Origin of the sequence: Actinomycetospora straminea (assembly GCF_028737255.1) — a bacterium.
GTDB lineage: Bacteria > Actinomycetota > Actinomycetes > Mycobacteriales > Pseudonocardiaceae > Actinomycetospora > Actinomycetospora straminea.
In genome coordinates this window covers 168171-220531 of record NZ_JAQZAN010000008.1, presented here as the reverse complement: position 1 = coordinate 220531, position 52361 = coordinate 168171, and the positions used below count along the sequence as shown (strand labels likewise).

General features: G+C 75.1%; 50 protein-coding genes and 1 riboswitch (1 of these 51 only partly in view). Of the genes, 21 read left to right on the top strand and 29 right to left on the bottom strand.

The window, feature by feature from the left end; all coding sequences use genetic code 11:
• Positions 1-47 precede the first annotated feature (47 nt).
• From PH190_RS13825 to PH190_RS13795, 7 genes are all read right to left on the bottom strand, one after another.
• Positions 48-488, bottom strand: coding sequence for an AtzH-like domain-containing protein (locus tag PH190_RS13825; protein ID WP_274232093.1), 441 nt, complete (start codon positions 486-488; stop codon positions 48-50).
• The gene (locus PH190_RS13820) at positions 485-2077 is read right to left on the bottom strand and encodes a regulator (RefSeq protein ID WP_274232092.1); all 1593 of its coding nucleotides are present in this window, start codon (positions 2075-2077) and stop codon (positions 485-487) included. The genes PH190_RS13825 and PH190_RS13820 overlap by 4 nt, the downstream gene beginning before the upstream one ends.
• Positions 2074-2244, bottom strand: coding sequence for a hypothetical protein (locus PH190_RS13815; protein WP_274232091.1), 171 nt, complete (start codon positions 2242-2244; stop codon positions 2074-2076). The genes PH190_RS13820 and PH190_RS13815 overlap by 4 nt, the downstream gene beginning before the upstream one ends.
• Complete coding sequence (locus PH190_RS13810; protein ID WP_274232090.1) at positions 2241-2927, bottom strand: cysteine hydrolase family protein; 687 nt, start codon at positions 2925-2927, stop codon at positions 2241-2243. The genes PH190_RS13815 and PH190_RS13810 overlap by 4 nt, the downstream gene beginning before the upstream one ends.
• Positions 2924-3616, bottom strand: coding sequence for a biuret amidohydrolase (gene biuH / locus PH190_RS13805; RefSeq protein ID WP_420791653.1), 693 nt, complete (start codon positions 3614-3616; stop codon positions 2924-2926). The genes PH190_RS13810 and biuH overlap by 4 nt, the downstream gene beginning before the upstream one ends.
• A gap of 72 nt (positions 3617-3688) precedes the next feature.
• Positions 3689-5023, bottom strand: coding sequence for an allophanate hydrolase (gene atzF, locus PH190_RS13800; protein WP_274232089.1), 1335 nt, complete (start codon positions 5021-5023; stop codon positions 3689-3691).
• A gap of 104 nt (positions 5024-5127) precedes the next feature.
• Positions 5128-5853, bottom strand: coding sequence for a GntR family transcriptional regulator (locus tag PH190_RS13795; protein ID WP_274232088.1), 726 nt, complete (start codon positions 5851-5853; stop codon positions 5128-5130).
• Between the two features lie 95 nt (positions 5854-5948).
• Between PH190_RS13795 and PH190_RS13790 the strand changes: the two genes are divergently transcribed.
• Positions 5949-7241, top strand: a complete 1293-nt coding sequence (locus PH190_RS13790; RefSeq protein WP_420791649.1) for an aldehyde dehydrogenase family protein — start codon at positions 5949-5951, stop codon at positions 7239-7241.
• Here the strand turns inward: PH190_RS13790 and PH190_RS13785 are convergent, their stop codons facing one another.
• The 8 genes from PH190_RS13785 to PH190_RS13750 all read right to left on the bottom strand — a co-directional run bounded on the left by PH190_RS13785 (position 7242) and on the right by PH190_RS13750 (position 17062).
• On the bottom strand, positions 7242-8921 hold the full coding sequence (locus tag PH190_RS13785; RefSeq protein ID WP_274232087.1) for an N-acetylmuramoyl-L-alanine amidase: 1680 nt from the start codon (positions 8919-8921) through the stop codon (positions 7242-7244).
• Positions 8922-9047: 126 nt separating this feature from the next.
• Positions 9048-9515 carry an SRPBCC family protein gene (locus tag PH190_RS13780; protein WP_274232086.1) on the bottom strand — a complete coding sequence of 156 codons (468 nt, stop codon included), beginning with the start codon at positions 9513-9515 and terminating at the stop codon, positions 9048-9050.
• A 17-nt stretch (positions 9516-9532) separates the two neighbouring features.
• Positions 9533-10228, bottom strand: coding sequence for a helix-hairpin-helix domain-containing protein (locus PH190_RS13775; protein ID WP_274232085.1), 696 nt, complete (start codon positions 10226-10228; stop codon positions 9533-9535).
• On the bottom strand, positions 10228-11736 hold the full coding sequence (locus PH190_RS13770; protein ID WP_274232084.1) for an acyl-CoA synthetase: 1509 nt from the start codon (positions 11734-11736) through the stop codon (positions 10228-10230). Before PH190_RS13770 ends, PH190_RS13775 begins: the two co-directional genes overlap by 1 nt.
• 43 nt (positions 11737-11779) lie before the next feature.
• Positions 11780-12673: an MOSC domain-containing protein gene (locus PH190_RS13765; RefSeq protein ID WP_274232083.1), complete on the bottom strand. Its 894-nt coding sequence runs from the start codon at positions 12671-12673 to the stop codon at positions 11780-11782.
• A gap of 49 nt (positions 12674-12722) precedes the next feature.
• Positions 12723-13094 carry a DUF3040 domain-containing protein gene (locus tag PH190_RS13760; RefSeq protein ID WP_274232082.1) on the bottom strand — a complete coding sequence of 124 codons (372 nt, stop codon included), beginning with the start codon at positions 13092-13094 and terminating at the stop codon, positions 12723-12725.
• Positions 13095-13237: 143 nt separating this feature from the next.
• Positions 13238-14848, bottom strand: coding sequence for a glycan biosynthesis hexose transferase WsfD (gene wsfD / locus PH190_RS13755; protein WP_274232081.1), 1611 nt, complete (start codon positions 14846-14848; stop codon positions 13238-13240).
• Positions 14849-14926: 78 nt separating this feature from the next.
• Positions 14927-17062, bottom strand: coding sequence for a RecQ family ATP-dependent DNA helicase (locus PH190_RS13750; RefSeq protein WP_425550259.1), 2136 nt, complete (start codon positions 17060-17062; stop codon positions 14927-14929).
• Positions 17063-17147: 85 nt separating this feature from the next.
• Between PH190_RS13750 and PH190_RS13745 the strand changes: the two genes are divergently transcribed.
• A complete protein-coding gene (locus PH190_RS13745) occupies positions 17148-17765 on the top strand; it encodes an MSMEG_1061 family FMN-dependent PPOX-type flavoprotein (protein ID WP_274232079.1) in 618 nt (205 codons plus the stop codon).
• Here the strand turns inward: PH190_RS13745 and PH190_RS13740 are convergent.
• Positions 17762-19231, bottom strand: a complete 1470-nt coding sequence (locus PH190_RS13740; RefSeq protein ID WP_274232078.1) for a hypothetical protein — start codon at positions 19229-19231, stop codon at positions 17762-17764. The two genes, PH190_RS13745 and PH190_RS13740, sit on opposite strands and share 4 nt — an antisense overlap.
• Positions 19232-19379: 148 nt before the next feature.
• Here PH190_RS13740 and PH190_RS13735 point away from each other — a divergent pair, with 148 nt between their 5' ends.
• The 4 genes from PH190_RS13735 (at position 19380) to PH190_RS13720 (ending at position 23180) form a co-directional block, all read left to right on the top strand.
• Positions 19380-20270, top strand: a complete 891-nt coding sequence (locus PH190_RS13735) for an AAA family ATPase (protein ID WP_274232077.1) — start codon at positions 19380-19382, stop codon at positions 20268-20270.
• Positions 20270-21736 carry a vWA domain-containing protein gene (locus PH190_RS13730; protein WP_274232076.1) on the top strand — a complete coding sequence of 489 codons (1467 nt, stop codon included), beginning with the start codon at positions 20270-20272 and terminating at the stop codon, positions 21734-21736. The genes PH190_RS13735 and PH190_RS13730 overlap by 1 nt, the downstream gene beginning before the upstream one ends.
• An 85-nt stretch (positions 21737-21821) precedes the next feature.
• Positions 21822-22457: a nicotinate-nucleotide adenylyltransferase gene (nadD, locus tag PH190_RS13725; RefSeq protein ID WP_274232075.1), complete on the top strand. Its 636-nt coding sequence runs from the start codon at positions 21822-21824 to the stop codon at positions 22455-22457.
• Between the two features lie 171 nt (positions 22458-22628).
• The gene (locus tag PH190_RS13720) at positions 22629-23180 is read left to right on the top strand and encodes a hypothetical protein (RefSeq protein ID WP_274232074.1); all 552 of its coding nucleotides are present in this window, start codon (positions 22629-22631) and stop codon (positions 23178-23180) included.
• Between the two features lie 6 nt (positions 23181-23186).
• Here the strand turns inward: PH190_RS13720 and PH190_RS13715 are convergent, their stop codons facing one another.
• On the bottom strand, positions 23187-23600 hold the full coding sequence (locus PH190_RS13715) for a TIGR03618 family F420-dependent PPOX class oxidoreductase (protein WP_274232073.1): 414 nt from the start codon (positions 23598-23600) through the stop codon (positions 23187-23189).
• 83 nt (positions 23601-23683) lie between these two features.
• Positions 23684-24841: an FIST signal transduction protein gene (locus PH190_RS13710; RefSeq protein ID WP_274232072.1), complete on the bottom strand. Its 1158-nt coding sequence runs from the start codon at positions 24839-24841 to the stop codon at positions 23684-23686.
• 110 nt (positions 24842-24951) lie between these two features.
• Between PH190_RS13710 and rsfS the strand changes: the two genes are divergently transcribed.
• The 6 genes from rsfS (at position 24952) to PH190_RS13680 (ending at position 30932) form a co-directional block, all read left to right on the top strand.
• Complete coding sequence (rsfS, locus tag PH190_RS13705) at positions 24952-25350, top strand: ribosome silencing factor (protein ID WP_274232071.1); 399 nt, start codon at positions 24952-24954, stop codon at positions 25348-25350.
• Positions 25347-25961, top strand: coding sequence for a histidine phosphatase family protein (locus tag PH190_RS13700; RefSeq protein WP_274232070.1), 615 nt, complete (start codon positions 25347-25349; stop codon positions 25959-25961). The genes rsfS and PH190_RS13700 overlap by 4 nt, the downstream gene beginning before the upstream one ends.
• Positions 25958-26680, top strand: coding sequence for a diglucosylglycerate octanoyltransferase (octT, locus tag PH190_RS13695; protein ID WP_274232069.1), 723 nt, complete (start codon positions 25958-25960; stop codon positions 26678-26680). The genes PH190_RS13700 and octT overlap by 4 nt, the downstream gene beginning before the upstream one ends.
• A 55-nt stretch (positions 26681-26735) precedes the next feature.
• Complete coding sequence (locus PH190_RS13690) at positions 26736-27167, top strand: SRPBCC family protein (RefSeq protein WP_274232068.1); 432 nt, start codon at positions 26736-26738, stop codon at positions 27165-27167.
• Positions 27168-27303: 136 nt separating this feature from the next.
• Positions 27304-28488, top strand: a complete 1185-nt coding sequence (locus PH190_RS13685) for a helix-hairpin-helix domain-containing protein (protein WP_274232067.1) — start codon at positions 27304-27306, stop codon at positions 28486-28488.
• Positions 28485-30932, top strand: coding sequence for a ComEC/Rec2 family competence protein (locus PH190_RS13680; protein WP_274232066.1), 2448 nt, complete (start codon positions 28485-28487; stop codon positions 30930-30932). The genes PH190_RS13685 and PH190_RS13680 overlap by 4 nt, the downstream gene beginning before the upstream one ends.
• A gap of 37 nt (positions 30933-30969) precedes the next feature.
• On the opposite strand, the gene thrC is transcribed toward PH190_RS13680, so the two are convergent.
• Positions 30970-32232 carry a threonine synthase gene (thrC, locus tag PH190_RS13675; RefSeq protein ID WP_274232065.1) on the bottom strand — a complete coding sequence of 421 codons (1263 nt, stop codon included), beginning with the start codon at positions 32230-32232 and terminating at the stop codon, positions 30970-30972.
• Positions 32233-32244: 12 nt separating this feature from the next.
• Positions 32245-32356, bottom strand: a riboswitch (SAM riboswitch).
• A 173-nt stretch (positions 32357-32529) separates the two neighbouring features.
• On the opposite strand from thrC, the gene holA reads away from it, so the two are divergent.
• Entirely contained in the window at positions 32530-33579 is a 1050-nt protein-coding gene (gene holA / locus PH190_RS13670) for a DNA polymerase III subunit delta (RefSeq protein WP_274232064.1), read from the top strand.
• A 144-nt stretch (positions 33580-33723) separates the two neighbouring features.
• On the opposite strand, the gene rpsT is transcribed toward holA, so the two are convergent.
• Positions 33724-34017 carry a 30S ribosomal protein S20 gene (gene rpsT, locus PH190_RS13665; RefSeq protein ID WP_274232063.1) on the bottom strand — a complete coding sequence of 98 codons (294 nt, stop codon included), beginning with the start codon at positions 34015-34017 and terminating at the stop codon, positions 33724-33726.
• Between the two features lie 170 nt (positions 34018-34187).
• Here rpsT and lepA point away from each other — a divergent pair, with 170 nt between their 5' ends.
• From lepA to PH190_RS13645, 4 genes are all read left to right on the top strand, one after another.
• Positions 34188-36101, top strand: a complete 1914-nt coding sequence (gene lepA / locus PH190_RS13660; protein WP_274232062.1) for a translation elongation factor 4 — start codon at positions 34188-34190, stop codon at positions 36099-36101.
• A gap of 153 nt (positions 36102-36254) precedes the next feature.
• Positions 36255-38108 carry a DEAD/DEAH box helicase gene (locus PH190_RS13655; protein ID WP_274232061.1) on the top strand — a complete coding sequence of 618 codons (1854 nt, stop codon included), beginning with the start codon at positions 36255-36257 and terminating at the stop codon, positions 38106-38108.
• A 95-nt stretch (positions 38109-38203) separates the two neighbouring features.
• Positions 38204-40186, top strand: coding sequence for an FAD/NAD(P)-binding protein (locus PH190_RS13650; protein WP_274232060.1), 1983 nt, complete (start codon positions 38204-38206; stop codon positions 40184-40186).
• A gap of 13 nt (positions 40187-40199) precedes the next feature.
• Positions 40200-41042, top strand: a complete 843-nt coding sequence (locus PH190_RS13645; RefSeq protein WP_274232059.1) for an alpha/beta fold hydrolase — start codon at positions 40200-40202, stop codon at positions 41040-41042.
• Positions 41043-41093: 51 nt separating this feature from the next.
• On the opposite strand, the gene PH190_RS13640 is transcribed toward PH190_RS13645, so the two are convergent.
• Positions 41094-42059, bottom strand: coding sequence for a quinone oxidoreductase family protein (locus PH190_RS13640; protein WP_274232058.1), 966 nt, complete (start codon positions 42057-42059; stop codon positions 41094-41096).
• A 100-nt stretch (positions 42060-42159) separates the two neighbouring features.
• Here PH190_RS13640 and PH190_RS13635 point away from each other — a divergent pair, with 100 nt between their 5' ends.
• Both PH190_RS13635 and PH190_RS13630 read left to right on the top strand, forming a co-directional pair.
• Positions 42160-42927 (top strand): alpha/beta fold hydrolase, encoded by a 768-nt coding sequence (locus PH190_RS13635; protein WP_274232057.1) that lies wholly within the window; start codon positions 42160-42162, stop codon positions 42925-42927.
• Between the two features lie 34 nt (positions 42928-42961).
• Positions 42962-43192 (top strand): hypothetical protein, encoded by a 231-nt coding sequence (locus PH190_RS13630; protein ID WP_274232056.1) that lies wholly within the window; start codon positions 42962-42964, stop codon positions 43190-43192.
• A gap of 95 nt (positions 43193-43287) precedes the next feature.
• Here the strand turns inward: PH190_RS13630 and PH190_RS13625 are convergent, their stop codons facing one another.
• On the bottom strand, positions 43288-44070 hold the full coding sequence (locus tag PH190_RS13625; RefSeq protein WP_274232055.1) for an enoyl-CoA hydratase-related protein: 783 nt from the start codon (positions 44068-44070) through the stop codon (positions 43288-43290).
• 356 nt (positions 44071-44426) lie between these two features.
• On the opposite strand from PH190_RS13625, the gene PH190_RS13620 reads away from it, so the two are divergent.
• Positions 44427-44648, top strand: a complete 222-nt coding sequence (locus tag PH190_RS13620; RefSeq protein WP_274232054.1) for a hypothetical protein — start codon at positions 44427-44429, stop codon at positions 44646-44648.
• A gap of 131 nt (positions 44649-44779) precedes the next feature.
• On the top strand, positions 44780-45994 hold the full coding sequence (locus PH190_RS13615; RefSeq protein ID WP_274232103.1) for an acyl-CoA dehydrogenase family protein: 1215 nt from the start codon (positions 44780-44782) through the stop codon (positions 45992-45994).
• A gap of 109 nt (positions 45995-46103) precedes the next feature.
• Here PH190_RS13615 and PH190_RS13610 read toward each other — a convergent pair whose 3' ends face one another.
• The 7 genes from PH190_RS13610 to PH190_RS13585 form a co-directional block, all read right to left on the bottom strand.
• Positions 46104-47108, bottom strand: coding sequence for a zinc-binding alcohol dehydrogenase family protein (locus PH190_RS13610; RefSeq protein ID WP_274232102.1), 1005 nt, complete (start codon positions 47106-47108; stop codon positions 46104-46106).
• Positions 47109-47159: 51 nt separating this feature from the next.
• The gene (locus PH190_RS13605) at positions 47160-47906 is read right to left on the bottom strand and encodes a dienelactone hydrolase family protein (protein WP_274232053.1); all 747 of its coding nucleotides are present in this window, start codon (positions 47904-47906) and stop codon (positions 47160-47162) included.
• A gap of 66 nt (positions 47907-47972) precedes the next feature.
• Positions 47973-48881: a TauD/TfdA dioxygenase family protein gene (locus PH190_RS13600; RefSeq protein ID WP_274232052.1), complete on the bottom strand. Its 909-nt coding sequence runs from the start codon at positions 48879-48881 to the stop codon at positions 47973-47975.
• Positions 48882-48976: 95 nt separating this feature from the next.
• Positions 48977-49087, bottom strand: a complete 111-nt coding sequence (locus PH190_RS30790) for a putative leader peptide (RefSeq protein ID WP_420791647.1) — start codon at positions 49085-49087, stop codon at positions 48977-48979.
• 88 nt (positions 49088-49175) lie between these two features.
• The gene (locus tag PH190_RS13595) at positions 49176-49649 is read right to left on the bottom strand and encodes an OsmC family protein (protein ID WP_274232051.1); all 474 of its coding nucleotides are present in this window, start codon (positions 49647-49649) and stop codon (positions 49176-49178) included.
• A 207-nt stretch (positions 49650-49856) separates the two neighbouring features.
• Positions 49857-51059 (bottom strand): trans-sulfuration enzyme family protein, encoded by a 1203-nt coding sequence (locus tag PH190_RS13590; protein ID WP_274232050.1) that lies wholly within the window; start codon positions 51057-51059, stop codon positions 49857-49859.
• A gap of 31 nt (positions 51060-51090) precedes the next feature.
• Positions 51091-52361, bottom strand: partial view of an NtaA/DmoA family FMN-dependent monooxygenase gene (locus PH190_RS13585; RefSeq protein WP_274232049.1) — the 3' portion only. It continues 112 nt past the right edge of the window; the window shows 1271 of its 1383 coding nt (coding positions 113-1383); its start codon lies beyond the right edge, outside the window — the gene reads right to left on this strand; its stop codon occupies positions 51091-51093.

Sequence of the window (52361 nt, the reverse complement as noted above, 5' to 3'; positions counted from 1 at the left end):
TCCCCGACCCGACCGACGCCGAGGCGGGCTCGCCCCGCTGACGGTCGTCAGGCGGGCGGGACCTCGGAGACGTGGGCCGCGACGATCCGCCAGCCCTCCGCGAGCCGCACCCACGTCTGGGTCTGGCGTCCCTCGGCAACGTGGTCCGGGTAGCCGAACAGCGTGCTCACCACCGCCGTCCGGTCGTCGACGGCGACCACGACCGTGCCGGCGAGCCGTCGACCGGGAGGCACACCGGGGTGGTCGCGGCGCCAGGCGGCGATCTCGTCGGCGCCGTACTGCCGGTCGGCGACCCCGTAGCGCACGCAGCGCGGGTCGGACCAGAAGAGCTCGGTGAGCACGCCGACGTCGGCGTCCCGCAACGCTCGCTCGTAGCGCTCGAACGCCGCCGTCACCGCGGCGACGACGTCCGGGCGGTCGAGGACGGGCCCCCCGGTGCCCTCGGCGGCCGGGGCCGCCGACGCCACCGGGCTCGCCGTCCCCGTCACGCCCGCACCGGTCCGCCGGGGGAGGCCCCAGGTCTCGCCGGGGTGCTCGCCGGGGTGCTCGCCGCCGCCTCGGCCGACCGCGGCGCCGGCACGTCCTCGGCGGCCTTGCCCTCGTCGGCCTTGCCCTCGTCGGCCTTGCCCTCGTCGGCCTTGCCCTCGCCGCCCGCGCCCCCGTCGGCCCTGCCATCGTCGGCCGTCGAGGGCGCTGCGTCGCCCGGGGTCGCGTCCCGGCGCCGCTCGACGAGGCCGAAGGCGACGAGGACGACGGCGGCGAAGGCGTAGCCGAGGGCGATCTGCCCGCCGACGTTCCAGCCGACGGACTCGGCGTGGATGAGCCCGACGAACCCGAGCACGGCGCCGGCGGCGCTGTAGGCCGCAGCGGCGAAGAACTCCTTGTCGATGATGAACGCGGTGATCGAGCCGAGGACGAGACCGGCGAGGATCGCACCGCCGCCGAGCAGCGCCGTGCCGTGGTAGACGAGCCCGGCGCCGGTGAGGGCCTCCTCGCCCACCTGCTCGGCGGAGGTGTTCGCGGCGTCGAGGGCGTTGTCCATCAGCCCCGCCGCCCAGGAGGCGATGTTGGGGATGATCGCGAACACCACGGCCACGGCGTGCCGGGCCGGGACCTCGCGGAAGGCCTGGGCCCCGATGAGCAGTCCGATGTAGAGCAGGATCGGCACGATCGCCGGCAACGGCAGCAGGGCGCCGAGCAGCGAGAACAGGCCGAGGAAGCACATCAGGGCGATCGCCACGCCGGAGGCCAGGGAGTACGTGGTGCGCCCGCCCGCGGCCTTCCAGCCGGGGTGGCCGATGTACACCGCGGGCGGGAAGGGGCAGCCCAGGGCGGAGCCGACGACCGCGCCGGCGCCGTCGGCGAGCAGGACCGAGCGCAGGTTGTACTCGTCCCCGGCCACGGCGGCGGACTCGACGTTGGTCATGCCCTCGGTGAAGTTGTAGATGCCCAGCGGGATCGCGGTCGCGAGCAGCGGGGCGACGTCGGCGAGGCCGTCGCCGAGCCGGGCGAGGTCGAGGGTGGGCAGCGACACGGCGACGTCGCCGGCGGCGGCGACCACGTCGGGCACCGACATGTACCCGCCGATCCAGGCGATCGCGGTGCCGAGCAGCAGGGCCGCCAGCCCGACGGGGATGTTCCCCGGCAGCTTGAGGTCGGTGAAGAAGCCGATCAGGATGATCACCATGACCGGGAGCGCGATCCACAGCGCCTCGAACATCTGCGCGGCCGGCCGCATCGAGATGAAGGCGATGGAGACGCCGGCGAGGGTGCCGAGCATCGCTGCCTGCGGGGTCCAGCGCCGGATGAACGGGCCGACGAAGGCGCCGAGCAGGACGATCAGGCCGATGATGAAGCTCCAGGCGAGGCCGGCGGCCCAGGCCGCGAGCGGGTCGTTCGTCTGGAGGTAGATCGGCAGCATGATGACGAAGACGACGATGAACATGTGCGGGACGGACGGGCCGTAGGGCATCGCGCAGACGTCGGTCCGGCCCTCCTTCCGCGCCAGCCGCCGCGCCAGGTACGTGTAGTAGACGTTGCCGATCAGCAGCTGGACGCCGAGCGCCGGCAGGATCACGCCGAAGACTCCGCGCCCGGGATGTTGACCACCCCGACGCACAGCCCGGACAGCACGAGCACGTTGACGAGCGTGTTGAAGCCCAGGCCGAAGAAGGCGTTGGTGTCGCCGGCGACCCACCACGAGAGCTTCACCGGCTCCCGGGCCGCCGCGGTGGTCTGGCTCATGACGGGGTCCCTTCGAGGGCGGGGTGCAGGACGGCGAGCAGGGCGCGGGACGGCGCGACCCATCCGAAAATCCCGCCCTGGGCGGCGATCATGGCGAGGCCGGCGCGCTGGAACTCGGGGAAGTAGGAGCCGACGCAGTCCGACAGCACGAGGCACTCGTAGCCGCGGTCGTTGGCCTCGCGGACGGTGGTGTGCACGCACACCTCGGTCGTCACGCCGGTGACGATCAGCGAGGTGATGCCGCGGGCGGCCAGCTCCTCACCGAAGCGGGTGCCGTGGAAGGAGCCCTTGCCCGGCTTGTCCACCACCGGCTCGCCGGGCCGCGGGGCGAGCTCGTCGATGATGTCGTGCCCGTACTCGCCGCGGATGAGGATGCGGCCCTTCGGGCCCGGGTCGCCGATGCGCAGGCTGGGCGCGCCGCGGTTCCGCTTGGCCGGCGGGCAGTCCGACAGGTCGGGCTCGTGTCCCTCGCGGGTGTGGATGATCGTCATGCCGACGGCGCGGGCGGTGGCCAGCACCTCCTGCAGCGGCGGGATCACCCCGCGCAGCTGCGCGACGTCGTTGCCGAGCGTCTCGCCGAAGCCGCCGGGCTCGCAGAAGTCGCGCTGCATGTCGATGATCACCAGCGCCGTCGTCGCGGGGTCGAAGGAGAAGGGTCCCGGGTCGGCCTCGACGGTGGTCACGGGGAGCTCCAGGTGGTCGCGTCGACCACGCCGTCGGTGCTGCCGACGGCGCCGAAGACCCCGCCCTGCATGGTCACCATGTGCAGGGCGGCCTCGTGGTTGGACGGGTCGGTCGCGCCGGTGGCGTCGGCGAGGATCAGGCACTCGTAGCCGCGGTCGTTGGCCTCGCGCATGGTCGTGTGCACGCAGACGTCGGTGGTGATGCCGGTGAGCAGCAGGTGCGTGATGCCGTTGCTGCGCAGCACCAGGTCGAGCTGGGTGGCGTAGAACGCGCCCTTTCCCGGCTTGTCGATCAGCACCTCGCCCGCCACCGGGGCGACCTCGGGCACGATCTCCCAGCCCGGCTCGCCGCGGACCAGGATCCGGCCGGTGGGGCCCGCGCTGCCGATCTCGGCGCCGATCTGCCGCGAGCGCCAGCGCTTGTTCGCGGGCAGGTCCGACAGGTCGGGTGCGTGGCCCTCGCGGGTGTGGACGACGAGCATCCCCGTGGCCCGCGCGTGGGCGAGCAGGCGTGCTGTCGGCCCGAGGCCCGCGCGGGTCAGGCCGATGTCGTAGCCCATGCGGTCGACGTAGCCGCCGGGCCCGCAGAAGTCGACCTGCCAGTCGATGCAGACCAGGGCCGTGCGCGCGGCCGGGACCGACCCGTCGTAGGGCCAGGCGTAGGGCCGCGCGGCCGTGACGGGGCCGATGCGGGCCACCGGCTCGGGGGGCGGGGCCGCCGGGACGGGCGCGACGAGCGCTTCGGACGTCACTGCGACCTCCTACGGGGTCGTGGGGGAGGGGACGAGACGGGCGGCCGCGGCGAGCAGCCGGTCCTCGGAGAAGGCGGGGCCGACGAGCGTCACCCCGACCGGGCGTCCGTCGGCGGTCGTGCCGGCCGGCACGGCGACGGCGGCGAGGTCGAGCAGGTTCGTGGACTGCGTCCAGCGCCCGAGCACCAGGTTGCGGGCGACGGGCTCCGCGACCAGCTCGGCGCGGGTGAAGGTCGTGGGCACGGTCGGCAGCAGCGCCACGTCGGCGTCCGCGAAGAGCCGGTCGGCCCACACCCGCAGCTCCTGGAGCCGGTAGCGGGCGCGGAACGCGTCGACGGCGCTGAAGCGGGCACCGCCCTCGATCACCCCGCGCGTGACCGGCAGGACCTCGTCGGCATGGGCGGCGAGGAAGTCGCCGAGGGCGGCGAGGCGCTCGGCGACCCAGGGTCCGCCGTAGAGCAGGTCGCCCGCCTCGCGCAGCGGCGCCAGGGGCAGGTCGACGGTGCCGCCCGCGCGGACGACGGCCGCGGCCATCACCGCCGTCACGGCCTCGGCCATCAGGCCGTCGCCGGCGAAGACCTCGTCGACGTCGAGTCGCGAGGGCACGGCCAGGACGGGCGGGTCGGGGACGGGGACGGGGACGCCCGTGCGCGACCACGGGTCGTCGGGGTCCGGGCCGGCGAGGACGTCGAGGGCGACCGACGCGTCCGCCAGGTCGCGGGTGAAGACGCTGACGCAGTCGAGCGAGCGGCACGCCGGCACGACCCCGCGGGCGCCGACGAGCCCGCGGGTGGGCTTGAGCCCGACGACGCCGTTGAGGGCGGCGGGCACCCGGCCGGACCCGGCGGTGTCGGTGCCGAGGGCCAGCGGCACGACGCCGGCGGCCACCGCGACCGCACTCCCCGAGCTCGACCCGCCGGAGACCAGGTCGCCGCCGTAGACGCTCTCGGGCGCGCCGTAGGGCGAGCGGCCACCGTTCAGCCCGGTCGCGAACTGGTCGAGGTTGGTCTTGCCGACGACGATCGCGCCGGCCGCGCGCAGGCGCCGGACCGCTCCGGCGTCCCGTGCCGGTGTCGACGCGAACGCCGGGCACGCCGCGGTGGTGGGCAGCCCCGCGACGTCGATGTTGTCCTTGACCGCGACCGGCACGCCGTACAACGGGCTCGCCTCCCGCGCAGCCGGTGTCCACCGCTCGAGCTCGCCGGCCCGCGCCCGCAGCTCGTGCGCCGGGGTGACCGTGATCCAGACCGCGTCGTCGCCGCGCACCTGCAGGCGGTCGAGGACGTCGTCGACCACCTGGGAGGGACGCAACGTGCCCGTGGAGTACGCCGATCGGAGGTCCACGACCCCGAGAGCGCCGGTCGCCGTCGCTGTATGCACTCGGTCGATTGTCGACCGTTTCGTGTCGGGGGAGGACGCCAGCGGTTACGGCTGTGTGAAGCGGGCGGTCAGCCGGCGTCCTCCGACGCGAGCTCGGGGGAGAGGTAGTCGCGCGCGCCGTGACGGGCGAGCGCGGCGAGGACGTGGTCGGCGTCGCCGGTGGCCACCGCGTCGGCGAGGAGCCGGTGGCGCCGGGCCCCGTCGGCCGGGGAGCGCTGCTCGGCCTCCCGGCGCATGTTGGTCGCCATGTAGACCTGCAGCTGCAGGACCACGGGCTCGTAGACGCGCAGCAGGTGGCGGTGCCCGGCGAGCCCGACGAACGCGAGGTGGAACGCGCGGTGCGCGGCGGCGCGGTCGACCGCGGCCCGTTCCTCGAGCGCGGGGTCGTCGACGTCGTGGGCCGCCTCCTCGATCCGCGCCGTCGCGGCCTCGAGGTCGCGCAGCGCCGACCGCTCGGGGCGGCGCCCACCGGCGAACGCCGTCTCGACCGCGAAGCGCTCGAGCGCGTCGCGCAGGTCGAACAGCTCCTGGATGTCGCGGGCCGAGAGCTCGACGACGCGGACGCCGCGCCGCGGCAGGTGCTCCACGAGGCCCTGCTGGGCGAGCAGGCGCAGCGCCTCCCGCACCGGCGCCCGGCTGACGCCGAACCGTCGCGTCAGCTGCTCCTCGACCAAGCGCTCGCCGGGGGCCAGCGTGCCGCGCAGGATGTCGGCGCGGATGCGTTCCAGCGCCAGCTCGACCAGGCTCGGCGGCCCGAGCTCGTCGCCTCCGACGAGCGGCACCTGAGCGGTCACGGCGGGCCTCCGGGGTCATCGAGCCGACCGGTCCAGGGTGTCAGACCGGCTCCGGGGGCCCCGGGCGGAACACCGGTGGCTGGCAGAATGCGGGCGTGACCAGCACGACCGACGTCCTGGCGGGCACCACCGCGGACCCTGCCGCCATCGTCACCGACTGCGGGCGGCGCGCCGCCGCCGCGGCGCCGGCCATGGCGGCGGCCCGCGACCACGAGGTCGCCGACGCGCTGCGAGGGATGGCGGCGCTGCTCGCCGAGGCCGCGGACACGGTCCTCGTCGCGAACGCCGCCGACGTCGAGGCCGCCGAGGCCGCGGGCACCACCCCCGCGCTCGTCGACCGCATGCGCCTCGACCGCGACCGGCTCGACGCCATGGCCGAGACGCTGCTCGAGCTCGCCGACGTCCCGGCGCCCGAGACCGACACCGTGCTCGAGGAGCGCCCGGACGGGCTGCGGCTCCTCGAGCGGCGCCGGCCCGTCGGGGTGATCGGCGCGAACTTCGAGGCCCGGCCGAACGTGGTGGTCGACGTCGCCTCGCAGCTCGTGAAGTCCCGCAACGCCGGCGTGCTGCGCACCGGTGGGGCCGCGCTCGCCTCGGCCACGGCGCTCATGGAGGCGGTCGTCTCCCCGGCGCTCGCCGGCGCGGGCCTCGACCCCGACGCCGTCGTGCTCGTCACCGACCCGCGCCGGGAGTGTGCGGTCGAGCTGGTCCGCCACCCCGGGCTCATCCCGCTGGTGATCCTGCGCGGGTCGGGCGACACCACCCGCTCCCTGGGCCTCGAGGCCGCGCAGCACGGCGTGCGCACCCTCGCCCACGCCGACGGCGGCGGGGTGCTCTACGTCGACCGCGCGGCGACCACCGAGCTCGCCCACCACCTCGTCACCTCGTCGATCGACCGGCTCGGCGTCTGCAACCGGCTCAACCTGCTGCTCGTCGAGCGCCACCGCTGGGACGAGGCGGTCCCCGGGCTCGTCGCGCTCCTCGAGCAGCACGGCCTGCGCGCCTCGCTGCCGCCGCACGACCACCCGCTCGGCCACGAGTGGGCGCTCGACGACGGGCACGAGGCCACGGTGACGATCGCGCCGGCCGACGGGCCCGCCGACGCCGCCGCGATCGCCAACCGCGAGACCTCGGGGCTCGCGGCGACCATCGTCACCGCCGACGAGGCCGCCGCCCGCACGTTCCTCGACGCCTACGCCGGCACCGGCGCGTTCTGGAACGCCACGACGCGCCTGCTCGACGGCGTCAAGCTGCGCCGGGTGCCCGAGACCGGCATCAACGTCGACCACGTCCCGGGCCCGCGCGGGCCGGTGGTGTTCACCGACCTGTGCCTGCGCCAGTTCGTGGTGGTGCCGGCGTCGACGGCGATCGGGCACCCCGAGGAGTAGTCAGCTGTTGACCGTCACGACGCCGGTCGTGGTGTTGAGCCGCAGGTAGCCGCGCTCGAAGTCCTGGCGCTGCCCGCCGGTGACCGCGCGCTGGTCGCCCCTGGGGTAGCCGAGGCTCGAGCGCTCATAGCCCAGCTGGGCCCACTTCGTGAGGATCGGGCCGCGCACCGGCCACGCCCCGGTCTGCGGCGTCCAGTAGATGACCCCGGACTGGAACTGGTTGTAGCGGCCGCGCCCGTCCGGGGTGGCGCGCTCGTCGGTGCGGGGCAGGGCCAGCACGGAGCCGGCGGCGCCGAGGGCGTCGTAGCGGGCGTTGATGGTGCCCTGGACCGCCCAGGCACCGGTCGCGCTCGACCAGTAGACCGCGCCGTTGCTGCCGGAGAAGCGGGTGACGCGGGCGGAGCGGGCGGTCGGGCTCTCGACCACCGACGGCTCGGCCAGCACGCCGCGCAGTGCCAGCCACTTCTGCCGGATCGGGTAGGTCGACAGGTCGCCGACGAGGGTCGTGGTGCGCGAGCGGATGGTGGGCATCGAGCGCACGCCGGTGTTGCCCGGGCACTCGGTGGCGCCGACGTCGCGGTGGGCGAACACCGCCGGCAGGCTCACCGCCCGGCCCGCCGGGTAGCGCGAGGTGCCGCCGCCGGTGCTGGTCAGGGTCACCGACGCGTTGGGGGCGCGGTAGAGCCCGCCCAGCTTGTACGCCGCGAGCTGCGCCGTCGCCTCCAGCGTCGCGGCCGACGGGGCGATCGCGGTGTAGTCGCCCATCATCGCGATGCCGAACGTCTCGCGGTTGAAGCCGCCCGCGTGGGCCGCGATCACCGACCGGGCGAGCCCGCCGGCGCGGCCCTCGAACACGGTGCCGAACTTGTCGACGAGCACGTGGTAGCCGATGTCGCCCCAGCCCTGGGTGCGGGCGTGGTAGGCGTAGATGCCGCGCACGATCGCCGCCGAGTCGGCGGCGGTGTAGGAGTTGGTGCCCGCGGTGTGGTGGACGGTCACCGCGCGCACCGTCGGCGTGTACTCCGGCGTCCACGTCATGAGACGCTCGTCGGCGCCCCACTGTGCGCGGGTGACGAGCGCGGGGCTGCTCGGGCTGCCGGTGGCGCCGCCCGGGGTGGTCGCTGCCGCGGCGATGCGGGCGTCGTTGGTGCTGGTCCCGGGGTCGATCGAGGTCAGGGCCACGCGCGAGGTCTCGGAGCGGCCGTCCGTGCTCGCCCGGACCTGCACCTCGCGGCTGTCGGCGACCCACACCGGCTCCGTACCGGTCGGCGGGCCCCGGCGGCCGTCGCGCTCGGTGTCGACCGGGTCCACGCGGGTCCACGGCCCGAACAGGCCGCTCGCGAGGCGGCTGCGCAGCTCGACCAGCTGCGGCGGGGCACCGGTCCAGGTGACGGCGACCAGCTTGAGCGGGTCGGGGCTCGTGGCCTGCGCGGCGCCGCCGGCGTCGGGGGAGGGCGCGGGCGCGGTGAGCCGCTCCTGCTCGACGTCGGGTGACGGCGCCTGCGCCGCGGGGAGCGCCGCCGGCGGCACGTCCTCGGGCTCGCCCGACGGCGCCGCGAGCGACGGCAGCGTCTCCGGCGCGACCGCGGCCGCCATGGGTGCGGTGGGCGCGGTGGCTGCCGTGGCCGCGGCGGGCACGCCCGTCGTCACCAGGACCGCGATCACCGCCGCCCCCAGCACCCGGCCCACCCCTCGGCCGGCCCCCCGTCCTGCGGTCCGTGTCCTGCGGCCCAACACCCACCCCCCGGTCGGTCGTCCACGATGCAACGCGTGGCGGCCACCGGGGATACGACACGCCGGGAACGATCAGCCCTCGGACTCGGAGGACTCCGCGATCTCCTGGATCTTCCGCAGCGTCCCGCGCATGTTGGCGCGGTTGGTGCGCCCGCGCGCCCGGCCGAGGACGGCCCAGTAGATCCGTGTCCCGAGGCTCGGGGTGAGCCGGAAGGACTCGGTGACGTCGGTGCCGTCGCCCGCCGGCGTGAAGCGGTAGTGCCAGGTGTTGATCGGCCGCCCGCCGACCAGCACCTCGAACCCGAACTCGCGGCCCGGCTCGCAGGCGGTGATGCGGCAGGTCGACCAGTAGGTGGGCCCCCGCCCGTTGCGCCGCACGTGGCCGCGGAAGCGCGTGCCGACCGCCGGTCCGGTGGCGCCGTCGAGCCACTCGGCCTCCAAGGTCTCCTCGCTGTAGCGGTGGGTCTGGGTGACGTCGGCGACGAGCGCCCACACGGTCTCGGGCGCGGCCCGGACGTGCTCGGTCACGGCGTCCTGCATCGTCGGCTCCCCGGTGGTCAGCGCCCGAGCACGACGCCGCGGTCGCGCACGAGGTCCCAGACGTCGTAGGGGAGGTCCGCCCAGGCGAAGACGTCGTCGACGGTCGCGAACCGCCCGGCGGCGCTCCGGCACGCCACGATCCGCTCGGCGTGGGCGGGCGCGATCCCGCAGGTCCGCGCGATGACGGGACCCGGCGCGGTGTTGAGGTCGACGAGCCCGCCGTCGTCGTAGGTGCGCGGCAGGTCGGGGCGCCCGATCCGCAGGTCCCGGGCGAGCAGCGGGTCCTCGACGGCGAGGCGGCGGGCCTCGTCGCGGCGTGTCCGGGCCGCCAGCGCCGCCGCGACCGCCGGGTCCGCGGGCGGGCGGTCCCAGCTGGTGGGCTTCACCCGGGGCCCGAACACCTGGGGCCGGATGACGACGAGCGCCACCAGACCCCCGACGAAGGCCGTCCAGATGCCCGCGGTCGCGAGCCCGCCGGCGACGCCGACGAGTCGGCCCTCGGGGTCGCGGCCGGCCACGCCGGCGACGACGAACGTCGCGACGAGGAGCACCAGCGCCGCGACCGCGGCCGCGACGTGGGCCCGACGCCGGGTGCGGACCGCGGCGTGGGCGAGGGGCACCGGCAGCAGCAGGCCGGCGCTCAGCACGTGCACGAGGAACCACCAGCCGCCCCGGGTGAACGCGTTCCCGCGCCGCTCCTGCGTCGGCGGCATCAGCCGGGCAGCCGGTCGCGCAGCACGCGCTTGAGGAGCTTGCCCGACTGGTTGCGGGGCAGCTCGTCGACGAAGTGGACGTGCTTGGGCGTCTTGTAGCCCGCGAGGCGCCCGCGGACGTGCGCGACGAGCTCGTCGGCGGAGACCTCGGACTTCCGCACCACGAACGCCGTCACGGCCTCGATCCACCGCTCGTCGGGGCTGCCGATCACGGCGACCTCGGCGACCGCCCCGTGGGTGTAGAGCGCGTCCTCCACCTCGCGGGACGCGACGAGCACCCCGCCGGTGTTGATCACGTCCTTGATCCGGTCGACGACGGTGATGTAGCCCTGCTCGTCGATGCGCACGAGGTCGCCGGAGTGGAACCAGCCGTCGCGGAAGGCCTCGGCGGTCTCGTCGGGCTTGTCCCAGTAGCCCTCGCAGAGCTGCGGCGAGCGGTAGACGACCTCGCCCGTGCCGCCGGGCTCGACGTCGTGGCCGTCGTCGTCGATCACCCGCAGCTCGACGAACAGGACCGGGCGCCCGCACGACTCGGGACGCTCGTCGTGCTCCTCGGGCTGCAGCACCGTGGCCAGCGGGCCGATCTCGGACTGGCCGAAGCAGTTGTAGACGCCGAGGGCGGGCAGCGCCTCGCGGAGCCGGGTCAGGATCGGCACCGGCATGATCGACGCGCCGTAGAACGCCTTGCGCAGGCTCGTCAGGTCGCGGGTGCCGAAGTCGGCGTGGTTGACCAGCGGCACCCACACCGTCGGCGCCAGGAAGATCGCCCCGATGCCGTCGGCCTCGATCCGCCGGAGGATCTCCGGGATGTCCGGGGCCTCCATCAGGGAGTTCGTGGCACCGACCATGAGGTAGGGCATGAGGAAGAGCTGCATGCCCGCCGAGTGGTACAGAGGCATGGCGTGCAGCGGCCGGTCGTCCTGCGACATCGCCAGCGCGTGGACGCCCGAGACGTACTCGTGCACCAGACCGCGGTGGGTCATCATCGCGCCCTTGGGCCGCGAGGTCGTGCCCGACGTGTAGAGCAGCTGCACGAGGTCGGTGTCGGCGACCGTCGTGAGCAGCTCGGGCACCTCGCCGCGGCTGGCCCACTCGAGCAGCGAGCCGGGTGCGTCGCGCAGCGGGACGACCTGCTGGGGCTGGGTGGGCAGCGCGTCCACGGGGCCGGCGAGCGCCGGGTCGATGAGCAGCAACTTGCTGCCCGACTGCTCGACGAGGTAGCCCAGCTCCTCGCCGGTCAGCGCGTAGTTGATCGGCACGTGCACGCCCCCGAGGCGTGCGCAGCCCAGGAACGCCAGCAGGTAGGCGTCGGAGTTCCTGCCGTAGGTGGCGACGCGATCGCCCGCGCCGATCCCGAGCTCACCGAGGAACCCGGCGGCCCGGGTCACGGCGTCGTCGAGCTCGCGGTAGGTCCAGGTGCGATCGGCGAAGTGCAGGGCGACACGGTCGGGGGTGCGGCGCGCGCTGCGGGCCAGCACCCCGTCGACCGTGCTCGAGCGGGTGTCCACGGGTGTGTGCTCTCCTCGACGTGGCCGGTCGGTGGGTGGACCGTCAGGCGTGGGCGTCGCCGACGGCGACCTCGCCGCCGGCGCTCACGTCGGCGTACACCCCGGCGCAGGCCCACTTCCCGCCGACCACCGGGTGCGAGATGTCGATGCGGTTGTTCTTGGCGACCGTGCGCAGGGTGTTGCGGTCCTCGGGCAGGTCCTGCTGGGCCATCGTCGTCATCACGCAGCGCATGGTCTGGAAGCTGAACGCGAGCCGGACGTCGTCGCCGAGGGTCATCTCGCGGCCCGGCCAGTCGTTCTCGACGAACCCCGGCTCGGTGCCGCTGAGCACGATGTTGGGGCGGTAGCGGCGGGCGTCGAAGTCGCTGTCGGGCGCGAGCTCGCGCAGGCGCGCGAGCGTCGACTCGGTGATGACGTGCATCGCGCAGAGGTCGTAGAAGCGCCCGGGCGGGGCGAAGCCGGCGACGTCGAAGTGGCTGATCGCCTCGCCGGTGTCCTCCTGGCGCTTCGTGGTGGCCTCGATGATGTGCTCGGGGCCCAGCTCGGCGCGCTCGACGCCCTCGATGTCGACCCAGAGCTCCTCGAACGCCACGCCGTCCGGCGGGGTCGTGATCAGCTTGACCTCGCGGCCGAGGACGTCGGAGAGCGCCTGGTCGATGTCGGGGTCGTCGCTGCGGCGCGTCGAGCCGTCCGGGAACGTGATGACCACGGGCGGGGCAGCCTCGCCAGGCACCGGCTCGCCGGCGTACGCGGCGGAGAACGCGAGCAGCGTCGCCCAGCGCTTGGGGACCTTGGCGCTGGCGACGATGCCGGTCTCGACGTCGAGCACGGCGTACGCGCGGTCGCCGATCACGCCCCGCTCGTCGATCACGGCACGGCTGAGGGTCTCCCCGAGCATCGACTTCACGGGGTAGCGGTAGAGCGCGGCGATCGTCACACCGGAGGGCATACCACCCGCGGCGTCCCGGCGGGAACCGACCGCCCGGTCAGGACTCCCCGCCCCCGGACTCCGGGTGCGCCCCGCGCTCCCGCTGCTCCCGGCGCCGCCGGTACTCCTCACGGGAGACGAGCAGCGAGATCGTGCCGGGGACGACCATGAGCGTCACCGCGACGAGCGCGGCCGCCCACGGCCCGGGCAGCACCACGACGAGCACGACGACCACCACGGCGACCTGCACGAGCAGGTTGACCGCCCGGTCGGACACGTGGGCCCGCCAGGCCGCCTGCGGGCGCAACCGCAGGCTCCGCGCCGGGTCCTCGTCGGCGAGGCGCGCCTCGAGGTCGAGCAGAGCGCGTCTCTCGCGCTCGGAGAGCGGGCGCGGCTCGTGGGACGGCTCCGGCAGGCCGGGCATCGTCATGCTCGGGTCCTCTCGTCGACGGGAGGGCTCGGCGGCGTCGGGCGGCGAACCCGACATTTCGCCCACGAGTGTCGAGGGCGGGGCTGAAGATCGCCTGAGAGCAGCACGAGAACCCGACGAGGACCGGGTGAGTCGCCGGTCGGTCAGCCGCGGCGGGTGCGGGCGTGCCCGGCCACGGCGAGGGCGGTCACGAGCAGCACGCCCCCGGTCACGACCAGCGTGTACGAGGCGAGCCACACGTGCTTGGCGAGCTCGCAGTAGCCGTCACCGAGGACCGCGACGACCACGACGCCGAGCGCGGTGAGCCCGAGGAGCGCCGCGACACGCGCCGGCCCCACGACGTCCCGACGTCCGAGCACCGCACCGAGCCGTCGCGCCGGGAGCAGCGTCACGGCGCCGGCCAGGAGGGCCAGCGCGACCACGGCGGGCGGCACCCACCGCCCCGGCAGCCCGTCGAGGTAGACGAACATCGGGCCCATCGTCTGCGCACCCTCGGGGAAGGACGGGCGGGGGATCGAGCCGCTGACCGTCCGGGCGCCGGCCGTCTCGGTGGCGAGGTAGGGAACCTGCGGGCGCAGGGTCGCCACCAGCCCGCGGTGCACCATCCGGGCGAGCACGCGGGGGTGCTCGGCGACGAACCGCAGCGAGGCGGCCCGCAGCTCCCGGGGCCGGGCGCCGACGGTCGCGTCCCAGTCCCGCACGCTGCGGCCGCCGTCGAGGTAGAAGTGCTGTCCGGCCTGCCCGAAGGCCTCGGGGCGCAGTCCGAGCGGCCCGGTCGCCGACGGCCCCGCCTCCGGGAGCACGGCGGTGAACGCGAGGTTGTGGGCGTTGACCTTGTCGTACGCCTCGTCCTGCGCGCGCAGCGACGACACCAACGGCGCGGCGGCGAGGGCGACCACGGCCACCGCGGCGACGACACCCGGCACGCGCCGCCACCACCGCGTCGTGCCGACCGTGACCAGCAGGCAGGCCACGACGGCGGCGAGGCCGACCGCGACGAAGCCCGGCTTGCCGGTCGCCGCGACGAGGCCGCCGACGGCGACGAGGCCCAGCGCGGCCAGCCGGGCGGCACGGTGCGCGGGACGCGTGACCGCCAGCGCCAGCAGGCCCCAGGCCAGCCAGGCGGCCCCGAGCAGGCCGGCGGGCTCGCTGAACGAGGACACGAGGAACCGCGACCACCACGGGACCACGAGCAGGGGGAGCAGCGGCGGCACGACGACGGCGAGCACGGCCGGCACCGCGCGCGCCGCCCGCCGTCCCGCCGTGGCCGCGAGGGTCGCCACGCCCGCCCCGAGGGCGAACAGGGCGACGTAGACGGCGGCGAGCCACTCGAACGAGAAGCGGGTGGAGCCGTCCGGGGCGGGCGGGGAGGCGTCCAGGGCCGTGCCCACGGCGACGGTGGCCCGGAGGAGGAGGCCGGCGGAGGTCGTCGGGGACTCGCGGAAGCAGCCGGGGCCGCCCGTGCGGTACTCGGTGACGGCGACGCCGTGGCCGGGCGCCGCGCGGTCGTCGGTGTCGGGCACGAGGTCGGCGACGCAGTAGAGCCGGATCGCGTCGCCGTTGTCCGCGGCCCCGATCGCCTCGCCGGCGACGAGGCCGAGCCGGGCGACGAGCCCGACGCCGACGAGTCCGGCCACCAGGACCGCGAGCGACAGCCGCAGGAGCAGGCCGCGCCGCCGGTGCGTCGGCGCGGGATCCGCGGCGCCCGCGGGATCGGTGGGCGTCCACGGCGGCAGTGTCGTCCCGGCCGTCATCGTCCCCCCGTCGCGGCGCGGGCCCCGCGGTCGCGGGAGGCCCCGTGTCCTGTGGAGAGGGTGCCAGACGACCGGCGCTCAGCCCGTGGTGGCCAGCACGAACGGCAGCACGGCCGGCGCGCCGGCCCGGCGCAGCAGGGCGGCCGCCACGGTGATCGTCCAGCCCGAGTCGGCGACGTCGTCGACGAGCAGGACCGGCCCGGCGCTCGGGTCCATGCCGGCCGGGACCGAGAGCCGCGACCACACCTCGGCGAGGCGCTGCGCGGAGTTCGGGGGCTCGGGCTCCGCGTCGTCCTCCGGATCGGTGTAGATCGGCGGGGCGGTGTCGGCGAGCGCCCCGAGCAGCGGCAGGCGCCCGATGCTCGCGATGCGCTGGGCGAAGCTCTCGACGAGCACCGGGCGGCGCCGGCTGGGCAGCCAGACCACGCCGGCCGGGCGCTGCGCCCAGTCCCAGCCCTTGAGCACCTCGACCGCGGCGTCGACGGCGGCGTCGGGCACGAGGTCGTCGGCGCGCAGCAGCGGGCGCAGGCGCGGGCCCCACCCGACGTCGGTGAGCCGGCCCAGCGCGCGGCCCTCCTCGACCGCCTCCTCGGGCTTGATCTTGCCCTTGAGCGGGACGTCGAGGGCGTCCATGCCGCTTGGCCACTGCTTGCGCGGCGCGAGCGGCACGCCCGGCCGGTCGAGCGTCGTCTGCGCCTGGACGCGCACGTCCTCGCCGATGGTCGGGTCGTACCGCTGCCCCGTGCAGTTGTCGCAGCGTCCGCACGGCGCGGCGCCGGGGTCGTCGAGCTGGCGGCGCAGGAACTCCATGCGGCAGCCGTCGGTGGCGATGTAGTCGAGCATCGCCTGCTGCTCGGCCCGGCGGGCCTTGGCGAGGCCGAGGTAGCGCCGCCCGTCGTACTCCCAGGCCTGTCCGGTGGCCTCCCAGCCGCCCTTGACCCGGCGGACGGCGCCGTCGGTGTCGAGCACCTTGAGCATCATCTCGAGCCGTCCGCGGCTGAGCTCCACCCGCGGCTCGAGGGCCGCGGTGGACATCGGGCGGCCCGCGTCGCCGAGCACCGACAGGGCCACCCGGACCTGCGGCTCGGCGGGGAAGGCCAGCGAGGCGAAGTACGCCCAGATGTCGCGGTCCTCCGGGCCGGGCAGCAGCAGCACCTCGGCGCGCTCGACGCCGCGGCCCGCGCGCCCGATCTGCTGGTAGTAGGCCACCGGCGACTGCGGCGCCCCGAGGTGGACCACGAAGCCGAGGTCCGGCTTGTCGAAGCCCATGCCCAGCGCGCTCGTCGCCACCAGCGCCTTGACGCGGTTGGCCAGCAGGTCGTCCTCGGCGCGCTCGCGCTCGGCCGGGTCGGTCTTGCCCGTGTAGGCGGCGACGGCGTGGCCCCGCTCGCGCAGGAAGGCCGCGAGCTCGTCGGCCGCCGACACCGTGAGCGTGTAGACGATGCCCGAGCCCGGCAGGTCGTCGAGGTGCTGGGCGAGCCAGGCGAAGCGGTCGGCGCCTTTGTCGAGCGGCAGGACGCCGAGGCGCAGGGACTCCCGGTCGAGCTCGCCGCGCAGGACCAGCGCGTGGTCGTGGCTGCTCGAGACCCCCAGCTGGTCGGCGACATCGGTGGTCACCCGGTCGTTCGCCGTCGCCGTGGTGGCCAGCACCGGGACGCCGTCGGGGAGCTCGGCGATGAGCGTGCGCAGCCGGCGGTAGTCGGGCCGGAAGTCGTGCCCCCAGTCGGAGATGCAGTGCGCCTCGTCGACCACGAGCAGGCCCGCGGTCCGGCTGAGCTCGGGGAGCACCTGGTCGCGGAACTCGGGGTTGTTCAGCCGCTCCGGGCTCACGAGCAGCACGTCGACCGCGCCCGCCTGCACCTGGGCGTAGACGTCCTGCCAGTCGTCGGTGTTGGCGGAGTTGACCGTCACCGCGTGGATGCCGGCCCGACCGGCCGCGTCGATCTGGTTGCGCATCAGCGCGAGCAGCGGGCTCACGATGACCGTCGGCCCGCCGCCGCGGGCACGGATGAGCGCCGTGGCGACGAAGTACACCGCGCTCTTGCCCCACCCCGTGCGCTGCACCACCAGCGCCCGGCGCCCCTCGGCGACCAGCGCGTGGATCGCCGCCCACTGGTCCTCGCGCAGCGCAGCGTCGGGACCGGCCAGACGCTGCAGCGTGGCCTCGGCGTCGGCGCGCAGGTCGGTGTCGGTGGGTGCCGTCATGCTCCCCATGGTGGCCGACGGGTCCGACAGCGCGGGGGTGGTCCCGGCGGACCTCTCGGAGTTAGGGTCGCCTAAGTCCACCGAGGAGGGCCGGATGCCCGAGATCACCGACGAGGCCGCGCTGCGCGCCGTCGTGTCCGAGCCGCCGCGGGTGATCGCGGAGAAGGCGATCGACCACGTCGACGAACAGTCGCGCCGGTTCCTCGAGGCCTCGCCGTTCTTCCTGCTCGCCACGACGGGCGCCGACGGCGGCGTCGACGTCTCGCCGCGCGGCGACCCGGCCGGGCAGGTGCTCGTGCTCGACGAGGGCCGCGCGGTCGCGTTCGCCGACCGTCCGGGCAACCACCGGCTCGACTCGTTCCGCAACATCCTCGCCCACCCGCAGGTCGGGCTGCTGTTCCTCGTGCCCGGGCGCGACCACACGCTGCGCATCAACGGGCGGGCGCGGATCCTGCAGCACCCGCCGTTCGCGGCCGACCTCACCGTGACGGGCAGGACGCCCGAGCTGGCCGTGGTCGTCGAGATCGACGAGCTCTTCCTGCACTGCGCGAAGGCGTTCCTGCGCTCCGCGCTCTGGGACCCCGCCACGTGGCCGTCGGGCAAGGACGTCCCCTCGGCCGGGACGATCGCCAAGAGCCAGTCGGGGACGCACGTGCCGGCGGCGGCGATCGACGCGGCCCTGGCCCTCGACGGGCGGACCAACCGCTACTAGGAGCGGCTGGTGGTGGCCACCGGGATCGCCTCGGTGGGGCTCGCGGCGAGGCGGGCCGCGTCCTGCTCGGCCGCGAACAGGGCGTCCCCGTCCTCGCCGGCGCCGGCGTAGCGCACGTCGAGGTCCCCGTCGACGCCGCGGCGCCGCAGGGCCAGCGCGCTGGTGGCCGCCCCGAGCAGCAGGAGCGCGCCGAGGTTCTCGCCCAGCTCCTCGAGGTGGTAGGCGAGCACCTCCGCCACCCGCCCGCCGGTGCCCTGGGCGAGGACCACCCCTTGGACGCCCTCGAGGCCGAGGGCGAAGAGGAACAGCACGCCCAGCCCGGTGACGAGGAGCCGACGGGGGCGTCCCCGCAGCCGCAGCGCGAGCAGGCCGACGGCCACGGCGACGAGCAGGGCGACGGCGGCGCCGGGCACGACCCAGTAGAAGGAGAAGCTCCCGCCGGGGTCGCCCGCGGCGGCGCCCTCGGGGCGCACGAGGTCGCCCACCCGCTCGTGGATCGAGGTCATGTCGTCCAGCGACATGCCCGCGAGGATCGCGGCGGTGACGAGCCACCCGGCCGCCCCGCGCGCGCCCGCCGCCCGGCCGACCAGCCCCGCGACGAGGTGTCCCGCGGCGGCGGAGACGAGGAGGCCGACGCTCCACCAGGTCGGCACGTTGCCCTCGCGGTCGACGTCGAGGTAGCCGACCCACGGCGCGAGCTGCGGGCCCGGCGTCGGCACCGCGAGGGTCAGCAGCAGGCTGAGTCCGGCCAGGCCCAGCGTGACGACGACGAGCAGGACCCAGGTCCGGCGGCGGCGCGGGACGGCGGGGAGGTCGCGGGGGGCCGTGGTCGGGAGGTCGGAGGTCAGGCGGACCTCGGTGTCGCGGCGGGTCGCGTGCAGCGCGGTCACCACCACGACGAGGAGCCCCGCGGCCCCGAGCCCCTGCAGGCCCTCCGCGGCGGCGGCGAGGACCCGGCCGGCGTCGCCGAGCGCCCGGGCGACGAGCTCGCCGCCGAGGGCGCCGACGCCGAAGGTCACCAGCGCGCCCACCAGCCGCCGGCCGTCGCGCAGCCGCCGCGCGAGCAGGGCGTACGGCGTGGCGAGCAGGAGGCCGGCGACGGCGGCCGGGAGCAGCCAGTCGCTGGTCAGGGCGTTCGTGCCCACGACCTGGCGGGCGAGGCCGTCGAGGCGCGTGTGCAGACCGGTCGCGACGCACAGCGACGCCACCGCGCTCGCCCCGGCGGCCGCGAGCCAGCACCGGGTGCCCCACCGGCCGCGCGCGGCGGCGACCAGGGCGTTCGCCAGGCCGGCGAGGGTGGTCGCGAGCAGCACGGTGGCGGCGAACCAGGTCGGCAGGTTGTAGGGCGCGAGCACGTCGACGGAGGCCCAGAGCGCCGGGGGGCCCGGGCGGACGAGGGCGACGACGACCGACAGCAGCGTCAGCGTCGTGACCATGGTGACGAGCGCCACCAGGAGCCGCTTCACGTTCACCTCACGTTCAACGAGGTGGCGGGTCGCGGGGTTCTGCGCCACCGGGGTGTCACCGCGTGTTCGCCCGACACGGGCAACGCCGTGACCCCGCGTCGACCACATCGCCGGGACAACCGAGGGCTCGCGAGGCAGGATGCGGCCCGTGAGCACCGAGCCGGTCGGCGAGAAGGCCCAGAAGGCCCTGTTCGACTCCGTCGACGACGTCGTCACCCGGCTCGCCGACGTCGGTTACCTCGCGTCCACCGCCGTCGCGACCACCGTCTTCCTCGCCGACCGCCTCGGCAAGCCGCTGCTCGTCGAGGGCCCGGCCGGGGTCGGCAAGACGGAGCTGGCGCGCGCGGTGGCCGACGCGACGGGCGCGGGGCTGGTGCGGCTGCAGTGCTACGAGGGCATCGACGAGGCCCGCGCGCTCTACGAGTGGAACCACGCCAAGCAGCTCCTGCGGATCACCGCGAGCCAGGGCGAGTCGTGGGACGACACCCGCGACGACGTGTTCTCCGAGGAGTTCCTGCTGCCCCGCCCGCTGCTCACCGCGATCCGGCGCGAGGAGCCGACGGTGCTGCTCGTCGACGAGACCGACAAGGCCGACGTCGAGGTCGAGGGCCTGCTGCTCGAGGTGCTCGGCGACTTCCAGGTCACGGTGCCGGAGTGGGGCACGATCACCGCGAACCAGCGCCCGTTCACGCTGCTGACCTCGAACGCGACGCGTGAGCTCTCCGAGGCCCTCAAGCGCCGCTGCCTGTTCCTGCACCTCGACTTCCCCGACCCGGAGCTCGAGCGGCGCATCGTGCTCGCCCGCGTGCCGCAGCTGCCCGAGGCGCTCGCCGAGGAGCTCGTGCGCATCGTCGGGGTGCTGCGCGGCATCCAGCTGCGCAAGGCGCCGTCGGTGTCGGAGACGATCGACTGGGGCCGCACCCTGCTCGCCCTCGGTCTCGACACCCTCGACGACGAGACGGTGCGCGCCACCCTCGGCGTCGTCCTCAAGCACCAGGCCGACGCGCAGCGGGCGGTCGCCGAGCTGCGGTTGAACTAGTGAGCGCGCCCTCCGTCACCGGCGGCCTGCCGGCCCACCTCGTCGACTTCGTCGGCGCCCTGCGGCGGGCCGGGATCGCGGTGGGCCCGGGGGAGTCGGTGGACGCCGCGGCGGTGATCGCCGAGCTCGACCTCCTGCGCCGCGAGCAGGTGCGCGAGGGTCTGGCGGCGGCGATGCTGCGCCGGTCGGGGCAGCGGGCGGTGTTCGACGCGCTGTTCGACCTGTGGTTCCCGCTGGGTCAGGGCGCCGCGCTGGGCGAGGTCGCGCTGCCCTACGCCGAGGACGGGTCGGTCGACGTCGAGGCCCTGCGCGACCTGCTCGCCGGCCTGCTGCGCGACGGCGACACCGCGGCGATGGCCGAGCTGGCGCGCGCGATCGTGGACGGCCTGGGCGCGGTCGGCCGGGGCCAGGGGCAGGGCGGCCAGGGGCAGGGTCAGGGCGGGGGCGGCGGCGACCGCGGGGACGGCGGGGGCGGGCGGCCGTCGACGTGGTCGGCCTACCAGGCCCTCAACGCCGTGCGTCCCGAGACGCTGCTGGCCCGCGTGCTCGCCGACCTGCGCGGCGGGCCGGACGCGGCGTGGGACAGCCCGTTCGCCGAGGAGGTCTCGCGCCGCGAGGTGCGGGAGAGGATCGCGGCGTTCCGGCGAATGGTCACCGACGAGACGCGCCGGCGGGGCGCGGAGATCCGCGGGCGCGAGGCGGCGGCGCGCACCGGGGTGCCCAAGGAGGGCGACCGCGTCGACTTCCTCACCGCCAACTCCGAGCAGCTCGCCGACCTGCGCCGCCGCGTCGCCCCGCTCGCGCGCCACCTGGCGTCACGGCTGGCCGCGCGCCGCCGCCGGGCGCGCCGGGGCCCGATCGACCTGCGCCGCACGTTGCGCCGCTCGATGTCCACCGGCGGGGTGCCGATGCGTCCGGCGTTCCGCCGCCCGCGGCCCGGGCGCCCCGAGCTGGTGCTGTTCTGCGACGTCTCGGGGTCGGTGGCGGGGTTCAGCCACTTCACGATGATGCTGGTCCAGGCCCTGCGCGAGCAGTTCTCCCGCATCCGAATCTTCTGCTTCGTCGACGGCTGCGTCGAGGTCACCGACCTCTTCGGCCCGAACGCCGACCTCGGCGGCGTGATGGCCGAGATCACCGCGCGCCCCGGGCTCATCGCGTTCGACGGCCACAGCGACTACGGCTCGGCGCTCGGACGCTTCCGCGAGGGCTGGCCGGACGTCGTCGGCCCGCGGACCTCGCTGCTGCTGCTCGGCGACGCCCGCACCAACTACCGCGACCCGAACCTCACCGTGCTCACCGACCTCGCCGAGCACGCGCGGCACGTGCACTGGCTCAACCCCGAGCCGCAGGCGCAGTGGGGCACCGGCGACTCGGCGGCCCGTCGCTACGGCGAGGTGGTCCCCATGCACGAGTGCCGCACGGCCGCCCAGCTCGCGGGTGTGGTGTCGGGACTGCTGCCGGTGTGAGGGTGCGCTCCGCGCAGGTGAGCAGAAAGACGTGCTGTAGCGCGTCTTTCTGCTCACGAGCGCGCAGCGCACCTAGGCTGATCGGATGAGCGGCCGCCGGATCGGGGTCATGGGCGGCACCTTCGACCCCATTCACCACGGTCACCTCGTGGCCGCCAGCGAGGCGCAGGTCCGGTTCGCGCTCGACGAGGTCGTGTTCGTGCCGACCGGGCAGCCCTACCGCAAGGAGAGCCGGTCGGTCAGCTCGGCCGAGGACCGCTACCTCATGACCGTCGTCGCCACGGCGTCGAACCCGCGGTTCACGGTCAGCCGCGTCGACGTCGACCGCGACGGGCCGACGTACACCGTGGACACGCTCCAGGACCTGGCGACGATCTTCCCCGACGACGAGCTCTTCTTCATCACCGGCGCGGACGCCCTCGAGCAGATCCTGTCGTGGCACCGCGCCGACGACATGTTCCGGCTCGCCCACTTCGTCGGCGTCACCCGGCCCGGCTTCGACCTCGACGGCGACCACCTGCCCCACGGCGCGGTGAGCCTGCTCGAGGTGCCGGCGATGGCGATCTCGTCGACGGCGTGCCGGGAGCGCGTCGCCGCGGGGGAGCCGGTCTGGTACCTCGTGCCCGACGGCGTCGTGCAGTACATCGCCAAGCGCGGGCTCTACCGGCCGCGCGGGCAGGGCTGGGTGCTCGGCCCGACCGAGCACGTCGCCTCCGAGTAGCCGTCCCGCGACCGCAGGACACGATCGAGTGACGACTTCCGGATTCAACTAACACTCCCCGTGATCGACCCGAGATCCGCGTGGATGCCGTGCCCGTCGGAGGGACCGGCCGCTCGGGGGGAGTGTGATCTCGGTGCTGACGCCGCGTCCCGTCGACACCCGCACCGGCTGATGGGCCGCCACTCCGCCCCGGACGGCGCGCAGGACCGCGACGTCCCGGCGACCCCGCAGCGCATCCGCGTGGTCCTCGTCCCGCGGCCCCGCGCCGCCCCGCCCGTCGAGGCCGGGGACCCCGCGGACGCCCCACCGACCCCGACCCTGCCCGCCTGGATCGCCCTCGACGAGCAGCAGCGCATCCGCCGCGCGTGGGCCGACGCCCCGGGCGGGTTCGTCCGCACCGGTGTCCGGGGCCCGCGCACGCCGCCGGCCGGTGCGATCCCGGTGCAGCCGGTCGTCGAGCGCCCGGCACCCCCCGACGGCGGCTGGGGACCGTGGCCCCCGGAGGCGCTGCGCGACCACCACCACCCGGCGCTCCTGCCCGCCGTCCTGCCCGTGCCGGCGGCCGCCCGGCGTCGTCGGCCCGCGGTCACCGCGGTGACCGCCGTGGTCGCCGTCCTCGTCGTCCTGCTCGTCGGGCTCGGCGTGGTGCTCGCCCGGCCCGACCTGGCCGGCCCGCTCCTGCCCACGACGCCCGAGGTCGCGTCGGTGACGGAGGCGCGGTAGCCGGTGTCAGCCCTGCCGGTGCACGGCGGTCGGGGCGATGCGGACGATGAGGTGCGTCTGCCCGGGGCGGTGCCACGGGTAGGGCCGCCCGAGGTAGCGCCGGGCGAGCGACTCGAGGTGCTCGACGGCGCCCACCGGGCTGACGTCGACGACCCGCCCGCGCACCGTCACGACGTGCCCGGCGCGGCGGGCGTCGGCGATCGCGATCGACACCCGCGGGTCGCGGCGCACGTTGTCGAGCAACTGCGCGCCCTCGACGGCGTTGAGCACGATGTGCACGCCGTCGGTGTCCACCCACGTCTCCGACGTCTCGGGTGTGCCGTCGGGCAGGACCGTGGCGAGGAAGCACGGGTTCCGGCCGCGCAGGAGGGCGACGACGTCCTGCGGGAGGCGCTCCTCCTGCTGTGGCGCGAGGGTCATCGCCGGTCGTGGTCCTCCGTGTCGGGCTCGCGGGCGCCGACCACGGTAGGGACCGGCGGCACCCGGTCGTGCGCGGGGGTTCGTCAGCCGCCGAACGCGAGCACCGACGCGGTGAACGCGTGCAGGTGGTTGCGCGCCGCGACGGGCCCGATCTCGCCGGCGGCGAAGAACCCGGCGACGCCCTCGGGGGCCAGGCCCCGCCGGACGGCGGCGACGTCGTGGTCGGCGTCGGGGAACATGGCCCGACCGCGCCCGTTGCACGAGAACAGCAGCGCACCGGCCGTGCCGCCCTCGCCGCGGAAGCGGGTCATGAGCCAGTCGAGGTCGGCGTCGGCGCTCGCGGCGTCGCGGACCTGGAACCGCACCGTGCGGCCCACCTCGACGACGTCGCCGATGGTCACCGTGCCCTGCTCCGGGTCGGCGCCGACGACGCCGCGGATGAGGAAGTCACCCTGGCGGTGGTCGTCGGCGTACTCGTCCATCGCCACGCCGAGGTGCAGGCCCTGCGCCACCATCTGCTGCTCGTGCTCGTCGAGCTCGCGGACGATCTGCTCGAGCTTGCGGTAGGCGGGCTGGCCCGCGAGGCCCTGCAGGTGCGGGCCCTCGGCCGCCGTCACCGTCATCGTCGGCCCCACCGGCCGGCACCCCTGGCTGACCAGCGTGCGGACCCGGACGTCGCCGCCGATCGTCACGCCGACCACGCCGCGCTCGTGCACGGCCCCGTCGAGGAAGAGGCGCGTCGCGCCCGCGCCGCCGGGACCGGAGGCGAGCCCGCCGACCAGCGGCAGCCCGCGCAGCGCCTGGCCGGACTGCTCGACGAAGCCCTGGATCGGGAAGGTGTACGGGTCGGCGAGCAGGATCGCGACCTCGTCGGCGTCGGTGCGTACGGGCATCCCGCCGACGGTGATGCCGGTCTCGGTGCGGGTGGCGTGCAGGCGGAACGGGGTCAGCGACGCGTCGGGCAGCGCGGCCGCCCACACCGCGACCGCCGGGCGCGCCTCCACCCCGCGGCCGTCGCCGATGACGCCGCCGGCGCTGCAGCCGATGGCCACCCGCGCGCCCGCGACCTGCATCGCCCGCTCGCCGGCCCGGCCGACCTCGTCGGGGTCGGGGTGGCAGACGAAGACCGCGAGCAGGTCGGGGCGCCGCCCGCCGAGCGGCGCCGTGGCCTGCGCGACCGCGTTCTCGGCAGCCGCCACGAGATCGGCGCCCTGGGCCAGTCCGTCCCCGAAGTCCGCCATCGGACCAGTATGCGACGTGGCACGGGTGCGGCGCGCCCGCGTGACGGGGCGACCGGTCCGGCGCGTCGAGTACGATCGGATCGCCCGTTCCGCCGTCCCCGAAGGGTTTCGTGGCCGTCACCGACCGCGCGCGCCGTCTGGCCGAGACCGCCGCGCTCGCCGCCGCCGACAAGCTGGCCCAGGACGTCGTCGCCATCGACGTGTCCGAGCGCCTCCCGCTCACCGACGCCTTCGTCATCGCGTCGGCCCCCAACGAGCGCCAGGTGCAGGCGATCGTCGACAGCGTCGAGGAGAAGCTGCGCGACCTCGACGCCAAGCCGGTGCGTCGCGAGGGCACCCAGGAGGCCCGCTGGGTGCTCCTGGACTTCGCCGACATCGTCGTCCACGTGCTGCACAGCGAGGAGCGGGAGTTCTACGGCCTCGAGCGGTTGTGGAAGGACTGCCCCGCCGTGCCGCTGCCCGCCGAGGTCCACGGGCCGCCCGCCGACCGGTCGACCGCCGGCGAGTGAGCCTCCACCGGATCGTCCTCGCCCGGCACGGGCGGACGACGTGGAACGCCGAGAGCCGCATGCAGGGCCGGCTCGACCCGGACCTCGACGACCTGGGACGCGCCCAGGCCCTCGCCGCCGCGCCCGTCCTCGCGACCTACGAGCCGACGCTGCTCGTCGCGTCCGACCAGGTGCGCGCGTGGCGCACGGCCGAGGCCGTCGCCAAGGAGGCCGAGCTGGTGCCGCGCCCCGAGCCGCGGCTGCGCGAGACGGCCCTCGGCGAGTGGGAGGGCCTCACCGGCCCGGAGGTCGAGGCCGGCTGGCCGGGCGGTCTCGAGGCGTGGCGCACCGACCCGGCGTGGGCGCCGCCCGGCGGCGAGTCCCGCGTCGACGTCGCCCGCCGCGCCGTGCCCGTGCTCGACGAGCTGGCCGACGAGCTCGCGGGCTCCGACGAGCACCAGACGGCGATGGTCGTCGCCCACGGCGGCACGATCGGCGCGCTGACCGCGTCGACCCTGGGCTGGCCGCTCGACGCCTGGCACTCCCTGCAGCCGCTGCACAACTGCGCCTGGGCGGTTCTCGAGCACCGCATCGACCGCTGGCGCCTCCGGGCGTGGGGCCTGGGGGCGTGAGCTCCGGCCCGGTCCTGGTGGTCATCGCCGACTCGCTGTCGTTCCACGGACCGGACCGCGCCGAGCCCGCCGACGAGCCCCGCCTGTGGCCGCACGTGGCCGCCGCGTCGCTGGGCGGCCGGGCCGAGCTGCACGCGGGTCTGGGGTGGACCGCGCGTCACGCGTGGCGGGCGATGGTCGGGGACCCGCGCCTGTGGGCGTCGCTGCGGCACGCGGACGCCGTGGTCCTCGGCGTCGGGGGGATGGACACGCTGCCCTCGCCGGTGCCGACGGCCCTGCGTGAGCTGATCCCGGCGATCCACGCGCCGCGCGTGCGCCGGGTGGTGCGCGACGCCCACGCCTGGATCACGCCGCGGGCCGCGCGGGTGCTGGGCGCCGCCGGCCCGGTGGCCCTGGCGCCGGCGGAGACGGTGCGGCACCTGGAGCGGCTGCGGCTGGCCGTGACGATGGTGATCCCGGGCCTGCCGGTGGTCGGGATGCTGCCGGCGGTGCACCGGTCGCCGTTCTACGGCGGGGTGCACGCCGGCCGGGACCGGCACGTGGCGGCGCTGCGGGCCTGGGCGTCCACGACCGGCGTGCGGCTGGTGGACCCCGCGCCGCTGGTCGCCGACCACGTCCTCGGCGGCCACGGCAACCCCGACGGCATCCACTGGGGCTGGTCCGCACACGCCGCCGTCGGCGCGGCGGTGGGGGCCGAGGTGGGCCGGGCCCTGGCCTGAACGCCCTCCGGGGACCAGGCTCCGTAGCGGGGGACGAGCAGGGGGGAGGTCCGCGATGACGACGGTCGTGCACCGCGTGGACGTCGACGCCGACGCGGAGAAGGTGTTCGACGAGGTCGCCGACCTGCGCACCGAGACGCTCTGGAACCCCGCCGCGCGGCGCATCGACCTGCTCACGCGGGAGCCGATCGGGGTCGGGTCGCGGTACGCGGGGTCGTGGCTGGGGCTCGGGCGCGGGACCGCCGAGGTGGTCGCGTTCGAGCGGCCGGGGCACTGGCGCACGCGGTGTGCGTTCCGGGGCCTCGCGGTGGACCTTGTCGGTGACGTGGTCCCCGATGGGCGCGCCTGCCGCCTGACGCTGACGATCGACCTGTCGGCGTCGCCGCCGCTGCGGCCCCTGCTGCCGGTGATGGCGCTCGTGCTGCGCGTGGCGGGCCGCGGGAACATGCGACGGCTCGAGCGGCTGCTGACGATGCCGGGGGTCTGAGCGGGCGTTCCTCATGGGCCTTCCGGAGGCTCCTCGTCCCGGCCGGTGCGGTCGCGCGTCCCCAGCCCTGGCGGCTGTCCCCAGGGCGGCGCGCGGCGCTGTCCCTCGAGGTCCGAGGCTTCCTAGCGTCCCGCGCATGGCCCGCTCCGCCCCGCCCGACGCCGACGGCACCCGCGCCCGCCTGCGGGCGCTCAGCGGCCGGGGGGACGCCTGGGGTGGGAGGGAGGACGTCGAGGTGGGGGAGCCGGCCGGGCCGGCGGAGCGGGTCGGCTGGCCGGGCGCGGCGCCGGGCACGCCGGCCGCGCGGCTGCGGCTGCCGCGGGTGGCGGTGGTGCCGGGAGCCGGCGCCCGGTCGGCGCGTGCAGGGGCGTGGCGGGAGGAGGCGGACCCGGGTCCGGCGGGTGACCGTGCTGGTCCGGCGCGGCCCGGGGCGTGGCGGGGGCAGCCGGACCTCCCGGACGGCGACGCCCGGTGCTCGGCGCCGGACCTCCCGCGCGGCGACGCCCGGTCCTCGACGCCGGACCCCTGGTGGGACGACGACGAGGACGACCCGCCGGCGTCCCGCGGCAGCGCCTGGGACCCGCCGGCGCGGGGCGAGCGCGTCCGTCGCTGGGCGGAGCGGTGGCTGCCCGGGTCGTGGGTGGGCGCGCGGTGGGACCCGGGGCGCACCGGCGCCCTGGCCCTCGCGACCGTCGCCGCCGTCGCGGCCGTGGTGGCGGCGGTGGGCGTGTGGTCCGACCGCCCGGTGCCCGAGCCCGTCCCCGCCCTGCCCGTGGTCGCCGGCGCGCCACCCGCCCCGTCCCTGCCCTCGGCGTCGGGCGCCCCGCCGCTGCCGGCCGAGGGCCCGATCGTGGTGTCGGTGTCGGGGAAGGTGGAGCGGCCCGGGCTCGTGCGGATCCCGCCGGGCAGCCGCGTCGGCGACGCCATCGACGCGGCGGGCGGCGCGACGCCCGAGGCAGACCTGACCGGGCTCAACCTCGCGGCGCGGATCGGAGACGGCGAGCAGGTCGTGGTGGGCGTGCCGACCCCGGTGACGCCGCCGGCAGGAGCCGGGGGTGCGGGTGCCGGGGCCGGGGGTGCCGGGAGCGCGGCCGCGCCGGCCGGGGGTGCGTCCGGTGGTGCCCCGGGCGGGCGCCTCGACCTCAACGCCGCCACCCTCGAGCAGCTCGACCAGCTCCCCGGCGTCGGGCCGGTCACCGCCCAGCGGATCCTCGAGTGGCGCACCCAGAACGGGCGGTTCGGCGCGATCGAGCAGCTCCAGGAGGTCAGCGGCATCGGCGACGCCCGCTTCGCCAACCTCCGCGACCTGGTCACGGTGTGACCGCCGAGCCCCCGGACCACCGGTCCGCGGCGCGGTCCGTCGAGGCGCCGGAGCTCCCGGCGCCGCCCGACCTGCGGTTGGTGCCGGCGGCGCTGGCGTCGTGGGGCGTCGCGATCGCCGCGCTCACCGTTGGGTGGGGCGTCGCGCTGGTGCTGGTGGCGCTGGCCGTGGTGGCCGTGGTGATCGCCGCGCGCCGGCCGCACGTCGGCGGCCCGCGTGCCGGGGTGGTCGCCGCGGGCGGGGTGCGTGCGGTGGTCGTGGCCGCGGGTGGGTGCGCGGCGGCCGTGGGGCTCGTGGCGGGCCTCGGCGCCTTCGCGGTCGCCGACCACCCGCTGCGTCCGGCCACGGGCAACGGGGTGTCCGCGCGCCTCGACCTCGTCGTCACCACCGACCCGCGGCCGATCCGCTCGACGGTGCCCGGGCCCGGACGGGTCGTGGTGCGCGGGGAACTGGTCGGCGGCCAGGTCGGCGCCGGGCCGGGGTGGCGCGCCGGCGGCCGCGTCGTGCTGATCGCGCCCGCCGACGAGTGGGGCGGCCTGCTGCCCGGCCAGCTCGTCAGCGCGCGGGGCCGCCTCGGACCTCCCGACCGCGCCGACCTCACGGTCGCGGTCCTGCAGGTGCGTGGGCCTCCGCGCGACGTCGGCCCCGTGCCCGCGCTGCAGCGGGCGGCCGGCGACCTCCGCGGCGGCCTGCGCGACGCCGCCCGCGCGGTGCTCGCCGAGGACCCGGCGGGGCTGCTGCCCGGCCTCGTCGTCGGCGACACCTCCGGGGTCTCGCCGGGCCTCGACGCCGACTTCCGCACCGCCGGCCTCGCGCACCTGACGGCCGTCTCCGGGACGAACGTGGCGATCATCTGCGGCGCGGTGATGCTGCTCGCCCGCCTCGGTCGGCTCGGCCCGCGCACGGCCGCCGTGCTCGCGGGGCTGGCGCTGGTCGGATTCGTCGTGCTCGCCCGGCCGTCACCGAGCGTGCTGCGGGCGGCCGTGATGGGCGGGATCACGGTGCTCGCGCTGGCGGTGGGCCGGCGGCGCTCGGTGGTGCCGGCGCTGTGCGCGGCGATCGTGGTGCTGCTCCTCGTCGACCCGGGGCTCGCCACCGACCCGGGATTCGCCCTGTCGGTGCTGGCCACCGGGGCGCTCGTCCTGCTCGCGCCCGGGTTCGTCGCGCGGATGCGGGCGCGCCGGGTGCCGCCGGGGGTGGCCGAGGCGCTCGCGGTGCCCGTGGCCGCGCACGTGGTCACCGCGCCGGTGATCGCCGGACTGTCCGGCGAGGTCAGCCTCGTCGCGGTCGCGGCGAACCTGTTCGCGGCGCCGGTGGTCGCGCCGGTGACCGTCCTCGGGGTGGCGGCCGCCGCGCTCGCCCCGGCGTGGACCGCGGGCGCGCACGCCCTGGTCTGGGTCGCGGGGCCCGGGGTGACGTGGCTGGTGTGGGTCGCGCGGCGTTGCGCGGCGGTCCCCGGCGCGACGCTCGCGTGGCCGGGCGGGGTGGCCGGGGGACTGGCGCTCGCCGCGGTCGTCGTCCTGGTCGCCGCGGCGCTGCGGTGGCGGCGCCTGCGCGCGGTGGTGGCCGCGGTGCTGGTGGGCGCGCTGCTGGTCCTCGTCCCGACGCGCGTCGTGCCGCCGGGCTGGCCGCCGGCACGGTGGTCGCTGGTGGCCTGCGACGTCGGGCAGGGCGACGCGCTGGTGCTCGCGACGGGCGAGCCGGGGCGGGCGGTCCTCGTCGACGCGGGCCCGGACGCCGGCGCGATCGACGGGTGTCTGGCACGGCTGGGCGTGCGCTCGCTGGCGCTGGTGGTGCTCACGCACCTGCACGCCGACCACGTCGGCGGCCTCGCCGGTGCCCTCGCGGGCCGGGCGGTCGGCGGGATCGCCCTGGGTCCGGCCCGCGCGCCCGCGGACACGTTCGCGCAGGTGGTGCGCCGGGCCGGCGTCGCGCGTGCCCCGGTGGTCGGCGTGGGGCGCGGCACGGTGATGCGCTGGCCGGGGCTGGTGCTCGAGGTGCTCGGCCCGATGAGCTCGTCGTCCTACGTCGACGGCGAGGACGGGTCCGCGGTCAACGACACCTCGGTGGTGCTGCGCGCGCACACCCCGGTCGGGCGGGTGCTGCTGCCCGGCGACGCCGAGCTGTCGTCCCAGTCGTCCCTGCTGGGCTCGGGGTCGGACCTGCAGGCCGAGATCCTCAAGGTGCCCCACCACGGCTCGCGGTCCTCGCTGCCGACCTTCCTGACCGCCCCGCGCGCCTCGTTGGCGCTGGTCAGCGTCGGACGCGGCAACACCTACGGCCACCCGAACCCGGGCGTCGTGGGCCTGCTCGCCCGCAGCGGGGCGCTGGTGCGGCGCACCGACGAGTCGGGCGACCTGGCCGTCGTGAGCATGCCCGGCCCCCGGGCACCGCCCGCCGTCGTCGCCCGCGGCGACCCGCGCCCCGACCCGAAGCGGCGGTGAGGCGGTGTGAGGGTGGGGCCGGTGGTCCGCGACCGACCTACAGCCCCAGCGCCTCGCGCACGGCCTTCGAGGTGGCCGGGATCGTCGCCGTGGGCCCGACCTGGTGCTCGATCGCGTCGAGCGTCTTCAGGCCGTCGCCGGTGATGAGCAGGACGGTGTCGGCGTCCGGGTCGAGGTCGCCCGACTCCACCATCTTCTTGGCGTTGGCCACCGTGACGCCACCGGCGGTCTCGGCGAACACGCCCTCGGTGCGGGCGAGCAGCCGGATGCCGTCGCGGACCTCCTCGTCGGTGACGTCGGTGATCGAGCCGCCGCAGCGGCGCACGGCGTCGAGGACGTAGGGCCCGTCGGCGGGGTTCCCGATCGCGAGCGAGCGGGCGATCGTGTCCGGCTTCTGCGGGCGGACGACGTCGGTGCCCTCGCGGAAGGCGGTCGAGACCGGCGAGCACCCCGCGGCCTGGGCGCCGAACACCTTGTACGGGGCGTCGTCGACCAGCCCGAGCGAGATCAGCTCGCCGTAGGCCTTGTCGACCTTGGTCAGCTGCGAGCCCGACGCGATCGGGATGACGGTCTGGGCCGGCACGCGCCAGCCGAGCTGCTCGGCGACCTCGTACCCGAGGGTCTTCGAGCCCTCGGCGTAGTAGGGCCGGACGTTGACGTTGACGAACGCCCAGTCCTCCTGCTCGAAGGCGAGCTCGGTGGCGAGGCGGTTGACGTCGTCATAGGTGCCCTCGCAGGCCAGCAGGTTGGTGTCGTACACCGCGGTCATGAGGATCTTCGCGCGCTCGAGGGAGGCGGGGATCAGCACGACCGAGTCCCAGCCGGCACGGGCGGCCGCGGCGGCGGTGGCGTTCGCGAGGTTGCCCGTCGACGGGCAGGCGAGCGTGGTGAAGCCGAGCTCGCGGGCGGCGGCGAGGGCGACGCCGACCACGCGGTCCTTGAAGGAGTGCGTCGGGTTGCCGGTGTCGTCCTTGACCCACAGGTTCCTGATCCCGAGCGCGGCGCCGAGGCGGTCGGCCTTCAGCAGGCGGGTGTAGCCGGGGTCGGTGTTCGGGATCGTCTCGACGGTGCTCGGCACCGGCAGCAGCGACTTGTAGCGCCAGATGCTGCGGGGGCCGCGCTCGATGTCCTCGCGGGTCACGCGGCCGAAGTCGTAGGCGATCTCGAGGGGCCCGAAGCACTGCGGACACGCGAACTCGGCGGCCAGGTCCATGCGGTGGCCGCAGGCCCGGCACGAGAGGGCGGCGGCGGGGCCCAGGTCGTAGCCCGTACTGGTCGTGGGCTGGGCAGTCAGCGTCATGGCAGGAAGTCCTCCTCATCTTCCCCGCGGACGGGTCGGAATTGGCACCGTGATCGCCCGCAGAACGCTGGCGCCGGTTGCCGGGGTGTCGTCGGGCCGGTCCCTCTACCCCTCTGGATGAGCCGTATGCGGTTGTGCGGCGTCCCACCCGGGACATCCGGCGGAGAACACTACGGGACGCCGACCGGGCCGACCACCGCGCGACCCGCGCCGAGACGCTCCTCACCACCACGTCGTCGCGACGACCGCCCGTCGCCGCACGGCGAGGCCGTCGGGGGCCCGTGGAACGATGAGGGCGTGAGCCCGTCGAGCACCTCCGACGCCCCGGGGCCGCTGCACCTGGTGGTCGGGGACGAGGGTCTGCTGGTCGAGCGCGCGGTGGCGCGGGCGATCGCCGCCGCGCGCGACGCCGACCCGGCCGTGGAGGTCACCCGCCTCCCGGCCGGCGAGCTCACGGCGGGCGGGCTGAGCGAGCTGGTCAGCCCGTCGCTGTTCGCCGAGTCGCGGGTCGTCGTGGTGGAGAACGGCCACGACGCGGGCGCCGAGGTGACGACGCTGCTGCTCGACTACGCGAAGGCGCCCAGCGACGGCGTCACGCTCGTCGTCGTCCACCGCGGCCCGCCGAAGAGCGCCGGGCGCCGCCCCGCCAGAGGAGCAGCGAAGGGCGGCAAGGGCGGTGGGAAGGGCGACGCGCTGCTCGAGGGCCTGCGCGGCGCCGGCGCGACAGAAGCGTCGGCGGCGTCGCTGTCCGACGACCAGCGCGCCGACTTCGTGCGCACCGAGGTCCGCCAGGCCGGCGGCAAGATCACCGGCGAGGCGCTCGGCCTGCTCATGGACGCCGTCGGCTCGGACCTGCGCGAGCTCGCGGCCGCCGCGTCCCAGCTCGCGTCCGACTCGGGCGGTCACGTCGACGCCGACGCGGTGCGCGCCTTCCACCGCGGCCGCGCCGAGGTGACCGGGTTCGCGGTGGCCGACCGGGCGATGACCGGCGACCGCACCGGCGCGCTGGAGGCCCTGCGCTGGGCGCTCGACACCGGCGTCCCGCACGTCGTCGTCGCCGACGCCCTGGCCGACGGGGTGCGCACCGCCGCGCGGGTCGGGGCCGTCGGCCGCGGCGACCCGTACAGCCTCGCGTCGTCGCTGAAGATGCCGCCGTGGAAGGTCCGTCGGGGTCAGCAGAACGGGCGCGGGTGGTCGGCGGAGGGGCTCGCGCAGGCCATGGGCGTCGTCGCCGACCTCAACGCGGACGTCAAGGGCGCCGCGGCCGACCCGTCGTACGCGCTCGAGCACGCGGTCGAACTCGTCGTCGCGGCGCAGGGGAGCGCCCGGGGACCCGCTCGCCGCTGAGTCGAGCCCCGAGCGACCCGTGATCGTGGGGCCTTTCCTCCCGCTGGACAGCAGCGTGGACGCCACGCTGACAAACCCCCCGCACACGCGACAAGGCCCGCCCCCGGAGCATCGGGGACGGGCCGTGTCGAGCGGAGGGGCCGGTCAGGCCGGGGTCTTGCCCGCCTTGGCGTCGACCGTGAAGCGCTCGGCGCGGTGGGCCATGCGCGACTTCTTGTTCGCCGCCTGGTTCTTGTGGATGACGCCCTTGCTGACGGCCTTGTCGAGCAGGCGGGCGGCCTCGCGCTGCCGCGTGGTGGCCAGCTCCTGGTCACCGGCCTGGACGGCCTCGCGGTAGCGGCGGATCGCGGTCTTGATGCGCGACTTGACCGCCTTGTTGCGCTGGCGCGCCTCCTCGCTCTTGCGGATGCGCTTGACCTGCTGCTTGATGTTCGCCACGGAGTTCTCGGACCTCGTCTGTCGGTGCTGTACGGCTCACGGGAGCGCGCGGGGGCGCTCGACCGCCTCACGCAGTAGGTCGAGGTTACCAACCCCGCACAGCGCGGAAGGTCACCGGGCCTCGTGGGACGATGGAGAGGAGCCGGCCGACCCAGAACGTGAGGATCCCGTTGAGCCAGACCACCCAGCAGTCCGCCAGCAACCCTGGACGGCCGGGCACGAAGGGCTTCGCGGACGAGACGTTCACGCCGCCCGCACAGATCCGCAACTTCTGCATCATCGCCCACATCGACCACGGCAAGTCGACGCTGGCCGACCGGATGCTGCAGATGACGGGCGTGCTGGGCGACCGCGCCTACCGCGCGCAGTACCTCGACCGCATGGACATCGAGCGCGAGCGCGGCATCACGATCAAGGCGCAGAACGTGCGCCTGCCCTGGTACGCCGCGGGCCCCGACGGCGAGATGCGCGACCACGTGCTGCACCTCATCGACACCCCGGGCCACGTCGACTTCACCTACGAGGTCAGCCGCTCGCTGGCCGCGTGCGAGGGCGCGATCCTGCTGGTCGACGCCGCGCAGGGCATCGAGGCGCAGACCCTGGCCAACCTCTACCTGGCCATGGAGCACGACCTCGAGATCATCCCGGTGCTCAACAAGATCGACCTGCCGGCCGCCGAGCCCGAGCGGTACGCCGAGGAGATCGCCCACCTCATCGGCTGCGAGCCCGACGAGGTCCTGCGCATCAGCGCCAAGACCGGCGACGGCGTCGAGGCCGTGCTCGACGAGGTCGTGCGCCGCGTCCCCGCCCCGGTCGGCGACGCCGACGCCCCGGCCCGCGCGATGATCTTCGACTCGGTCTACGACACCTACCGCGGCGTCGTCACCTACATCCGCGTGGTCGACGGCCGGATCACCCCGCGCGAGCGCATCCGCATGATGTCGACGAACGCGGTGCACGAGCTGCTCGAGGTCGGGATCATCTCGCCGGACCAGAAGCCCTGCCAGGGCCTGGGCGTCGGCGAGGTGGGCTACCTCATGACCGGCGTGAAGGACGTCCGCCAGTCCCGCGTCGGCGACACCGTCACCTGGGAGCGCAAGGGCGCCACGGAGCCGCTCGGCGGGTACCGCGACCCGCAGCCGATGGTCTACTCCGGGCTCTACCCCATCGACGGGTCGGACTACCCGATCCTGCGCGACGCGCTGGACCGCCTGCGGCTCAACGACGCGGCCCTGTCCTACGAGCCGGAGACGTCGGCGGCGCTGGGCTTCGGGTTCCGCTGCGGCTTCCTCGGCCTGCTCCACCTCGAGATCACCCGCGACCGCCTCGAGCGCGAGTACGGGCTCGACCTCATCTCCACCGCGCCCAACACCGTCTACCGCGTCGAGCTCGACGACGGCGGCGAGGTGGAGGTCACCAACCCCGCCGAGTGGCCCGAGGGCAAGGTCTCGACGATCTACGAGCCGATCACCAAGGTCTCGGTGCTGGCCCCGTCCGACTTCGTCGGGCCGATCATGGAGCTGTGCCAGTCGCGGCGCGGGTCGCTCGAGGGCATGGACTACCTGTCCGACAGCCGCGTCGAGCTGCGCTACACGATGCCGCTCGCCGAGATCATCTTCGACTTCTTCGACGTCCTGAAGTCGCGCACCCGCGGCTACGCATCGCTGAACTACGAGCCCGCCGGCGAGCAGGCCGCCGACCTGGTCAAGGTCGACATCCTGCTGCAGGGCGAGCCCGTCGACGCCTTCTCGGCGATCGTGCACAAGGACGCGGCCTACGCCTACGGCAACGACATGGCCGGCAAGCTGCGCGAGCTCATCCCGCGCCAGCAGTTCGAGGTGCCGATCCAGGCCGCGATCGGCTCGCGCATCATCGCCCGCGAGACCATCCGCGCGATCCGCAAGGACGTGCTCTCCAAGTGCTACGGCGGGGACATCACCCGCAAGCGCAAGCTGCTCGAGAAGCAGAAGGAGGGCAAGAAGCGGATGAAGACCATCGGGCGGGTCGACGTCCCGCAGGAGGCCTTCGTCGCGGCGCTCTCGACCGACCAGAACGCGGTGGACAAGGCGAAGTCCAAGAAGTAGTCCGGGTCTGGGCGGACCCGCGGTGACCGGCCGGGAATGTCCACTCGCGTAGACTGGTTGTCAACGCCGAGCTGTCGGCCTGGGTGGGACCTCTTCTGCGACCGGTCCGCGGACAGCTCTCGTTGTCCGAGCTCCCTCTCCTGAAAGATCTACGTGACCAACGCTGCTGTCCTGTCCGAGACCGACGTCGAGCTCGTCGACGTGATCTCTCCCTCGACCCCCGAGGCGTCCGACGACGCCGAGGCCACCGACGACCAGCCGACCGGCGAGGACGTCGAGAGCACCGACGAGACCGGCGCGACGCCGGCCTCGGGCTTCGCCGCGCTCGGCGTCGCCGAGCGTCTGCTGCCGACCCTGGTCGAGTCCGGGTTCGACACCCCGACGCCGATCCAGGCCGAGACGATCCCGCTGCTGCTGTCGGGGCGCGACGTCCTGGGCCTCGCGCAGACCGGCACCGGCAAGACCGCCGCGTTCGCGCTGCCGATGCTCTCGGCGATCGACCCGGCGCAGCGGTCGGTGCAGGCCCTCGTCCTGACCCCGACCCGCGAGCTGGCGATCCAGGTCGCCGAGGCGATCGAGCGCCTCGGCGCCGGCGTCCCCGGTCTGAACGTCGTCCAGCTCTACGGCGGCGCGCCCTACGGCCCGCAGTTGCACGGGCTGCGCCGCGGCGGCCAGATCGTCGTCGGCACCCCCGGCCGCATCTCCGACCACCTCGAGAAGGGCACGCTCGACCTCACCGACGTCGCGCACTTCGTGCTCGACGAGGCCGACGAGATGCTGCAGATGGGCTTCCTCGAGGAGGTCGAGCACATCTTCGACCTGCTGCCCGCCGACCGGCAGGTGGCGCTCTTCTCGGCGACGATGCCCGGTGCCATCCGCGAGGTCTCGCGCCGGCACCTCAACGCCCCGGCCGAGGTCTCGATCAAGTCGAGGACCCAGACCGCGGTCAACACCCGCCAGCGCTACGTCGTGCTGCCCGAGCGGCAGAAGGCCGACGCGCTGTCGCGCATCCTGCAGGTCGAGGACTTCGACGCCTGCCTGGTGTTCGTGCGCACGCGCCAGAACACCACCGACGTCACCGAGGCCCTGCACCGCCGCGGCTTCGCGGCCGTCGCGATCTCCGGTGACCTGTCGCAGCCGCAGCGCGAGAAGACGATCGGCGACCTGCGCGCCGGCAAGATCGACGTGCTGGTGGCCACCGACGTCGCCGCCCGCGGCCTCGACGTCGACCGCATCTCGCTCGTCGTCAACCACGACCTGCCGACCGACCCCGAGTCCTACGTGCACCGCATCGGCCGCACCGGGCGGGCCGGGCGCAGCGGCGAGGCCATCTCGTTCGTCACCCGCGGCCAGATCCGCACCATGCGGATGATCGAGGGCGTCACGAAGCAGAAGGCCGAGGAGATGTCGGTGCCGGGCACCGACGAGGTCAACGACGTGCGCAAGCGCCGCTTCGCCGACCGCATCACCGGCACCCTCGACGGCACCGTCGCCGGCGGCGACCCGATGGACGTCTTCCGCGGCATCGTCGGCGACTACGTCGCCGAGACCGGGGTCGACCCGCTGGAGCTGGCGGCGTCGCTGGCCAAGATGGTCCAGGGCGACAAGCCGCTGCTGGTCGAGGACCTGCCCGCCCCGCCGCCGCGCGGCGAGCGTCCCGACCGCAAGGGCCCCAAGCCCGAGCGCGGCCAGGGCCGGGGCAAACCGTCGTGGTCGGTCGGGTCGGGCACCGACACCTACCGCATCGACGTCGGCCACAACCAGCGCGTGCGTCCGGGCGCCATCGTCGGGGCCATCGCCAACGAGGCCGGCCTCGACTCGGCGCACATCGGGCACATCGACATCCGCACCGACCACACGCTGGTCGAGCTGCCCGCCGACGTGCCCGTCCCGGTGGTCAAGCGTCTGCAGCGCGCCCGCGTGGCCGGTCGCCCCATGGGCCTGCGCCGCGCCTCGGGCGAGGAGGCGGCCTCCTCGCGCGGACCCCGCGGTCCCAGGCGCCGCTGACGCCGGCGAGGTCGCGGGAAGCGTTCGCGCACCCGGGTGGTTGACCCCGCTGGAGCAGGGGCACTCACCCGGGGACGCGGCGGAGGTGCAGGCTGGTGCCACGGTCGGTCGTGATCGTCGGGGGCGGACCCCGCGGGACCGGCGTGCTCGAACGCCTCGCGGCGAGCGCGCCCGAGTTCCTGCCCCCGGGTGAGGTGCTCGACGTCCACCTCGTCGACCCCTACCCGCAGGGCGCGGGGCGCATCTGGCGCGAGGACCAGTCGGCGCTGCTGTGGATGAACTCCATGGCCGCCGACGTCACGATGTTCACCGACGACAGCGTGCGCTGCGAGGGCCCCATCGTGCCCGGCCCGTCGCTCTACGAGTGGGCCGTGGCGGTCCGCGACGGCGAGCTGGACGGCGAGACGGTCCCCGACGGCCCCGTCGGCGACGAGCTGCGGGCCCTCGGGCCGGCGACGTTCGCCACCCGGCGCCTGCAGAGCCACTACCTCGACTTCGTCCTGCGCCGCGTCCTCGCGACCCTGCCGCCGCAGGTCCGCGTGCACCGGCACGACGCCCGCGCGGTCGGGCTGCGCCGGGGTGCCCCGGACACGGTCCTCCTCGAGGGCGCCTCCGGCCAGGCCGCCGAGGAACTGCCCGCCCACGTGCTCGTCCTCGCCTCGGGCCACCTCGACGCCGCGCCCACCGAGGACGAGGCCGCGCTGGCCGCGCACGCCGCCGCGCACGGGCTGCGCTACTACCCGCCCGAGCAGACCACCGACTCCGACCTCGACCGCATCCCCGCCGGCGACACCGTCATCGCCCGCGGGATGGGCCTGGCGTTCATCGACCTCGTGGTGCTGCTGTTCGAGGGCCGCGGCGGGCGGTTCCGCGACCGCGGCGACGGCACCCTGGACTACGAGCCCTCCGGCCGCGAGCCCGTCGTGCACGTCGGGTCGGGCCGCGGCGTGCCGTACCACGCGAAGACCGAGTACGCCCTGCGCGGACCGCGGCCGCCGCTGCCGCGCTTCCTCGGCCCCGACGAGATCGCCGCGTTCGTCCGGCGCGGCGACGTCGACCTGCGCCGCGACGTGTGGCCGCTCATGGCCAAGGAGGTCGGCTGGGCGTACTACCACGAGCTCTTCGCCGGTCACCCCGACCGCGTCCGCGGCGTCTGGGACGACTTCGCGCTGCGCTACGCCGAGCTCGACTGGTACACGCCCGCGATGTGGGAGCTCGTCGCCGGGTTCGTCCCCGACCCCACCGACCGGCTCGACTTCGAGCGGATCGACCGCCCGCTCGCCGACGTCTGCGAGTCGGACCTGGCGAGCCTCCAGGAGCGCCTGCGCGGCTACGTGCTCGACGACCTCGCGCGCCACGTCGACGACCGCTACACCGCCGAGCTCGGGGCGTTCGTCGGGCTGCTCAGCGTGTTCGCGCAGGTCGCGGAGCTCGCGGGGACGACGGCGCTGACGCCGCGCTCGCGCGCCCAGGACCTCGCGTGGTGGCAGAACTTCTTCAGCTCGCTCGCCAGCGGGCCGCCCGGACCGCGCCTGCGCCAGCTGCTCGCGCTCTCCCGCGCCGGCTACGTCGTCTTCCTCGGGGCGGGCCTGCGCGTGGAGCCCGTCGACGACGGCTTCCGGGCCACCAGCGCCTCGCTCGACGGCATCGCGGTCACCGCCCCGACGTTCGTCGAGGCGCGCCTGTCCTCGCCGAGCGTGAGCCGCAGCGACGACCCGATGCTCGCCGGCCTGCACGCCGAGGGCCTGCTCGACGAGGAGACCCTGCGCGAGGAGCACACCGACGACGGGGGACAGGCCGTGCACGCCGCCGACGCCGCGGTCGCGCACTCCGGCGCATCGGTGACCCTGCACAACACGGGCCTGGTGCGGGTGCGCACGTCGGACTTCCGCCTCGTCGACGCGCAGGGCCGGCCGGACCCGTGCCGGTTCGCGATCGGACCGCACACCAACGTGCGCCTGCCCGGGGCGTTCACGCGCCCGAACACCAACGCGCTGAGCTTCCGCGCCAACGACGCCCTCGCCCGTGCGGCGCTCGACGTCCTCGCCGCCGGGCTCACCCGCCGCCGCTCGGCCTGATGTGATGGGGCGCGTGGAGCTCCCCGCGCCCGTCCGCGTCACGCTGCCCGACATCACGCTCTCGGTGCTCGACGCCGGGGACGGCCCGGCGGTCCTGCTCCTGCACGGCTTCCCCGACCGCGCCTCGCTGTGGCGCGCGCAGGCCGAGGCGCTCGTCGCCGCCGGGTACCGGGTCATCGCGCCGGACCTGCGCGGCTTCGGCGACAGCGACCGTCCCGACGACGTCGAGGCCTACCGCCTCCACCGCTCGGTGGCCGACGTGCTCGCGCTGCTCGACGACCGCGGCGTCGAGCGCGCCGCGGTCGCCGGGCACGACTTCGGCTCGGTCGTCGGCTGGGCGCTCGCCCTGCGCAGCGACCGCGTCACGCGCTACGCGGCCCTGGCCGTCGGGCACCCCGAGGCGTTCCGGGCCGCGGGCCTCGAGCAGCGCGCCCTGTCCTGGTACATGCTGTGGTTCCGGTTCCCGGGCGTGGCCGAGGAGGTCCTGCCCGCCGACGACTGGGCGCTGTTCCGTCGCTGGCTGCACCGCGGCGTCGACGACGAGCTCACGCGCACCCAGATCGCCGACCTCGCGCGGCCGGGCGCGCTGGTGGCGGGCCTGAACTGGTACCGCGCGAACATCGACCCGCGCACCTTCGTCGACGAGACCCCGCTCGGGCTGCCGCGACTGACGATCCCGGTGCTGGGCATGTACGGCGAGGCGGACCCCGCGCTGGGCGAGGCGCAGATGACCGGGTCGGCGCGGTACCTCGACGGCCCGTTCACCTACGTCCCCGTCCCCGGCGGCGACCACTGGCTCCCCGCCCGCCACCCCGACGCGGTCACCGACGCCCTGCTGGGTGCCTTCGGCAGGTGAGCAGAAAGAAGTGCGGGAGCACTTCTTTCTGCTCACGAGCCCGAAGGGCACCTACCGGGTGAAGACGATCTTGCCGGCCGTGACCCCGTCGAGCATCGACTGGAAGCCGTCCTCGGCCTCGGTCATCGGCAGCTCCTGGCCGATCTCCGGGGCGATGCCCGTGGCGGCGACGAAGTCCAGCAGGTCGCGCAGCTCGGCGAGCGTGCCCATCGTCGAGCCGACCAGGTTCTTCTGCAGGAAGAACATCTGCGCGAGCTCGGCGGGCGGCTGGTTGCCCGACGTCGCGCCCGAGCAGACGATCGTGCCGCCGGGCACGAGCGCGCGGACCGAGTGCTTCCACGTCGCCTCGCCGACGGTCTCGAACACCGCCTGCACCTTGCCGGGCAGCTTCCCGTTCGACTCGAACACCTGGTGCGCGCCCAGCCGCAGGGCCAGCTCGCGCTTCTCGTCGGTGCGCCCGGTCACCCACACCTGCATGCCGGCCGCGCGCCCGAGCTGGATCAGCGCCGTCGACACCCCGCCCGACGCGCCCTGCACCAGCATCGTCTGCCCGCCGCGCAGGCCCGACTTCGTGAACAGCATCCGGTAGGCGGTGAGCCACGCCGTCCCCATGACCGCGCCGGCCGTGGCCGTCATGCCCTCCGGGCGGGGCAGCGCGTTGCGCTTGGGGACCACGACGTAGTCGGCGAAGCTGCCCTGCGCCCACTCGGTGAGCATCTTGCGCTGGGGATCGAGGGTCTCGTCGTCCTTCCAGTCCGGGTCGCCCATGAGCGAGTGCAGGACCACCGGCGTGCCGTCGTCGAGCGTCCCGGCGCCGTCGCAGCCGAGGATCATGGGGAACTGGTCCTCCTTGAGACCCACGCCGCGCAGCGTCCACAGGTCGTGCATGTTGAGGCTCGCCGCCTCGACCTTCACCCGGACCCAGCCGTCCGGGACCTCGGGGTCGGGCCGCTCGCCCACCACGAGGGAGGCGATCGGGTCGTCGGCGTTGGGCTCGGAGGCGTAGACCGCGAACATGTCCCGCAACCTATCCGGGACGGCTCGCGGCACGCCCGATGAGTTCGCGCGCCGCGCGGAGTTGACACCGGTGACGACACCCCGCACCGAGGAGACGACCGTGACCAGCCCCACCGCCACCGGCGCCCGCGCCCCCCTGCCCGGCCTCGACGTCTACTACGAGGACCACGGCACCGGCGACCCGCTCGTGCTGCTCCACGGCGGGGCGCAGACCCTCGACCTCAGCTTCGGCGCCCTCCTCCCGGCGCTCACGCCGCACCGCCGGGTGATCCCGGTGGAGCTGCAGGGCCACGGGCGCACGCCCGACCCCGCGGACCGCGAGATCACGCTCGCGCGGATGGCCGACGACGTCGCGGGGGTCCTCGACCACCTCGGGCTCGCGCGCGCCGACGTGCTCGGCTTCAGCTGGGGCGGGCTCGTGGCGCTGGAGACCGCCGTGCGCCACCCCGACCGCGTCGACCGGCTGGTGCTCGCCGCCGTGCACACCCGCCGCGACGGCTACCACCCCGAGATCCACGACCCGTCGACCTACGCGACGTCCACGCGCATGCCGACCGAGGCCGAGTTCGGCGCCATGGTCGCGGAGTACGAGCGGTACGGGCTGTCCACCTTCGAGCAGGTGGTGACGAAGCTCGACCCGATCGTCACCGCCGAGCAGAACTGGACGCCCGCGCAGCTCGGCGGCGTCGCCGCCCCGACGCTGGTGATGATCGGCGACCACGACTTCGTGCGCGTCGAGCACGCCGTGGCCGTGCAGGAGGCGATCCCGGACGCGGCGCTGGCGGTGCTGCCGCGCACGAAGCACAGCGAGGTGGTGGGCCGGGTCGGGATCGTCGCGCCGATCCTCGAGGACTTCCTGGCCCGCTGACCGGCGCCGGAGGCGCCCGCGTACCGTCGACGGCGTGCTGCGAGCCGTCGCGACCTGGTGGGACGGCGTCGAGCTGTGGCTGACCCAGCTCGACTTCGCCGTCCAGGTCGTCCTCGTCGTGGCCGTGGTCGGGCCGGTGTGCTGGGGCGCGGCCGCGGTCATCGACACCGTCGTCGAACGCTCGGTCGCGGCGCGCCTCGAGGCCGCCGAGCGTCGCGCGCAGCGACGCGCGGACGCCGCCGCGCCGACGACCTCGGAGCCCTGAGTCCCGTGGACCGGCGCACCGCTCGGATCTGGGTCTCGCTGACGTTGATCGCCCTGCTCGTGCTGGTGATCGTCGTCAACCTCGTCTGACGGTCGCTACTCCAGCGGGACCCACGACGGCGTGCGCTTCTCGGCGAACGCGGCCATGCCCTCCTGCCCCTCCTCGGAGGCGAAGAACTCCGAGGACAGCGCGAGCATCGCCTCGAGGTCCTGGGGGAGCTGCTCGCTGCGGTCGCGGCGCAGCATCGCCTTGGTCGCCGCGAGGGCGCGCGGGCCGCCGCGGACCAGCATGTCGGTGTAGCGGGCGACCTCGGCGTCGAGGCCGTCGGCGTCCACCGCACTGTTGATCAGTCCGACGGCGGCGGCGCGGTCGGCGTCGAAGGTCTCGCCGGTGAGCATCAGCTCGTGGGCGGCGCGGGGGAGCAGGCGGGGGAGCACGGTCGCCGAGATGACGGCGGGGACGACGCCGATGCGCACCTCGCTGAACGCGAACGTGGCCTCGCGCGCGGCTACGGCGATGTCGCACGCGGACACCAGGCCGACGCCACCGGCACGTGCCGGGCCGGCGAGCCGGGCGACGACGGGGGTGTCGGAGTACCAGAGCGCGGTGAGGATCGCGGGGAACTCGTTGACCCCCTGGTCGGACGAGCCGGCGCCGCGGGACTCGCGCAGGTCCATGCCCGAGCAGAACACCGACCCGGTGTGGGTGAGGACGATGACGCGCACGGCCTCGTCGTCGATGGCCGTGTCGAGGTGCGCGGTGAGCTCGCGGCGCAGCTGCGCGGACAGGGCGTTGCGGTTGCGCGGCGAGTCGAGGGTGATCGTCGCCGTGCCGCCCGCGACGTCGAGGTGCACCAGTTCGTCGTGCTCGTCAGCCATGGCGGTCACTGTGACACGGGCGGGATCGCCCGCCCGGTGGTGGCGCGCGAGCACGCCCGGTGCGTACGGTCGGCGATCGTGATCGAGGCGCCCTCCACCGTGTGGCACGCGTGGCGCCGTCACGTCGACCTCTGCCGGACCTCCGCCGCGATCTGTCGTCCCTGACCTGCTGACGCGCCCGGGCCCGCTGGCCCGGGCGATCTTCACGCTCGTCAGGAGCCCGACATGTCCGTCGCGTGCCGCGTGGCGCGCCTGCTCGACGACGTCCGTCGCCGCGCGCCGCTGCTCGCCCTCGTCCACTTCTCCTCGCCGATCGCGGGCGTCGTCCCCGGCGAGGTGTCCCGGAGGTATCCCGCATGGCCACCACTCGACCCGGTCCCCGTTTCAGCCCCCGCGGCGCCGCCGTCGCCGAGCTCCTCACCGACCTCGACGCCCTCGTCCGCCGCGAGGTGAGCCGCGACGGCGCCGGCACCGACCATTGGGAGCGTGACGCCGAGCGCATCGCCGCCGAGGTCGCCACGGCGCTCGCGCGGCTGCGCGACGACCTGCGCCGCCACCCCCTGCCCGCCGCGGGCTGATGCGCGCGGTCCCGCCGGTGCCGTTCACACGACGCCGGCACATCGATCACGGGCGCGTGCACGCCCAGGGCTGTCGGTCCTCCTCGCCGACCCGATCGCACCCACCGAGGAGACCTCCTGTGACAACGACCCTGTACCGCCCGACCACCGACTTCAGCGCCCTCCCCACCCCGACCACCGAGCAGGACTGGCTCGAGCGCGCCCGCCTCGTGCGCGACGTGCTCGCGACCGACGCCGCCGCCCGTGACGCGGCCGGCGCGACCCCGTTCGCCGAGGTCGCGCTGCTCAAGGACGCCGGCCTCGTCACCCTGCTCGGGCCGACCGAGCACGGAGGCGGAGGCCAGGAGTGGCCGACCGCCTACCGCGTGATCCGGGAGGTGGCCGCCGGCGACGGCTCGATCGGCCAGCTGCTCGGCTACCACCTGCTGTGGTTCTGGGCGGCCCGCCTGGTGGGCACGCCCGAGCAGATCGCGCACGTCGAGGCCGAGGCGACCCGGCAGCGCTGGTTCTTCGGCGGCGCCGTCAACCCCCGCGACGCCGACGTCGTCATCCGCGACGAGGGCGACGAGATCGTCTTCACCGGCCGCAAGTCGTTCTCGACCGGCAGCACGGTCTCCGACGTGACGGTGCTCGAGGGCGTCCTCGAGGACACCGACACCCACGTGTTCGCGATCGTGCCGTCGGACCAGCCGGCGATCACGTTCCACGACGACTGGGACAACATCGGCCAGCGCCTCACCGAGTCGGGCAGCGTCACGCTCGACGGCGTGCGGGTGCCGTGGAGCGACGCCGCCGGCTTCCGCGACAAGGTCTTCACGCCGCGCACCTACAACACGATGAACGTCCCGACGATCCAGCTCGTGTTCGTCAGCTTCTACCTCGGCATCGCCCGCGGGGCGCTCGAGGAGGCGGCCGGCTACACGCGCACGACCACGCGGGCGTGGCTCCACAGCGGCCGGTCCCACGCCGTCGACGAGCCGTACGTGATCGACACCTACGGCGACCTGACCGCCAAGCTCTGGGCCGCCGAGGCCCTCGCCGACGCGGTCGCGGCGGAGGCACTGCCGATCCACCGCGACCCCGACGCGCTCACCGAGCGGGCCCGGGGGGAGCACGAGGTCCGCGTCGCGGCGGTCAAGGCGCGCGCCACGGACATCGTGCTCGAGGTGACGAGCCGGGTGTTCGAGGTGCTCGGGGCCCGGGCCACCACGTCGTCGCTCGCGTTCGATCGCTTCTGGCGCAACGTGCGGACCCACACCCTGCACGACCCCGTGGCCTACAAGCGCCGCGAGGTCGGCCGGTTCGTGCTGATCGACGAGCTCCCGACGCCGACCTGGTACAGCTGAGCGGGCGCGCCTGACGTGAGCGAACGCGCTGTTCGTTGCGCTAGAAGCAGCGAACAGCGCGTTCGCTGCGTGCTTGTCCGCGTTCGCTGCGTCCGTGGCACCGCCCGCATCACCGCCCGGGCCCCACCGGCCGCCACCGCAGGGGCCGGGGGAGCACGACGATCTTCCCCGTCGCCCGGTCGCCCTCCATGATCGAGTGGGCGTCGCGGATCCGCTCGATCGGGAAGACCTGCCCGAGCGGGACGGTCGCGCGGCCCGCGGCGACGTCGTCGAGGAAGCCCTGCAGCACGGACGCGGGGAGGTCGGTGGCCTCGCCACCGTAGGCGGTGAGCCGGACCCCGCGCGGCAGGTAGTCGATGGGGTAGAAATCCGGCACCGTCCACTCGTTCGACAGCATGCCGGCGAAGCAGACGACACCGTGGCGGCGGGTCGCGCGCAGGGTGTCGGGCAGCGTCGGGGTGCCGACGAGCTCGAGCGCGGTGTCGACGCCGTCGCCGAGCACGGCGTGGACCTGCGCGGCGACCTCCCCGTCGTCGACGAGCACGTGGTCGACGCCGAGCGCGCGCAGCCGCTCCGCCTTGGCCGCGGAGCGGGTCGTCGCGAGGACGGTCAGGCCCCGGGCCTTGGCGAGCACGGCCGCCGCCATCCCCACCGACGACGTCCCGCCCCGGACCAGCAGCGACTGCCCGGGCCGGACGTCGAGCCCGTCGGTCAGCGCGCCGTGGGCGGTCTGCAGCATCTCGGGCACCGCGCCGATGGTGGGCCAGGGCAGGTCGCTGTAGAACGCGATGACCTGCGACGCGGGCACGCAGGTGTACTCGGCGTAGCCGCCGTCGAACGTGCGGCCCATCCCGCCCATCATCGTGACGACCTGCTGCCCGGGCACGAACTCCCCGCCCGGGCACACCGCCACCACGCCCGCCGCCTCGATGCCGGGCACGCGCGGGAACGTCACGCCCTCCGCGAGCCCGAGGCGGGTGTGCAGCTCGGAGCGGTTGATGCCGAACGCCTTGACCGCGATGAGCACCTGGCCGGGCTCGGGCTCCGGGACGATCAGGTCCTTGATCTGCAGGGCGGTCAGGTCGCCCGGCCCGCTGAGCACCACCGCGCGCATCCTCGCCACGGGAGCTGATCCTGCCGCCGGGCGCGGATCGCGGGAAGCGACTCAGACGCACTCGGCGAGCAGGCGCACGACGTCGTCCCACGCCCGCTGCGCGTGCCGCGCGTGGTGGCCGACGCCGGGCAGCACCGTCTGGCCGTACGACCCGTCGGCGGCGATCGAGCCGTCCGGGTTCGTCGGCGGGTGGTGGAACGCGTGCTGGGCGCCGCCGTAGACCACGAGGCGCCAGTCGACGCCCGCCTCCTGCATCTCGGTGGTGAAGGCCTCGCGCTGCGCCGGCGCCTGGATGGGGTCCTCCGACCCGACGCCGGCCCACACCGGGCAGCGGATGTTCGCCGCCTCCCCGGGACGGCCCGTGATGAGCCCGTTGACCGTCGCGATGGCGCGCAGCGGGACGCCGGCGCGCCCGAGCTCCAGCCCGATCGCGCCCCCGGTGCCGTAGCCGATCGCGGCGACGCGGTCGGGGTCGGTCCGGGGCTCGGCGAGCAGCACGTCGAGCGCCGACCGCCCGATGTCGCGCAGCCGCTCGGGGTCGCCGAGCAGCGGCATCACCCGCGCCAGCATCTCCTGGGGGTCGTCGAACCAGCGTCCGCCGTGGATGTCGAACGCCAGCGCGACGTACCCGTGCTCGGCGAGCGCGTCGGCCCGGCGCCGCTGGAACGCGTTGAGCCCCGGCCCCTCGGGCCCGATCAGCACCGCGGGACGCCGGCCGTCGCCTGCCGGCAGCGCGAGGTGGGAGACCATCTCCAGCCCGTCGGCCGGGTGGGAGACCGAGCGCGTCGTCACCGTCATGGCCCGGACGCTAGGGACCGGAGGCCCCGTCCGGGGCCGTGTTCGCGACCGGCGGACGGCGGCCGCTCACGCGCCGGCGTAGGCGCCCGCGTCGCCCTCGACCGCGATGCTGCGCCGCCCGTCGACCGACACCGGGACGTCGCCCGCCACCGTCACGCGGTGCATCTTGCGGGGCAGGTCGTCGTAGTCGTCGACGGCGTAGTGCTGGGTGGCGCGGTTGTCCCACACGGCGAAGTCGCCGGGTGACCAGCGCCAGCGCACGATGTTCTCCTGCCGGGTGATGTGCCGCTGGTAGAGCGCGAGCAGGTCGCGGCTGTCCTGGCCGTTGACACCGAGGATGCGCGACACGAACTGCCCGAGCTGCAGGACCCGCTCGCCGGTCTCGGGGTGCACGCGCACGACCGGGTGGTGGGTGCGGTAGACGGTCGCGGTGAACTCCTGGTGGTAGGCCGCGGTGGCGCCCGTCGGGCCCTCGGTGGCGTGGGTGGTCGCGTAGTCGTAGTCGTTCGAGTGCTCGGCCCACAGCCCGTCGGCCAGCGAGCGCAGTCCCGCGGGCAGCTTCGCGTAGGCCCGGGCCGTGTCGGCGAAGAGGGTGTCCCCGCCGAAGGGCGGGAGGACCACCGCGCGCAGGGTCGTGAAGGCCGGCGGGCGGTCGACGAACGTGACGTCGGTGTGCCAGCTGTTGGCCTTGTTGCCGTGCTCGGAGTCGACGGGCAGGATCGCCGCCTCCTCCTGGCCACCGGTGATCGTCGGGTGCGCGGTGGTCAACGGGCCGAGCCGGCGGACGAACCCGGCGTGCGCGCGGTCGTCGAGGTGGTCCTGGCCGCGGAAGACCACGAGCTTGTGCTCGAGGATCGCGGCGCGGATGTCGGCGACGTCGGCGTCGGGCAGGTCCGGCCCGAGCCGGATGCCGGTGATCTCGGCGCCGAGGGAGCCGGCGACGCGCCGGATGTCGGTGGAGGTGGTGACGGACACGGGTGCTCCTCGCACAGCAGGGGGTGCCGCTCCCGGCGCGAGCGCGCGGCATCGCGCTCCGGGGCGGAGGGGGATCGATCGACGCGGATGGAGCGTCAGCGTCGACACAGCGCGCTGGCGAGGCGCACGAGATCCACGTGGCGCCGGACCGTGAGCCGGACCGGCGTGAGCGACCGGGCGCCGTGGGGGAGCAGGGACCGATGCACGGACCGCTCACCTCTTCTCGCTCGCGCCGTCGCCCACCAACCTCAACACACGGGCCGGCGGGCGACAAGCCGGAGCGACCGCGTCACCTCACACCGCGGCGGGCAGCTCCGCGCGCGTCCAGTTGTTCACGAACTCCAGGCCCGAGCGCTGGAAGAGCTGCGTCACGGGGCAGCGGCGCTCGGTCTCCGAGATCAGCGTGGCGAACTGCTCCTCGCTGGCGTCGGTCTCGACGGTGGCGCGGACCTCGACCCGGTCGAAGTTCGCGTTGCCCTCGGCGCCGCCGACGAGGACGGCGGTGTCCAGGTCGCCCTGGATGTCGAAGGTCCACTGGCCGAGCTGAATGCCGAGGTCCTTGGCGACGAGGCTGGCGGTGACCTGGTTGCACGAGGTCAGCGAACCGAGCGCGTAGAACAGCGGGCTCGGGGCGGCGTCGGCGCCGCCGAACGCGGGGTAGGCGTCGGTGGTGAAGACGTGACCGCCGGCGGTGAGCTCCTGCGCGACACCGGTGCCCTCGCCGTGGACGGCGAACGGGACGACGGTCTCCTTGGGGTGCAGAGCCATGGACGAACCTCTCTGGGGGCGTGGGGCAGCACGCGGGCACGCGACGGCCCGGGTCGTGCCGGGGGAGGAGAGACGTGAGCGGGTCAGCCGCGACGACACGTGGTCGTCGCGAGCCGGCAGAGGTCGACGTGCAGTCGTCGCACCAGCGGGCTCACGCTCCTGTTCCTACCCGATGGCGCGCAACCGGACCAGCCGGAGAGCGCACGATCACCCACGCACCGTGTCCAGCGCGGCCGCGAGGTCGGCGACGAGGTCGTCGGGGTCCTCGAGGCCGACCGAGAAACGCAGGTGCCCGTAGCGGCGGAACTCCTCGGGCCAGCGCGCGGCCCGCGCGCCGCTGGTGCCGACGTGCACGATGAGGCTCTCGTCGTGGCCCAGCGACACCGCCGAGGTGACGACGCGCAGGTCGGCGACGAACCGGTTCTGCAGGTCGGCGTCCCCGTCGAGGGCGAAGGCCATCATCCAGCCGTACCCGCGCCCGCCGAGCTGCCGCGTCGCCAGCGCGTGCTGGGGGTGGTCGGGCAGGCCGGGGTAGGTCACGTAGGCGACGCTCGGGTGGCCGGCGAGGAACTCCGCGACCCGCTGCGCCGAGGTGACGTGCTGGCGCAGGCGCAGTGGCAGGGTGATCGCGCCGCGGGAGATCAGCCAGGCGTTGAACGGCGACACCACGCCGCCGACGTCGACCATCGCCTCGGCCCGGATCGCGTCGATGTGCTCGCGGGCGCCGACCACCACGCCGCCCATCGCGTCGCCGTGCCCGTTGATGACCTTGGTGAGCGAGTGCACGACGAGGTCGGCCCCGTCGGCCAGCGGCCGGTAGAGCGGGGGCGGGGTGAACGTGGAGTCCACCGACAGCAGCGCCCCGCCGGCGTGCGCGATCTCCGCCACGGCCGCGACGTCGCACACCCGCGTCGTCGGGTTGGCGATGACCTCGGTGTGCACCAGCTTCGTGTTCGCGCGCATCGCCGCGCGCACGGCGTCGGGGTCGCTGGTGTCGACGAACGTGGCCTCGACGCCGTAGCGCGCCGGGAGGATGTCGGCGAACAGGCGCCAGCTCGCCTCGTAGGTGACGTCGGAGACCACCGCGTGGTCGCCCGTGCGCAGGAACGTGAAGAACACCCCGTGCAGCGCGGCCACGCCCGTGGCGAGCACGACGGCGTCCTCGCCGCCCTCGAGGAGCGCGAGCTTGTGCTGCAGCGCGCGCTGGTTGGCCCCGGTGTTGCGGGTGTAGAGCGGCACGTCGAACCCCGACCACGACAGCTCCTCGGGGTTCTCCGGCAGCGCGTAGGAGTTCGCCATGACGATCGGCGTGCGGATCGCCCCGCTGCCCGCGTCCACGGCGTTGCCGGCGTGCACGGCCTGGGTCGCGAACCCGAGGGTGTCGGGGTGGTGCCTGTCGGGGCGGGTCACGCCGGCGATCGTGTCACCCACGGCGCGCGGCCTACGCCTCCACGCTGACCGCGGCGACGGTGGTGGGGGAGGGGCGCAGGCCGAGGTGCTCGCGCAGGGTCGCGCCCTCGTACTCGGTGCGGAACGAGCCCTTCTCCTGCAGCAGCGGCACGACCTGGTCGACGAACGGGTCCATCCCGCCCGGCGTGATGTGCGGGACCAGTACGAACCCGTCCGAGGCGTCGGACTGCACGAACTCGTCGATGGTGTCCGCGACCCGCTGCGGGGTGCCGACGAACGTGTGCCGCCCGTTCTTGCGGATGACGACCTCGCGCAGCGACAGGCCCTCCCGCTCGCCGAGCTCGCGCCACTCGCGCGCCGTCGCCACCGGGTCCCGGTACATCCGCACGCTCGCGCGACCCTTGGAGATGTGCCCGCCGGAGTCGACGTCGTCGTCGGTCTTCGGGTCGAACGACGGCACCGGGCCGTCGGGGTCGACGTCGGACAGGTCGCGGTTCCAGACCTGCTCGGCGAACGCGATCGCCGTCGCCGGCCCGACCTGCTGGTACTGGACCTGCCGCGCGTTCTCCGCGGCCTCGGACTCGGTGGCCCCCAGCACGAACGTCGCCGCCGGCAGGATCTTGAGGTCCTCGGGGCGCCGGCCGAACTTCGCGAGCCGCGCCTTGACGTCGGCGTAGAACTCCTGGCCGGCCTCCAGCTCGGCGTGCCGGGTGAAGATCGCGTCCGCGCTCGAGGCGGCGAACTCGCGACCCTCCTCGGAGTCGCCGGCCTGGATGATCACCGGGCGACCCTGCGGGCTGCGCGGCACCGGGAAGCGCCCGGAGATGTCGAACTGGTCCGAGCGGATCGCGAACCGCCCCGCGTCCCCGTGCCGCAGGAACCGCCCGGACGCCGCGTCGGCGAGCACCTCGTCGGCGTCCCACGAGTCCCACAGCGCCTGCGCCGTGGAGAGCATCTCCTGGGCGCGCAGGTAGCGCTTGTCCTTGGGCAGGTAGCCGCCGCGGCGGAAGTTCTCGCCGGTGAACTCGTCCCAGCTGGTCACGACGTTCCACGCCGCGCGCCCGCCGGAGAGGTGGTCGAGCGTCGCGAGCTTGCGGGCGACGTCGAGCGGCTCGTTGAACGTCGAGTTCACGGTGCCGGCCAGCCCGATGTGCTCGGTGACGGCGGCGAGGGCCTGCAGGATCGCGACGTTGTCGGGACGCCCCATGACGTCGAGGTCGTAGATGCGCCCGCCCTGCTCGCGCAACCGCAGGCCCTCGGCGAGGAACAGGAAGTCGAACTTCCCGCGCTCCGCGGCCTGCG

Excerpts from the sequence above, each read along its gene's own strand:
- PH190_RS13625 (WP_274232055.1), bottom strand. The coding sequence starts at position 44,070 with ATGGCTGACGAGCACGACGAACTGGTGCACCTCGACGTCGCGGGCGGC.
- nadD (WP_274232075.1), top strand. The coding sequence starts at position 21,822 with ATGAGCGGCCGCCGGATCGGGGTCATGGGCGGCACCTTCGACCCCATT.
- PH190_RS13605 (WP_274232053.1), bottom strand. The coding sequence starts at position 47,906 with ATGACGGTGACGACGCGCTCGGTCTCCCACCCGGCCGACGGGCTGGAG.
- PH190_RS13685 (WP_274232067.1), top strand. The coding sequence starts at position 27,304 with ATGGCCCGCTCCGCCCCGCCCGACGCCGACGGCACCCGCGCCCGCCTG.
- PH190_RS13710 (WP_274232072.1), bottom strand. The coding sequence starts at position 24,841 with ATGGCGGACTTCGGGGACGGACTGGCCCAGGGCGCCGATCTCGTGGCG.
- PH190_RS13610 (WP_274232102.1), bottom strand. The coding sequence starts at position 47,108 with ATGCGCGCGGTGGTGCTCAGCGGGCCGGGCGACCTGACCGCCCTGCAG.
- PH190_RS13750 (WP_425550259.1), bottom strand. The coding sequence starts at position 17,062 with ATGGGGAGCATGACGGCACCCACCGACACCGACCTGCGCGCCGACGCC.
- PH190_RS13640 (WP_274232058.1), bottom strand. The coding sequence starts at position 42,059 with ATGTTCGCGGTCTACGCCTCCGAGCCCAACGCCGACGACCCGATCGCC.
- PH190_RS13620 (WP_274232054.1), top strand. The coding sequence starts at position 44,427 with ATGGCCACCACTCGACCCGGTCCCCGTTTCAGCCCCCGCGGCGCCGCC.
- PH190_RS13745 (WP_274232079.1), top strand. The coding sequence starts at position 17,148 with ATGCCCGAGATCACCGACGAGGCCGCGCTGCGCGCCGTCGTGTCCGAG.
- PH190_RS13720 (WP_274232074.1), top strand. The coding sequence starts at position 22,629 with ATGGGCCGCCACTCCGCCCCGGACGGCGCGCAGGACCGCGACGTCCCG.
- PH190_RS13595 (WP_274232051.1), bottom strand. The coding sequence starts at position 49,649 with ATGGCTCTGCACCCCAAGGAGACCGTCGTCCCGTTCGCCGTCCACGGC.
- thrC (WP_274232065.1), bottom strand. The coding sequence starts at position 32,232 with ATGACGCTGACTGCCCAGCCCACGACCAGTACGGGCTACGACCTGGGC.
- PH190_RS13775 (WP_274232085.1), bottom strand. The coding sequence starts at position 10,228 with ATGCCGCCGACGCAGGAGCGGCGCGGGAACGCGTTCACCCGGGGCGGC.
- wsfD (WP_274232081.1), bottom strand. The coding sequence starts at position 14,848 with ATGACGGCCGGGACGACACTGCCGCCGTGGACGCCCACCGATCCCGCG.
- PH190_RS13715 (WP_274232073.1), bottom strand. The coding sequence starts at position 23,600 with ATGACCCTCGCGCCACAGCAGGAGGAGCGCCTCCCGCAGGACGTCGTC.
- PH190_RS13690 (WP_274232068.1), top strand. The coding sequence starts at position 26,736 with ATGACGACGGTCGTGCACCGCGTGGACGTCGACGCCGACGCGGAGAAG.
- PH190_RS13815 (WP_274232091.1), bottom strand. The coding sequence starts at position 2,244 with ATGAGCCAGACCACCGCGGCGGCCCGGGAGCCGGTGAAGCTCTCGTGG.
- PH190_RS13760 (WP_274232082.1), bottom strand. The coding sequence starts at position 13,094 with ATGACGATGCCCGGCCTGCCGGAGCCGTCCCACGAGCCGCGCCCGCTC.
- PH190_RS13780 (WP_274232086.1), bottom strand. The coding sequence starts at position 9,515 with ATGCAGGACGCCGTGACCGAGCACGTCCGGGCCGCGCCCGAGACCGTG.